This is a genomic window from Eubacterium sp. 3_1_31 (assembly GCF_964249515.1).
GTDB classification, from domain to species: domain Bacteria; phylum Bacillota_I; class Bacilli_A; order Erysipelotrichales; family Erysipelotrichaceae; genus Longicatena; species Longicatena caecimuris.
In genome coordinates this window covers 1-50,608 of record NZ_CAXUBY010000021.1, presented here as the reverse complement: position 1 = coordinate 50,608, position 50,608 = coordinate 1, and the positions used below count along the sequence as shown (strand labels likewise).

General features: G+C 36.8%; 54 protein-coding genes and 1 riboswitch. Of the genes, 35 read left to right on the top strand and 19 right to left on the bottom strand.

The window, feature by feature from the left end; translation table 11 throughout:
* Positions 1-536 precede the first annotated feature (536 nt).
* A complete protein-coding gene (locus ACESSZ_RS09745) occupies positions 537-1,703 on the bottom strand; it encodes an aminotransferase class I/II-fold pyridoxal phosphate-dependent enzyme (RefSeq protein ID WP_196029929.1) in 1,167 nt (388 codons plus the stop codon).
* Positions 1,703-2,191, bottom strand: a complete 489-nt coding sequence (locus tag ACESSZ_RS09740) for an Lrp/AsnC family transcriptional regulator (RefSeq protein WP_008691056.1) — start codon at positions 2,189-2,191, stop codon at positions 1,703-1,705. The genes ACESSZ_RS09745 and ACESSZ_RS09740 overlap by 1 nt, the downstream gene beginning before the upstream one ends.
* A gap of 209 nt (positions 2,192-2,400) precedes the next feature.
* On the opposite strand from ACESSZ_RS09740, the gene ACESSZ_RS09735 reads away from it, so the two are divergent.
* The 5 genes from ACESSZ_RS09735 (at position 2,401) to ACESSZ_RS09715 (ending at position 6,779) form a co-directional block, all read left to right on the top strand.
* The gene (locus ACESSZ_RS09735; RefSeq protein WP_132225584.1) at positions 2,401-2,898 is read left to right on the top strand and encodes an RNA polymerase sigma factor; all 498 of its coding nucleotides are present in this window, start codon (positions 2,401-2,403) and stop codon (positions 2,896-2,898) included.
* The gene (locus tag ACESSZ_RS09730; RefSeq protein WP_331866777.1) at positions 2,888-4,021 is read left to right on the top strand and encodes a hypothetical protein; all 1,134 of its coding nucleotides are present in this window, start codon (positions 2,888-2,890) and stop codon (positions 4,019-4,021) included. Before ACESSZ_RS09735 ends, ACESSZ_RS09730 begins: the two co-directional genes overlap by 11 nt.
* Positions 4,008-4,970 (top strand): hypothetical protein, encoded by a 963-nt coding sequence (locus tag ACESSZ_RS09725; RefSeq protein WP_270757556.1) that lies wholly within the window; start codon positions 4,008-4,010, stop codon positions 4,968-4,970. The genes ACESSZ_RS09730 and ACESSZ_RS09725 overlap by 14 nt, the downstream gene beginning before the upstream one ends.
* A 387-nt stretch (positions 4,971-5,357) precedes the next feature.
* Positions 5,358-6,194 carry a hypothetical protein gene (locus ACESSZ_RS09720; protein WP_117547736.1) on the top strand — a complete coding sequence of 279 codons (837 nt, stop codon included), beginning with the start codon at positions 5,358-5,360 and terminating at the stop codon, positions 6,192-6,194.
* Positions 6,195-6,260: 66 nt separating this feature from the next.
* Complete coding sequence (locus tag ACESSZ_RS09715) at positions 6,261-6,779, top strand: NAD(+) diphosphatase (protein ID WP_499842766.1); 519 nt, start codon at positions 6,261-6,263, stop codon at positions 6,777-6,779.
* Between the two features lie 491 nt (positions 6,780-7,270).
* Here ACESSZ_RS09715 and ACESSZ_RS09710 read toward each other — a convergent pair whose 3' ends face one another.
* Entirely contained in the window at positions 7,271-7,909 is a 639-nt protein-coding gene (locus tag ACESSZ_RS09710; RefSeq protein WP_331866774.1) for a YigZ family protein, read from the bottom strand.
* Between the two features lie 167 nt (positions 7,910-8,076).
* A complete protein-coding gene (locus ACESSZ_RS09705) occupies positions 8,077-10,113 on the bottom strand; it encodes an alpha-amylase family protein (RefSeq protein ID WP_008977798.1) in 2,037 nt (678 codons plus the stop codon).
* Positions 10,114-10,305: 192 nt separating this feature from the next.
* On the opposite strand from ACESSZ_RS09705, the gene ACESSZ_RS09700 reads away from it, so the two are divergent.
* The gene (locus ACESSZ_RS09700) at positions 10,306-11,469 is read left to right on the top strand and encodes a hypothetical protein (RefSeq protein ID WP_331866773.1); all 1,164 of its coding nucleotides are present in this window, start codon (positions 10,306-10,308) and stop codon (positions 11,467-11,469) included.
* Positions 11,470-11,507: 38 nt separating this feature from the next.
* On the opposite strand, the gene ACESSZ_RS09695 is transcribed toward ACESSZ_RS09700, so the two are convergent.
* The 8 genes from ACESSZ_RS09695 to ACESSZ_RS09660 all read right to left on the bottom strand — a co-directional run bounded on the left by ACESSZ_RS09695 (position 11,508) and on the right by ACESSZ_RS09660 (position 17,887).
* Positions 11,508-11,927: a hypothetical protein gene (locus tag ACESSZ_RS09695; protein WP_008691067.1), complete on the bottom strand. Its 420-nt coding sequence runs from the start codon at positions 11,925-11,927 to the stop codon at positions 11,508-11,510.
* Positions 11,928-12,191: 264 nt separating this feature from the next.
* Positions 12,192-12,548, bottom strand: a complete 357-nt coding sequence (locus ACESSZ_RS09690) for a hypothetical protein (protein WP_008691068.1) — start codon at positions 12,546-12,548, stop codon at positions 12,192-12,194.
* Positions 12,549-12,809: 261 nt separating this feature from the next.
* Complete coding sequence (gene dapB / locus ACESSZ_RS09685) at positions 12,810-13,532, bottom strand: 4-hydroxy-tetrahydrodipicolinate reductase (RefSeq protein ID WP_008691069.1); 723 nt, start codon at positions 13,530-13,532, stop codon at positions 12,810-12,812.
* Entirely contained in the window at positions 13,526-14,410 is an 885-nt protein-coding gene (gene dapA / locus ACESSZ_RS09680; RefSeq protein ID WP_008691070.1) for a 4-hydroxy-tetrahydrodipicolinate synthase, read from the bottom strand. The genes dapB and dapA overlap by 7 nt, the downstream gene beginning before the upstream one ends.
* Positions 14,411-14,451: 41 nt before the next feature.
* Positions 14,452-15,651, bottom strand: coding sequence for an aspartate kinase (locus tag ACESSZ_RS09675; protein WP_008691071.1), 1,200 nt, complete (start codon positions 15,649-15,651; stop codon positions 14,452-14,454).
* Positions 15,648-16,937, bottom strand: a complete 1,290-nt coding sequence (lysA, locus tag ACESSZ_RS09670; RefSeq protein WP_213540150.1) for a diaminopimelate decarboxylase — start codon at positions 16,935-16,937, stop codon at positions 15,648-15,650. Before lysA ends, ACESSZ_RS09675 begins: the two co-directional genes overlap by 4 nt.
* A 71-nt stretch (positions 16,938-17,008) precedes the next feature.
* Positions 17,009-17,173, bottom strand: a riboswitch (Lysine riboswitch).
* Between the two features lie 324 nt (positions 17,174-17,497).
* Positions 17,498-17,644, bottom strand: coding sequence for a hypothetical protein (locus ACESSZ_RS09665; protein ID WP_008691073.1), 147 nt, complete (start codon positions 17,642-17,644; stop codon positions 17,498-17,500).
* 93 nt (positions 17,645-17,737) lie between these two features.
* Positions 17,738-17,887: a hypothetical protein gene (locus ACESSZ_RS09660; RefSeq protein WP_008691075.1), complete on the bottom strand. Its 150-nt coding sequence runs from the start codon at positions 17,885-17,887 to the stop codon at positions 17,738-17,740.
* Positions 17,888-18,165: 278 nt separating this feature from the next.
* Between ACESSZ_RS09660 and ACESSZ_RS09655 the strand changes: the two genes are divergently transcribed.
* From ACESSZ_RS09655 to ACESSZ_RS09605, 11 genes are all read left to right on the top strand, one after another.
* The gene (locus ACESSZ_RS09655; RefSeq protein WP_017144528.1) at positions 18,166-18,825 is read left to right on the top strand and encodes a uracil-DNA glycosylase; all 660 of its coding nucleotides are present in this window, start codon (positions 18,166-18,168) and stop codon (positions 18,823-18,825) included.
* A 2-nt stretch (positions 18,826-18,827) separates the two neighbouring features.
* Positions 18,828-20,042 (top strand): bifunctional folylpolyglutamate synthase/dihydrofolate synthase, encoded by a 1,215-nt coding sequence (locus ACESSZ_RS09650; RefSeq protein WP_499842765.1) that lies wholly within the window; start codon positions 18,828-18,830, stop codon positions 20,040-20,042.
* A gap of 298 nt (positions 20,043-20,340) precedes the next feature.
* Positions 20,341-20,871, top strand: coding sequence for a ribonuclease M5 (rnmV, locus tag ACESSZ_RS09645; protein ID WP_008691078.1), 531 nt, complete (start codon positions 20,341-20,343; stop codon positions 20,869-20,871).
* Positions 20,868-21,428 (top strand): DUF2812 domain-containing protein, encoded by a 561-nt coding sequence (locus ACESSZ_RS09640; protein WP_008691080.1) that lies wholly within the window; start codon positions 20,868-20,870, stop codon positions 21,426-21,428. Before rnmV ends, ACESSZ_RS09640 begins: the two co-directional genes overlap by 4 nt.
* 47 nt (positions 21,429-21,475) lie before the next feature.
* A complete protein-coding gene (gene rsmA / locus ACESSZ_RS09635) occupies positions 21,476-22,333 on the top strand; it encodes a 16S rRNA (adenine(1518)-N(6)/adenine(1519)-N(6))-dimethyltransferase RsmA (protein WP_008691081.1) in 858 nt (285 codons plus the stop codon).
* Positions 22,323-23,162, top strand: a complete 840-nt coding sequence (gene ispE / locus ACESSZ_RS09630) for a 4-(cytidine 5'-diphospho)-2-C-methyl-D-erythritol kinase (protein ID WP_008691082.1) — start codon at positions 22,323-22,325, stop codon at positions 23,160-23,162. Before rsmA ends, ispE begins: the two co-directional genes overlap by 11 nt.
* Before the next feature lie 99 nt (positions 23,163-23,261).
* Entirely contained in the window at positions 23,262-24,179 is a 918-nt protein-coding gene (locus tag ACESSZ_RS09625; RefSeq protein ID WP_008691084.1) for a DUF1848 domain-containing protein, read from the top strand.
* 80 nt (positions 24,180-24,259) lie between these two features.
* On the top strand, positions 24,260-24,565 hold the full coding sequence (gene yabP / locus ACESSZ_RS09620; protein ID WP_008691085.1) for a sporulation protein YabP: 306 nt from the start codon (positions 24,260-24,262) through the stop codon (positions 24,563-24,565).
* On the top strand, positions 24,565-25,026 hold the full coding sequence (gene yabQ / locus ACESSZ_RS09615; RefSeq protein ID WP_081484668.1) for a spore cortex biosynthesis protein YabQ: 462 nt from the start codon (positions 24,565-24,567) through the stop codon (positions 25,024-25,026). The genes yabP and yabQ overlap by 1 nt, the downstream gene beginning before the upstream one ends.
* The gene (locus ACESSZ_RS09610; protein WP_008691089.1) at positions 24,956-25,300 is read left to right on the top strand and encodes an FtsB family cell division protein; all 345 of its coding nucleotides are present in this window, start codon (positions 24,956-24,958) and stop codon (positions 25,298-25,300) included. The genes yabQ and ACESSZ_RS09610 overlap by 71 nt, the downstream gene beginning before the upstream one ends.
* Before the next feature lie 46 nt (positions 25,301-25,346).
* Complete coding sequence (locus ACESSZ_RS09605; protein ID WP_008977785.1) at positions 25,347-25,994, top strand: HAD family hydrolase; 648 nt, start codon at positions 25,347-25,349, stop codon at positions 25,992-25,994.
* Positions 25,995-26,101: 107 nt separating this feature from the next.
* Here the strand turns inward: ACESSZ_RS09605 and ACESSZ_RS09600 are convergent, their stop codons facing one another.
* Positions 26,102-26,269, bottom strand: coding sequence for a PTS sugar transporter subunit IIB (locus ACESSZ_RS09600; protein ID WP_331866772.1), 168 nt, complete (start codon positions 26,267-26,269; stop codon positions 26,102-26,104).
* A gap of 230 nt (positions 26,270-26,499) precedes the next feature.
* Positions 26,500-27,543 (bottom strand): HNH endonuclease, encoded by a 1,044-nt coding sequence (locus tag ACESSZ_RS09595; protein ID WP_331866771.1) that lies wholly within the window; start codon positions 27,541-27,543, stop codon positions 26,500-26,502.
* 199 nt (positions 27,544-27,742) lie between these two features.
* Between ACESSZ_RS09595 and ACESSZ_RS09590 the strand changes: the two genes are divergently transcribed.
* The 12 genes from ACESSZ_RS09590 (at position 27,743) to ACESSZ_RS09535 (ending at position 40,425) form a co-directional block, all read left to right on the top strand.
* The gene (locus ACESSZ_RS09590; protein ID WP_008691094.1) at positions 27,743-28,429 is read left to right on the top strand and encodes a hypothetical protein; all 687 of its coding nucleotides are present in this window, start codon (positions 27,743-27,745) and stop codon (positions 28,427-28,429) included.
* Between the two features lie 110 nt (positions 28,430-28,539).
* Positions 28,540-29,157: a manganese efflux pump gene (locus ACESSZ_RS09585; RefSeq protein WP_008691095.1), complete on the top strand. Its 618-nt coding sequence runs from the start codon at positions 28,540-28,542 to the stop codon at positions 29,155-29,157.
* A gap of 128 nt (positions 29,158-29,285) precedes the next feature.
* Positions 29,286-30,863, top strand: a complete 1,578-nt coding sequence (gene gpmI, locus ACESSZ_RS09580; protein ID WP_008691096.1) for a 2,3-bisphosphoglycerate-independent phosphoglycerate mutase — start codon at positions 29,286-29,288, stop codon at positions 30,861-30,863.
* Positions 30,864-31,092: 229 nt separating this feature from the next.
* A complete protein-coding gene (locus ACESSZ_RS09575) occupies positions 31,093-33,858 on the top strand; it encodes a sigma-54-dependent transcriptional regulator (RefSeq protein WP_008691097.1) in 2,766 nt (921 codons plus the stop codon).
* 110 nt (positions 33,859-33,968) lie between these two features.
* Positions 33,969-34,379: a PTS sugar transporter subunit IIA gene (locus tag ACESSZ_RS09570; protein ID WP_008691098.1), complete on the top strand. Its 411-nt coding sequence runs from the start codon at positions 33,969-33,971 to the stop codon at positions 34,377-34,379.
* Between the two features lie 14 nt (positions 34,380-34,393).
* A complete protein-coding gene (locus ACESSZ_RS09565) occupies positions 34,394-34,891 on the top strand; it encodes a PTS sugar transporter subunit IIB (RefSeq protein WP_008691104.1) in 498 nt (165 codons plus the stop codon).
* Between the two features lie 15 nt (positions 34,892-34,906).
* Positions 34,907-35,659 (top strand): PTS mannose/fructose/sorbose/N-acetylgalactosamine transporter subunit IIC, encoded by a 753-nt coding sequence (locus ACESSZ_RS09560; protein ID WP_008691105.1) that lies wholly within the window; start codon positions 34,907-34,909, stop codon positions 35,657-35,659.
* Between the two features lie 2 nt (positions 35,660-35,661).
* Complete coding sequence (locus ACESSZ_RS09555; protein ID WP_008691112.1) at positions 35,662-36,489, top strand: PTS system mannose/fructose/sorbose family transporter subunit IID; 828 nt, start codon at positions 35,662-35,664, stop codon at positions 36,487-36,489.
* 11 nt (positions 36,490-36,500) lie between these two features.
* Entirely contained in the window at positions 36,501-37,703 is a 1,203-nt protein-coding gene (locus ACESSZ_RS09550) for an amidohydrolase (protein ID WP_008691114.1), read from the top strand.
* Positions 37,696-39,096 carry an NADP-dependent phosphogluconate dehydrogenase gene (gene gnd, locus ACESSZ_RS09545; protein WP_008691117.1) on the top strand — a complete coding sequence of 467 codons (1,401 nt, stop codon included), beginning with the start codon at positions 37,696-37,698 and terminating at the stop codon, positions 39,094-39,096. Before ACESSZ_RS09550 ends, gnd begins: the two co-directional genes overlap by 8 nt.
* 449 nt (positions 39,097-39,545) lie before the next feature.
* Positions 39,546-39,983, top strand: a complete 438-nt coding sequence (locus ACESSZ_RS09540) for a GNAT family N-acetyltransferase (RefSeq protein ID WP_008691119.1) — start codon at positions 39,546-39,548, stop codon at positions 39,981-39,983.
* Positions 39,984-40,209: 226 nt separating this feature from the next.
* A complete protein-coding gene (locus tag ACESSZ_RS09535; RefSeq protein WP_008691121.1) occupies positions 40,210-40,425 on the top strand; it encodes a GNAT family N-acetyltransferase in 216 nt (71 codons plus the stop codon).
* A 199-nt stretch (positions 40,426-40,624) separates the two neighbouring features.
* Here ACESSZ_RS09535 and ACESSZ_RS09530 read toward each other — a convergent pair whose 3' ends face one another.
* The 4 genes from ACESSZ_RS09530 to ACESSZ_RS09515 all read right to left on the bottom strand — a co-directional run bounded on the left by ACESSZ_RS09530 (position 40,625) and on the right by ACESSZ_RS09515 (position 44,357).
* Entirely contained in the window at positions 40,625-41,884 is a 1,260-nt protein-coding gene (locus ACESSZ_RS09530) for a replication-associated recombination protein A (RefSeq protein ID WP_008691122.1), read from the bottom strand.
* Between the two features lie 71 nt (positions 41,885-41,955).
* Positions 41,956-42,513, bottom strand: coding sequence for a manganese efflux pump MntP (locus tag ACESSZ_RS09525; protein WP_008691123.1), 558 nt, complete (start codon positions 42,511-42,513; stop codon positions 41,956-41,958).
* A gap of 182 nt (positions 42,514-42,695) precedes the next feature.
* Positions 42,696-43,514, bottom strand: a complete 819-nt coding sequence (locus tag ACESSZ_RS09520; RefSeq protein ID WP_008691124.1) for a DUF6612 family protein — start codon at positions 43,512-43,514, stop codon at positions 42,696-42,698.
* A gap of 57 nt (positions 43,515-43,571) precedes the next feature.
* On the bottom strand, positions 43,572-44,357 hold the full coding sequence (locus tag ACESSZ_RS09515; RefSeq protein WP_008691125.1) for a hypothetical protein: 786 nt from the start codon (positions 44,355-44,357) through the stop codon (positions 43,572-43,574).
* A gap of 282 nt (positions 44,358-44,639) precedes the next feature.
* Here ACESSZ_RS09515 and ispF point away from each other — a divergent pair, with 282 nt between their 5' ends.
* From ispF to rbr, 3 genes are all read left to right on the top strand, one after another.
* Entirely contained in the window at positions 44,640-45,116 is a 477-nt protein-coding gene (ispF, locus tag ACESSZ_RS09510) for a 2-C-methyl-D-erythritol 2,4-cyclodiphosphate synthase (RefSeq protein ID WP_008691126.1), read from the top strand.
* 809 nt (positions 45,117-45,925) lie between these two features.
* Entirely contained in the window at positions 45,926-46,318 is a 393-nt protein-coding gene (locus ACESSZ_RS09505) for a Fur family transcriptional regulator (protein ID WP_008691127.1), read from the top strand.
* A gap of 56 nt (positions 46,319-46,374) precedes the next feature.
* Complete coding sequence (gene rbr, locus ACESSZ_RS09500) at positions 46,375-46,914, top strand: rubrerythrin (RefSeq protein WP_008691128.1); 540 nt, start codon at positions 46,375-46,377, stop codon at positions 46,912-46,914.
* 377 nt (positions 46,915-47,291) lie between these two features.
* On the opposite strand, the gene ACESSZ_RS09495 is transcribed toward rbr, so the two are convergent.
* Positions 47,292-47,954 (bottom strand): HAD family hydrolase, encoded by a 663-nt coding sequence (locus tag ACESSZ_RS09495; protein ID WP_008691129.1) that lies wholly within the window; start codon positions 47,952-47,954, stop codon positions 47,292-47,294.
* A 152-nt stretch (positions 47,955-48,106) separates the two neighbouring features.
* Between ACESSZ_RS09495 and ACESSZ_RS09490 the strand changes: the two genes are divergently transcribed.
* The 3 genes from ACESSZ_RS09490 to ACESSZ_RS09480 all read left to right on the top strand — a co-directional run bounded on the left by ACESSZ_RS09490 (position 48,107) and on the right by ACESSZ_RS09480 (position 50,469).
* On the top strand, positions 48,107-49,426 hold the full coding sequence (locus ACESSZ_RS09490; protein WP_008691130.1) for an Mbeg1-like protein: 1,320 nt from the start codon (positions 48,107-48,109) through the stop codon (positions 49,424-49,426).
* A gap of 50 nt (positions 49,427-49,476) precedes the next feature.
* Positions 49,477-50,031 (top strand): PadR family transcriptional regulator, encoded by a 555-nt coding sequence (locus ACESSZ_RS09485; RefSeq protein ID WP_008691134.1) that lies wholly within the window; start codon positions 49,477-49,479, stop codon positions 50,029-50,031.
* 138 nt (positions 50,032-50,169) lie between these two features.
* Complete coding sequence (locus ACESSZ_RS09480) at positions 50,170-50,469, top strand: hypothetical protein (RefSeq protein ID WP_008691135.1); 300 nt, start codon at positions 50,170-50,172, stop codon at positions 50,467-50,469.
* Positions 50,470-50,608: the final 139 nt, after the last annotated feature.

Sequence of the window (50,608 nt, the reverse complement as noted above, 5' to 3'; positions counted from 1 at the left end):
AATTAAAACGAACCGCCGTATACGGAACCGTACGTACGGTGGTGTGAGAGGGTGATTTATTTCACCCTACTCGATTGTTATTAAGTTGTTAAAAGATAGTTCCTGTTTAAAAAATAATAATATACGCACAAAGATGCATAGCCAAAGTTAAAATACAAAGTTCTTGTGTTGCTTTGGTTTCCATTATTTATGATGGCGTAGCAACCAGATTAATAAAATAGTGATCATTGCGAAGAGAACGCCATACATTTCCCTGGCATTATCATGATTGCTAATGTTGTTGCTTGTATAGAGTGCAAAGAGGAACAAAACAAAATTCATGGCGCAGGTTAAATATAAGAGATAGTTTGTTTTTAATGATTTCAGCATATGTATATTACAGGAAATCGATAAGAATAGAGCGTATTGCTTTCATCAATAAAGAAAGCATTCGTTACGATAACCTGGTTTCCTTTCTGTTTCAATATTTATAAATGTAAAAAGCCAATGTTTCCATAAAGAAAGAAGGACATTTCTGTAGGGAAATGCCTTTCTCTTTAACGAAATTTTTTCATGAATGCATCTATACGCTCAATGGCTTCTTTAATATGCTCAATGCTATAAGCATAAGATACACGAATAAAACCTTCTCCGGCATCACCAAAAGCGGTACCAGGGACACAAGCAACTTTTTGCTCATTCAATAGCTGCTCACAGAATTCATCACTCGTTAAACCAGTTGAGCGGATATCTGGAAAGATATAAAATGCTCCCTGAGGTAAATGCGTAGGCAGACCAATGCGATTAAACCCTTTTGTAATGAAATTACGGCGTGACATATAGGCCTCTTTCATTTCTTGGACATGAATATCACCATTGCGCATCGCATCAATTGCACCATATTGTGCACCGGTAGGGGCAGACATGATGATATATTGATGGATCTTGTTCATCGCCTCTGTAAAGGTTTGATTAGCTAAAACATATCCTAAACGCCAACCGGTCATCGCATATGCCTTAGAAAAACCACTGATAATGATAACCTGATCTTTGATTTCATCAAAATTTGCTAAGGAATAGAAATTATCCTCATAAGATAATTCAGCATAGATTTCATCGCTGATAACGATCAGTTCATGTTTTTTAATAATCGGTACTAATTTCGCATAATCTTCCTTCGTCATGACACCACCGGTAGGATTACTTGGGAAATTCAGCAAGATTGCCTTCGTCTTTGGCGTAATGGCAGCCTCTAATTTTTCCGGTGTTAGTTTAAACTGTTCTTCGTGTTCCAGTTTTACATGCACCGGTATGGCACCGGTTAACTGTACACTTGGGGTATAGGCAACATAACTTGGCTCCATCAAAATGACTTCATCACCAGGATTTACTATCGCTCGCATGGCAATGTCGATACCTTCACTTCCGCCAACGGTGATGATGACGTTATGAACGGGATCATAATCTAAATGAAAACGGCGTTTTTGATAAGCACAGATTTCTTCTCTTAATTCCAGCAGTCCCTGATTCGCTGTATAATGTGTTTTTCCACTTTCAATGGAATATATAGCAGCTTCACGAATATGCCATGGGGTATCAAAATCAGGTTCTCCAACACCCAGTGAGATGACACCTTCCATTTCACTCGCTAAATCAAAAAATTTACGGATACCGCTAGGTTTAATTTCCTGTACTTTTTTACTTAAGAAATTTTCGTATTGCATTATGGTGTTACAACCAATCTTTCTTCAGGTTTTTCTTCATCACCAAAGACAACGCCGTTAACTTTGTATTCTTTTAATACGAAAAATGTCGATGTGGATGTGACATGGTCAGTCGTCGCTAATTTTGAGCCTACAAAATTAGATACTTCCTGCATGGTTTTGCCATAAATTATGACGATAAACTCGCTTTTCCCGCTCATCAGATACATTGTATCTACTTCTGGATAACGATAAATATTTCTAGCAATACGATCATAGCCATAATCACGTTCCGGTGATACTTCAACCTCGATCATCGCCATGACTTTATCACGGTTTGTTTTATCCCAATTGATAATGGTATGATACCCGCATATAATTTTCTTTTTCTCAAGTTCATTCATGGTATGAATGACACTGTCTTCATCTTCCAGTAAAATGTCAGCTAAATCTCTCGTGGAGTAACGGGCATTTGTTTCCAGAAGGGAAAGTAATAATTCTTGTTTCATTTCATCACCCTTTTTCTATATAATACTTATATTTTAAACCGATAGCGGCATTTAGTAAATAAAGAATATCATGAAACTGAATGTAAATGGGGAATGTTAAGAAGATTTAAGATATCCTCTTATGGTTTATTCTAGTATATGAAAAAAATTCAAAAGAATGAAATGTTATAATAAAGATAATCGTTTACTATATGAAGGAGATATAAAGGATGGTTGAACATGGGGAAGCTGTCTATACACTAGAAGAGCTACTAGCAGAGTATGGCGATATGATTTATCGCATAGCGATGCATAATATGCGACATAAGGCAGATGCAGAAGATATCGTTCAAGATATTTATATAAAATTGCTGCATAACATGCCTTCTTTTCAGAATGCCGAAATGCAAAAGAAATGGATCATTCGTGTTACCATCAACACTTGTCATGATCGCTGGCGTTATTTGCGTTTACGTACTGCTTTTTCCTTAGATGAACGTTATGATGTCATGGAAGAACATAAACAAGAGTATGGCTTATTGTATTATGTCAGAGAACTTCCGGAGAAATATCGAAATGTCATTTATTTGCATTATTATGAAGGTTACAGTGTTACGGAAATCGCCGAAATTTTACATCGTAAAGAAGCAACGATTTTAACATGGTTACATCGCGGCAGAATAAAGCTGAAAGAGCGCTATGAAGGAGGAGAGGAACATGTGGGATGAATATCGAAAAGAAATAGAACAATTACATCTAGATGACAGTGTTATAAAAGACATACAGCAGAATTCGTTAAAAAAGCATCCCCATGCGTTTTGGAAGCATAAAGGAAAATGGGCTTTCGCTTTTGTATTTGTGGCATGCTTCTGTATAGGTGGCTTCATGCTTTTGAAACAGCCTAAAGAAACGGTTATCCTTCATCAACCGAAAACATATAAAACAATATCAAAGACGCAAAAGCAAGATACTTATTTGAAAGGAAAGGATACTACAATACCATTGCCTAGTGAAGATTATGGAAGCGCTAAACCTAAAACAGGAAGTGCGGAAACCATAAAATATCCAGTGTATGAACAAAGCTATCCACAAGATCTTAAGGGGATTTATAAAAAACAAGTTTCAAATGATACAAAGCAAGAAATTTTAAAGGAATTCGCTGAAATATTTCATATTAAAAATGGAAGTTATACGGATACTTCGCTTAAAGATGATGTCGTATGTATAAAAGTAATGGAAGATGGTACGATTGAAGTAGCTTTCTTAGAGGATAAGAAAACCAATGGATATATAAGCAGGGAAATGCTGTTAGAAAACGCAACAGCGATTTATAAAAAGTATCCTAAGCTACAAATGGATAATCCTATGTGGAAAATAAAAATTGATTATCGCGATGGTATGTTAGAGTATCAGGTACTTCTTTGTGATGAAACAAAAGGCTTATGGAATCAGGAGTTAAACAATATAACATTCTATGTCACCTATCAAGAGAAAAACAATGCACTCTATTCTACATTGCATATGCACATAAAAACAATAGCGCGGCTGCAACAGCGGCAGAGCTATGAGATTATAACCGAGAAAGAAGCGAAGAAGCGATTTCTACAAAAGGAATACATGCAATTGGACACAGATACAAAATATTTACCAGATAAAGATGATATTGTCAGCGTGCAATTGCAATATTTAGATTCAGCAGATGAGGCATATCGCAGTATGCAGCCCCTTGTTTACCCGATCTATCGGTTTTATTTAAAAGACGATCAAGGGAAAGAGCATCTTGTGGATGTACCCGCTTTAAAAGAAAAAGATTGGCGAAAGCTAGAGGTGGAAATTAATGAAAACAATTAAATATATTCTTATATTTGCTATATGCGGAAGTCTCATGGGCTGTGGCGCAAAAGCGCAGCCGCAAGAATGGAAACCATCACGGATTGCTCATGCACAAGGCGATGGAATCTTATATGCGGATACCATCGATGATTTAGTTTCTACGATGAAAGTTCCGGAAAAATTACCGGTATTAAAAAGTAAATTGGAGCGAGATGATATGGGAGAATTGGTGATGCCACTCTCGATAAAACAAAGAATGGAGAAAATGAAAGCATTTATAAGAAAATATGAATTAACGGATACTTTCCAATATTCCAGTAAATTAGATATCGTTTCCGCACAAGGTGAGCGCTATGAGATAACAGCAGAAACAGATGGAGATATTTTATTGACAATAAATCGACAACAACCACAGAAAGTCACAACACAAAAGCAGGCAGATGCCTATCTTCAGCAGGTAATGAAAGAATATCCGGCATTTTTTAAGAATTATACACAAGATAAACCAGAATATTCACGTTTTAATGATCATGGATTCGCTTTTACGGCTTCATGGCATAGGACACAGAAAAATATCATAGATACAGCGATTGCACAATATACGGATACCATCACGTATGCACCTAATGATGCATTTATAACGCAAGATATGTTTCGCTTTTCACAAAAAGAGGTGAAACAAAGTCAGAATTATAAAGTTAAGACGGTAAAGGAAGCAGAACTTGAAATGCGTAATGGTAATTATATTTCGGTTCTTGATGAGATAAAGGATATAAAGAAACTTAAAGTTAAAGGTGCTAGCATAACCTATATAAATGTTAATAGTACATATCTTTATCCGTGCTATATGTTCTTTTTGGAAACAACACCATTTAAGGGAATGCCAGGTTTTCAGGTTGTTTATGTTCCAATGCTTTATGAAGAGGATTTAAAGATGTATCGTAATACGAATGGTACATTATTATAGGAATGAAAATAGCGATAGCGGTATTAAGTCCATATCGCTATTTTTCTGTAAATAGACTCGTACATCAGAGATATAACTTATAAGCACAAAAGAAAATTGTTCGAGGCTTTTTTAGTGATATTATACAGAGAAATTCTAGGAAGATCTTGTTTTTCAATCGTACGGTTAGGTAACTTTAATTTCTTACAGATATTTATGAAAATGCTTAAATTTTTGTTGAAAAATAAAAAAAACGTTGTAAAATGAAGATAGATATACCTTTCTATACAATTTTAATGAATATATGAATTTATTTATTCATACACTATAGATGTAGTATTGCATCATCAGACAACATAGTTCCATTGATCTTCAAATGTAAAATACGACTGGGAAAGGAGGAGAACTATGGCTATTTATGATATTTTGAATGGGGTAAAAGACATTCGTGAAAGTGGTGAAGGAATTTGCACGTTTAATGGATTCCTTGAGGATTACCTTTCCATCATTGAGGCTGATGAGGGGAAGGAAGAAGTACGTGAGGTATTAGAAACGCTCTTTGAAGAGGATCATAATCTGAAAGTTGCAGTAGATTTGCACTTGAATATTAATAAAGAGGCAATTGCTAATCAGATCATTCGCTACAAAGATTCATTTAAGTTGCCGCATGGAACGATTTGTTGTCCATATGTAGTGTATGGAAAATTTGATGATTATCAAAAGGCCGTAATTTTAACATTAGGAGATAAGGAAGAATATGTCATTGCTAAGGCATTGTACTATGTAATGAGTGAACCGGAAAATGAATATGAGGGAACACGAAATGAAATCATCGCGATGTCAGTGAATAAAGATACGATTGAGCGCATGATGGAAAATGTGATTGCATTCTTTATGCAGAATCAGAAAGCCGGTATCGTTCAAAGACGTCTTGACAGTAAAGTATTTGAGAACTATGACGAGATGTATGAAATGGCGAAAGAAATGGGATCCTGGCAACAGGAACATTTACAAAAACTGTTAGAAGAAAGTAAAAACCGTGAAAAAACAATTAATGAAATCATTGCGAAATGGTTCTTATTGAAGAAATTCTCTTATGTGCAATACATGATGGATAAAAACAATTTGAACCGTGTGCATGAAGGTAATGTAAAGAAACAGCGCCAGGTGGCTAAGGAAAAATGTGATGCTATTGGTTTTGTATCTTATAGTGAATTGTGGAAAATGGTGAAGGATATGCACTAAAGGAAACCTGCTAAGGTTTCTTTTAATGTTATCATGGCTATAATAATGATGGAAGGAAGGATGTCTATGAAATTTTGCAGTGCATGCGGTAACGCATTAATTATGAAAAAACATGAACACGAGGGTTGCATTCCATATTGCACGACTTGTCAGAAATACATATTTCCACAATTTAATACTGCTGTATCCCTGGTGGCATTATCACCGGATGAAAAGCAAATACTGTTGATTCAACAATATGGTAAACAGCGGAATGTTTTGGTGGCTGGTTATGTGAATCAAAAAGAAAGTGTTGAAGATGCGGTGTGTCGTGAGATGCAGGAAGAGATAGGTAGTAGGGTTGTTGCATATCGCTATTTGAAAAGTGAATATTTTGAAAAAACAAACACCTTAATGCTAAGTTTTGCTGTTTTGTTAGATAGTACATCTTTAGCAGACGTATCGGTTTGGGAGATCGATGAGGCCAAGTGGTATTCATTTGATGAAGCCCTTAAAGCAATCGCTCCAGCATCATTAGCACAGCGCTTTTTATTGAACTTTATTCATTGTTATGAAAAAGAAGCTAAGGGAAACTTTTTTAAATAGAAATAGGAATATACATTTTTTGTATAGGATAAGGAAAACTTTGCACCGGGATCTGAAATCATCTAATGTGAACGATTTACTTTTGTTCATGTTTTTTTAATCTTACAAGCAAATACCATAAACGCAAAGCATTCACAATGAAATTAAGTATTATTTTATCCTGCAAAGCTAGTTTCAAAAATTTGTATTCTATCGTTACACATAAGACATATCTTGTCATAAAAAGACAGGAAAAGTTTCATGCTTATCGTTATAATAAAGATTATAAGGAGGCATCTAACATGGAATGGATAAACATTGTACAAAAGGCTTTAAATTATATGGAAGATCATTTGCTTGATGATATACATAGTGAACAGATAGCAGAAGCGATGTACATATAGCATATTTTTTAGCCTTATTTTGCCAATGGCAAACTATCATGAAAAAGGCTCATAAAGGCTAGCGAATTATCTTACTATTTATTGATGTATGGCAGAGAAGATTCAGACTCATGAAGCTGTTAAATCTGTTTTTACACCTTGTAATTCTACATCTATTATACATTCTTTGATAAAGACTGGAAGATAAGCACCATTGGTGATTTCAGAGATTTCATCATCTAAGGGGTGTTCACATAAATACGTATAAACAGCATCTTCTTCATATTGCTTGTCAGATACTTCAATATCGTGAGAACGGAAAAGATAATCCATCTTACCAATGAGATGATATGGAAAATGTAAGGTATATACAAACATTTTCTGTTTACGGGTAAGACAGGCACTCGCAAGTGCATGCGATACACTTTTAGCATACGCGCGTATCAATCCGCCTGCCCCTAATTTAATACCGCCGAAATAACGTACGGTAACTGCTACGATATCTTGCATCTGATGTTTCATCAAACATTCTAACATGGGCACACCTGCTGTACCGGCAGGTTCTCCGTCATCATTACTGCGTTGTATTTCGTTTTGTTTGCCTATGATAAAGGCATAACAGTGATGTCTGGCATTAGGGTGTTCTTTTTTTATCTTGTTAATAAAAGTCTTTGCCTCTTCTTCACTGTTACAACGGTGAAGGTAACAAAGGAAACGACTTTTTTTGATTTCAAATTCATCCATATGATCTTCTTTTAAACGATACATGTTATCACCTGTTTCATTATAATATAGATAAGGACAGAAAAAAAGAATCGATAGCGATTCTTTTAAAAAGTAATTATTGGTATTTTAATTTAAGGTATTCCTAACCGTCAATCTTCATTGTGGAGATTCTCAACAAATAACTTATCTAAAACCATCTTGTGAAAGAATTAAGCTTTTTGTCCATCAGTTGATTTACTAGCTTTAAATTCGATAAACTTTACTTCACCACATTCAAAATCCAATGGGAGATTACGGAAAGAGTCCTGCGGTACATCATGAATATATGGGTCTGAAGTAGAGAAGATTTGATGAATTTCTGCTACTGTAAAAGGCAATTCACTATATAAATTCTCGGTATGAATATGTAAATGACTGGCTGTATTAATGTTTGTATTACAAATAACCATTAATGCACGATCTTCTAAGATAAAACTATACCCAATGCCAAAGTCTTTCGGAGAATCAAACCATACGGGAACACAGCTTTCTTCTTTACTAATGGCATCAAGATATGTATTACGTATTGCGGAACAACGCTCTAATAAAGAAGGCAAAACATTGAGATCCGGCGTACGATAATTAAAATAGTAAGAATCTAAATAAGCCTGTTGACGGTAGCGGAGATCTTCTTTTGGCAGAGAAGATAGATATTTTTTGTCCCCATACTCACTCAATTGCATTGGCTGTACCTCAAAGCATTCAACACCATTCATCAGCATCGGAATACCATTGGGTAAGAATTGATTCATAACACTTAACATGATCATCAATTTTTTACCATTTTCCAATGAGCACACTCTTCTGGCATCATAAAATTCACTAGCCGCAAACATGGGACAGGCATTGCCTTTTAAACGATATGCAAAGGTATGGAAACGGAAGTCCCAAATATTGGTTTCTTCATAACCACTATTTCCACTAATGGCATCAAAGCCTTTTGCTACCCATGCACTACTATTTTCCATGAGCGTATCTTCTGCAATCATGGCAAAGTGACGGTTTCCTTTGCGCGCTGTCTTTACCAATTCTTTTTGCAGTTTTTCAGGTAATAAATATGTTTTTTCCAAATAAATACCATCAACGCCGAGTGTTTGTTGATACCATTGAATGGTTTCATTTAACATATCCCATAAACTACGCAAAGCCTTTTTTCCCGGATGCAAATCATAACGAATGCTGTCTTGCATTAGATAAGGTGCACAATTTGCAGGTAATGCGTTTTTTGGTACATGAATATGAAAATCTTCAAAGAAACGGAATACAGTACCATCTTCATCAACAGGTAAATGTGCATTGATTTGATCTGAGAACATTGGCGCAATCGTGATATGTTCTAGTTTTTCTATAGCAGCTAAATCCATATCTGTGGGCTCTGGTGCATTACGGAAGAAAGCTAGGTGTGCTTTTACATCTTCGCTGCGATAAAAATCTTTTAACGCATACGTATGCGGTATTGTGTTTTGCGGTAGCGCATTACAAATCGGCGCATGATAATTTCGCAATTCATCATATGTCATCCAATAAAACCATTCCGGATGTTTCTGATAATATGTATTATCTCTGGCAAGCTTACCTGGACAAAATTCTAAAAGAACACGGATACCATGCATATGGCAAGCTTCAATAAATGCTAAGCATTGTTCCAGAACATTTAATTCCGGTACAAGTGGATCATGTAACGTTTCATCTATATCTGTAAAACTACGCACACATTCCTTTGCGGCATACGTATGAGGCGTCTGTGTTTTGCTTAAAGCAAATGGCTGGTGCATAAGTATGGTGTTTATACCCATGCGTTTTAAGTAGGGAATTAATAAAATACTCTTCAAAAAAGTGCCATTATCACTTAAATGATACAAATTATCATGTGGCAATGCATCATCACGATCGTGATCCCATGCCGTGGCAGTACGTACCATGAGGGAATATATACTGGACTTTTTCAGCCAGCTGCCTTTTGAAGCTTTAGCATCTTGAAAAGGAATGCTTTTTTTCACTTTTCCTTGTTCATCCATTAAGATGTGGCGCAAAGTAAAAAGATAAAAGCGGTATGGATTGACCAGAATTTCACGGCTGCGTAAGTTTTTCTTATCCGGATAGCCATACATATTCCATGCATTAGGAATCGCATAATTGTAAATGTCATCGTGGTGGAGTTTCTCTTCTTTCTCTAATGCATGATAAAGTGCTGTAACATGGTTCATTGGAAAACCCCCTTGTCTATAGTTATAGTATAGTATACAAGCAGGAAAAAGCCAAACGAATCTTTGCTTTTTTTCATACGGGAAAGCTTATATAAAGTTATCGCAAATGAAGGATACAGATGATTAAAAAGGCATATGTGAATTCGACAGAATGTGATGATAGAAGTTGTTATACTCAAAACAGGTGAGGACATGAAAAAACTAATTTTGTTAGGTATAACAGCGTTTCTTTGTGCATGTAGTAATGCTTCAAGAGAAAAGATTGAAATGACTGAAAAAGATGCACATCTGTTGATTCAGGTGGAACATCAGGCATATGCGGATAAGTTAAACGATTTATGGAATCGTAGCTATCCGAAACAAAAAGATGCTTTACATTTCGTTGTACAACCTTATTACTTTACCCAGGATATCAAACAAGATATTATCTGGACGAACGATATTGACGCAACTTTTTTAAAAGATAAGCTCATGGAGATAAAGGAAGTGTCTTATACATATGATGTGCCGGATAGTTTACAGAGAGAGGAATTAAGCGATTATTATACACCTGTTATTGGGGAGGGACTGGTGTTTTGTTATCGCAAGGATTTGTTAGAAAAAAATAAATTGTCGGAAGAAGATCTAGTTAGTTTTGAGCAAATGGCAGAAAGTCATGTACGTTATTATCATAATCATATGGGAGAATATGTATATCCGTTTTTCGCTAAACTACTTCCTAAGGAAACAATTCCATTTACCAATCTTTTTCCTAAAGAGCAGACAATCAAGCAATTAAAAGCATATAAGGAAATAAATGCAAAATTGGATATGCCGGATGATTTGATACAGCAAAAGGATTTTTATAATGGTGATGATTATTTATGTGGCTTACTGTCGACAAAGTTTCAGTATGAAAATAGAAGTGCCTATCAAAATGGTAATCTACATTTCATGGCGATGCCATCCTGGCAAGAAGAAACCATAGCACCGCCATTTACGACGTTTGGATTTGCTGTAACAAAAGAATGTAAATACCCGAATACAGCAAGACAGTTTCTAGCTATGGTGCGATCGAAGAAAGGGATACAGGCATTATTAGACACTAATATGAAAGTACCTTTATTATGTAGTGAGGATGTAAAAGATTTCTATATTTATGATCATGCTAAAAAGGAACTCATAGAGGCTGTAAATACAACACAACTATATAATCTGTCAATAATAGAAGAAAATCCGGGAATTACAATGGAAATGTTGATAAACCAAAGTGATTTTACATCAATCTTACAAAACTATATTTGTAGTAAAGATTCCGCAGCTAAAGTTTATAAGGAATTGGTAAAAAATCTAAGGACATGGAGCATAGGTAAATAATAAAAAGTGATGCAACCATCACTTTTTATAAAAATTCATTAGTTCTTATCTTGAACAGTTATATCTATTTCTTTAATCGTATAAGCACCTTCAGAACTTCCTGCAATTACTGAGAAAGTATAAAAATTTGGTACTTCTGTAGAAAACTCACAACTTTGTTTACCGTCACCACAATCAACTTCTATAGAATAACAAAGTTTTTGTGGCCACTTATAATCTTCAACGTGTTTGAATTTAACCTTTTTATCGCTTTGCATTTCATAAACATCCAAGTATTCGTTAATATCAAAATCACTATCTTTTTTAAGTGTTTTTGGTCCGGAATATTTAACAATTGCTTTTATGCGTTCTTCATAAGGCTTGGAGTCAGAATCTTTACTCTTTTGCGTGCAAGCAGTTAGATTACAAAGAAACATAAGAAGGAGCAAAGAAAGTAACACAATTTTCTTTTTATTCATACAAGATCCCTCTCTTTTTGCTATAAATGATAGCAGTTATCTTTTTAATACATGTATGAAACAGAGTTACTGTCTTTTCTAAAGCAGTATCTCAAAGATGATAAACCCGGTAATGATACCTAAAACGAATATACCGATATAATATCCAATATTTTTCTTTTCCATGTTGATCTCTTTTGTTTGATCTAATTATCTTATAGACAAGAATAATCTAATTAGATTTTGTTCATGTCCCAATTTTCTAGGCTTTAATAATTCATAATTTTATTTTTTAAAGAACTCATCAAATACCGCTTTTACTCTTTCTGCTTCTTGCTTATCTTCAATATAAGCATCAGAATTAAACAATACAGGATTCTCTGAAATATAAACAGCTAAAGTTTCATTTGCAGTCGTAGTGATTTTAATTCCCACATACAATTTAGGTTCTACAGCTATAAAAGAGGAAGCACCACCAAGTACCTGATGAAGAAAAGGTTCTGCTTTTCCACGATAATTTGCATGTTCATTTAAAATACTATATTTTTTAATTTCTGATAACTTGTATTCTCCCTGTGTTCCATCTTTAATAGTATAAGTGTTTGAATCTGCGTCAATTACAATACTCCTAAATTCTTTCATCATTTTAACTCCTTTCTAATCCCTATACGTTTAGGATTTTATATCATATTTCTTATTCTATTCATCCCATGGGTATCACATCTCCTAATTAATGTTATGGTTATCTTTCTACATCCATCATACCGCTTTTTTGGGAAAAGACAAGCTTTCTATTGTGAATACCAAAGTTTTAGTGTTTGTTTAGATTGTATACAGCACTTGAACATACACATGGAAAAGCCTCCTACATAATCCGTTATGTAAGAGACTTTCTCGTTGTTTTTATTCATTAAATAAGATATCTTTCATGGTATACGTACCATGGGGCTTGTTTTGGATAAAGCGTGCTGCGCGTAAAGCACCATTCACAAAAATCTGTTTACTATTAGCCGTATGTTTGATTTCCAGAACTTCATCTTCTCCAAGATAGAGGACACTGTGCTCTCCGGCAACCGTACCGCCTCGTACGGCATGAATACCGATTTCTTTTTGTCGTTTGCCAATGAACCCTTCTCTTCCATGTACTTCTTCATAGGCATGATCCTTGTTCAGAATATCGACAAGCATCTTTGCTGTGCCGCTAGGTGCATCCTGTTTTTGATTGTGGTGTGCTTCTATGACTTCCATGTCAAAACTATCTTCTAACAAGGGTGTCACCATCTTAAGAATTTCCTGCATGACAGCAATACCTAGTGAGAAATTTGCTTGAAAGACAATAGGGGCATACATACCTAAAGCATTGATTTCTTGTTTCTGCATATCACTATGTCCGGTCGTTCCACAGATATAAGGCGTATGATGCTCCTTCACATAAGGGGCAATCCACTCTAAATTGGCGGGATGTGAAAAGTCGATAATCGCATGCAGTTCTTCTTGCAGTGTTGATAAATCAGGTTTCTGAGTACCATCGGCAATCATTACCACCTGCATATCTTCTTGTTTCTGAATACTGTCGACAACCAGTCTTCCCATCTTGCCAAAGCCTGCGACTAGAATATTTAGCATAAACCTTTCTCCTTCATTTTAGCAGCTAATACCTCTTTATGTTCTTCTGACATTTCACATAACGGCAGACGATATCCACCAACCTGTTTGCCCATCAGATTCAAAGCTTCTTTGACAGGAATCGGATTGACTTCAATAAATAAAGCGTGAATGAGATCTAAATTATCTAACTGTATCTGTAAGGCTGTATCTACATCATGATGTAAATATGCCATCACCATATCGTGTGTTTCTTGTGGCATCACATTTGCCAATACAGAAATCACACCACTGGCACCTAAAGATAATAAAGGAACAATCATGTCATCATTTCCAGAATACATACGGAAATCATCATTCAGATAACGGGCGATATTTGTCGCATAAGCGATATTTCCGCTTGCTTCTTTAATACCGCAAATATGTTCATGTTTACTTAATACGGCAACGGCTTCTTCAGAGATACTGCAACCTGTTCGGCCAGGAATGTTATACATGATGATTGGTGTATGAACGGCATCGGCTACGGCCAGAAAATGCTGAATCATTCCACTGGCATTGGCTTTGTTGTAATATGGGGAAATGACCAGTAAGGCATCGGCTCCCATTTCTTCATACTTCAAGCTTTTTTCAACAGCTGTCTGTGTACAGTTAGAGCCACTGCCGACAATGACCGGGATTCGCTTGTTAATCGTTTGTAAGGTAAATTCGACGACAGCATCATCTTCCTCATGCGTCATGGTGCTGCTTTCACCGGTCGTTCCTAAAACCAGTATACCATCGGTATGATTGGCAACATGCCATTCTAATAATTCGTGTAACTTTTCAAAATTGACACTTCCATCTTCATGGAAGGGTGTGATAAGTGCTACAATACTTCCCTTAAGATCAAATTTCATGATGTTCTCCTTTCACCTTTCGGTGTTTTGTTATAAATAGATTAAAGATCAAAGGCTTCCCCTAAGACTTCAATTGCTTTCTGTTTATCTTTTTCCTCTATGGTCAATGAGATAGAAATCTCACTTGATGTTATCATGTAATATCGAATATTATGTGCATTTAAGGTACTTAATACTTTTGCCGCTATACCACTGTGTGTGGAAATGCCGACACCGACGACCGAAAGTTTCACAAAGCCCAACAGACGGGAAATCGGATATTTGGAATTTAACTCATCGATATGCTTTAAAATGGTATCCGATTGTTTTTTATTACAGTAAAATGAAAAGTTAACTTTACCATCATGCGTCAACTGTTGCGATATTGTATCTAAATTGATATCTAATTTGGCAATCAGTGTGAACAACTCGCCAAGAAAGATACCATCATTGGGAAGATCGTTCACCCGCATAATTGCATAATCTTCCTTGATACTAATACCGGTAATCGGCATATCTTCCAGATTTTTCGTTTTTTCCATAATAAACGTCCCCTTACTTTTATCTTTCTCTAAGGCTTTTCCTAAGAATAGGCGTACATTGTATTTACTAGCCAGCTCTACACTGCGTGTTTCCAAAACACCGGCGCCCAAACAAGCCATCTGCATCATTTCATTATATGTGATTTCTTTTAAACGTTTGGCTTTTGGATACATTCTTGGATCAATGGTATAAACACCATTGACATCGGTATAAATATAGCAGTCCCAGCCAAGTTTGGCAGCTAAGGCGACGGCCGTTGTATCACTGCCGCCTCTTCCTAACGTCGTAATTTCACCATGCTCGGTAGCTCCTTGAAAACCAGCCACCACCACAACCTTTCCATCGTCCAGGTGTTTTTGTAAATTGGTGATGTCAATATCTTTAATACGCGCATGTGCATGATGATGGCTGGTAATGAAACCACATTGATATCCGGTTAAGGAAATCGCCGGTATTCCAAGTGCATCAATCGCCATGGCTAATAGGGTAATCGTTCGCTGTTCACCGGTAGATAAAAGGGAATCCATTTCTCTATCATTGGTATGACCACCTAATGCCGTTGCCATTTCAATAAGCTTATTTGTGGTTTTTCCCATGGCACTAGCTACCAGAATCACATTGTGACCAGCCTCTTTCATTTCTTTGACATGCTGAGCAATAGCGCGTATCTTATCCAGATCGGCTACGCTTGTTCCTCCATACTTCTCTACTATATTCATACGTTGATGACCTCATTACATTCTAAGTCCAACATGTTTTCATAGCTTTCTTTTTTAATGACGACACGGGCATGGCCATCTTTTACGAAAACGACTGCCGGACGTCCCAGCTTATTATAATTGCTGGCCATACTATAGCCATAGGCACCGGTCGTATAAATAATTAGCAGATCATTTTGTGATATCTTTGGCAATTTGGCATTCTCAATCAAAATATCTCCTGATTCACAGCATTTTCCGGCAATTGTTACGGTTTCTGTTTTTTCTTCCTGCATGCGATTGGCGATATCACAGGCATATTCTGCCTGATACAATGCTGGACGAATATTATCACTCATACCGCCATCGACAAAGATATACTTCTTATGCTCTGTTTGTTTTTGATAACCGACACGATATAGGGTACTGCCAGCTTCTGCTACGATGCTGCGACCTGGTTCAATCATAATTTTTTCGATGTTTAATTGTTGTTTGGCATTTTCTTTCTTACAAGTATCTAAGATAGTATGACAAACATCTTGTAAAGGAATAGGATGATCGGCATTCGTATAAAGTGCCGCAAAGCCGCCGCCTAAATTTAAAGCTGAGATATGAATATCATATTCAGTTTGCATTTCTTTTGTAAATTGCATGAGCTTTTCAATTTCCGCTACATAAGCCTGTTTATCAAATATCTGGGAACCGATATGGGAGTGATAACCAAGAAAAGTAATTTCCGCAACGCTTGTTAATGTATGGATCATGGCGGCAATTTCTTTTTTCTTGGTGATAGAAATGCCAAACTTACTATCTAAATGGGCGGTCACAATGTATTTATGTGTATGTGCTTCAACACCTGGATTTACTCTTAACATGGTTTTGATGCTGCGGCCACTGCGTTTTACGGCTTTTACCAGCATATCGCATTCCATCGCATTATCGACAATGATTGTTCCAACACCATAGTCTAAGGCCATCATGATTTCATCATAGGATTTATTATTGCCATGAAAATATACACGTTCCATAGGAAATCCAGCTTGTTTTGCGGTATATAATTCACCACCACTGACGACATCTAAGGACAAACCGTATTGCGCGACCAGTTCTACCATGGCTTTACAGGAAAACGCTTTGGATGCATAGAGTACTTCTGTTTTAAAAGTATCTGATTGAAATAATTCATGAAAACGGCTAAGCTTTTCCGTTATTTTATTCTCATCATAAATATACAAAGGGGTCTGGCAAGCCGTCGCAAGCTGTTCTACAGACACGCCTTGGATGTGTAAAACGTTATCTTTCATCATTCATCACCTCGTTAAAAAATGCCAGTAGGATAATGACCTTACTGGCATGTGAAATTTACTTACTACATGGACAATAAGATAGCACTCCTACGACTGTAGACAGTTTTATGGATGTTCTCCATAAACCCACCACAACTTCTTGCCAAAAGTTGTAGTTCGGCGAAATTGCTTCAGCTAACTGTCAAATGTCCGCCGACTCCAATTAACTTTGTCGCTTCCGCTCCTCTATCTGATTGGTTGTATCATACCACTAATGAGATGAAATTACAATAACATTATGAAAATAACAGAATAAATTTCAGAAAACATTTACACTATCAAGATATTAAGACCTTTTTCATCCCAGAATTAGGGAAATTTGTTTTTGGGAAAGCTGAGAGAGGATCGTTGAAAGGAAACAATACGGTACTTTTTTTCAAACATAAACAGTTGCCACCTACATCACCAAATGACGATAAAAAAAAAGACACGTGTCTTTAGCATGTTTGCCAATCATCACCATGTGGCTTGTACATTGATAAGACGTGTCTTTTATATGATATGGTATGGTTTATCGTTCTTTATTTCGCGAAGATATTAATGACTACTAATAGCACTCCCAACACAATTGCACATAGAAGTACATTACGAAAACTGAAGATTTCCCCTAGTAAATCACGCTCTTCTTCTGGCATCGGTTTTTCCGGATGCATGTTTTTCTCTATCATACCTCTCACCCCTCAGTTCATGGTTCACCTATTATAGCACACTTCTCTTATTTTGCATGAAAAGTTATGAAATTGTAAGAATCTTCTCGTGTACTAGGTGAATAAATAAAAAGATAAGATAAAGACAGCCATTAGACCAATGACAATCAGGATGTTACGTGGTTTCACAATTGCCGTCAGTATTGTATTATCCGGATGGGTTGTCGCAATCGTTGTATTCGTGGTAAGATCTTTCCCTTTCATATCAGTCACCTCACTTCGTAAGTGTTTGTTTATCTAACCGCATTATAGCATGATTCTTTTTTTGATAGGGGTGTATTACTAAAATGTAAGACAATCTTTAGAAAAATTAAGAATTTTTTATGATATTTTTTTGTCTATCTTTATAATTAGCACTCCTTCACTAAGTTAACGAAAGAAAAAGCCAAAAAGTTTCATTCTCACTACTTTTTTTTAAAATTATGCACATTGTGAAGAAGATGGTCTTATGGTATGATTACTGCGTTTGGAAGGTGATGCATATGAAGCGCTGGAATGATTTGTTTCAACAGGAAATACAGAAGCCTTATTATCAAGAATTGATGGCTTTTTTAGATGAAGAATATAAAACCAAGGCGATTTTTCCTCCACGTGAGGATTTGTTTACCTGTTTTGATGTTTGTCCATATGAAAAGGTGAAAGTAGTGATTTTGGGGCAGGATCCTTATCATCAGCCAAATCAGGCACATGGTTTGTGTTTTTCCGTGCGCAAGGGGGTAAAGCTGCCACCAAGTCTGCGTAATATATATAAGGAACTAAAGACCGATTTGGATATCGATATGCCCTCACATGGCTATTTGCTGGATTGGGCCAGACAGGGTGTTTTCATGATGAATGCAGTGTTAAGTGTCGAGTGTGGAAAAGCCGGTTCTCATCGTAAAAAAGGATGGGAAATTTTTACCGATACCGTTATTCGCGCATTGAATGAAAAAGAAGAAGGTATTGTATTCCTTTTATGGGGGAATTGGGCACAACAGAAAGCAGAATTCATTACCAATCCGCTACATCATATCATAACTTCAGCACATCCTTCTCCTTTATCGGCCTATCATGGATTCTTTGGCAGTCAGCCATTTTCTAAGACAAATACTGCTTTGTTAAAGATGGGGCATTCACCGGTGCAATGGAAGATTGAGGATTAAATATGTTTACAAAGGCAGAGGAAATTATTCAGCTTATTGAAGGACGGAAGAATCGCGGATATGGTTTGATGCATTTTAAGGACTATATGAAGAGCATAGGGGATCCCCAAAAGAAACTAAAAAGTATTCATGTTGCAGGGACGAATGGAAAAGGTTCTACGACCAATGATATCCGCAGTATGCTGCAGGAAGCAGGGTATTGTGTAGGCTCCTTTACCTCTCCTTATATGATTACGCATTTAGACCGCATCCGCATCAATGATATGTATATGGATGAAAAAGAATTCATAGAAATTGCCAATACTTATTATGAAAGTTGGCTTACCTGGGATCTGAGCATGTTCGAGATTGATATGATGCTGGCATGCATTTACTTTGAAAGGCATCATGTGGACTATGCCGTGTTTGAGGTTGGTTTAGGAGGCCGCAAAGATGCGACCAATATTTTGGAACCATTGATCAGCGTGATAACAAACATCGGATTGGATCATATGGAGCTTTTAGGAGACACCTATGCAAAGATTGCGGAAGAAAAAGCAGGTATCATCAAAGCTTGTGCAGATGTGGTGAGTGCAGAAACCAGAGCAGATTGCCTGGATGTATTTTTAAAACATGCCGATGCACAAGGAGTAAAATTGTACACCTTAGAGCCGATTTGTGATTTATCTACAAATTTGCAAACGGTATTTACCTATCGACATTTACAGGTGACACTGGCTTCTATGGCGAATTATCAGATTCGCAATGCGGCGCTTGCCTTGGAAACAATTTGGCGGCTACGTGAAAAAAGACTTGTGGAAATAAAGGATGCGCAGATTTTGGCTGGTTTACGTAAAGCTGTGTGGATCGGTCGTTTTGAAATTATGCAGAAAGATCCGATTGTGATTTTAGATGGAGCGCATAATCCGGATGGTATCCAGGCATTGTGCAACTCTTTACAAGGTTATGACGATATCGCTGTTTTATTTTCTGTCTTAAAAGATAAGAACTTTGAAACGATGTTATCGATATTAGAAACCATTACAAGTGATATTACCATCACACATTTTGATAATGAGCGCTCTTTAGATATCCGTTGTTTAAAAAATCGAAAACAGCTCCATCTTATTGAAGATTATCATGCGGCATTAACGTATATGTTAAAGAAAAAGAAAACGATCGTTATTACCTGTTCCTTGTATTTCATAAGTGAAATTCGCCAATTCTGGCAAAAGTAGAAAGAGCTTATGTACAAATAAGCTTTTGGTATAATATGGCTATATGGATGCTACATAAGAAAATAGCAGCTGCGAATTCCCGCTAGAGCCTAGGGGAATTGTAAAATAGTTAAACTAAAGTTTGCTTAAATGTACTACGACAATTTAGCAGATAAAAGATAGGTTGATACTTTCCATATATGATAAAGGATCAATCTTTTTTGTGTTTAAAATATAAAAAAGGCAATCCTTAAACATCAAAGAGAGGCAATAGCGTCTAAGATAAAATTGTGGTAAACTATAGAGGTAGGTGATATCCATGAAAATTAAAGAAATTATTGTTGTGGAAGGAAAAAATGATACCAACGTGCTACAAAGCTGCATTGACTGTGATACCATTGAAACTCATGGTACCCATCTGTCAGTAGAAACATTGCGACTCATTGAGCAGGCTGCCAAAACCAGAGGTGTCATCATCTTTACCGATCCTGATCATCCCGGGGAAATCATTCGTACTGCCATCAATCAGAAAATTCCCGGCTGTAAAAATGCATATATCGAGAAGCATAAAGCAAAAACAGCGAAGAAGGTCGGTGTAGAACATGCATCAAAAAAAGATTTGTTGGATGCATTATCTCATGTATTCACCTATCAAGAACAGCCTGTTGAAAGTATATCCTGGGAAGAATATTTATCTTTAGGCTTGCATGGGGGGAAAGCTGCCGCTCATCAAAGAGAAAAAGTTGCTCAGGCGCTTTATTTAGGAAGACCAAATGCCAAAACGTTGTTTAAACGTTTAAATATGATGCAGTTGACACTGCATGATGTTGAGGAGCTGTTGCGCAAATGAAACAAGAAGAACAAAAAATTCGCAGTGTCTTTGTCCAACGTGAAACATTAGAAACATGGTTGCGGCAAATGGCTATAAAGGGATGGATCGTAAAAGATTTTTCTTACATCTTTTTTGATTCGTTTTTGTTCTTTCGTTTTGTGAAAACAGCACCGCGATATGGGAAGTTTTGTATTTATGATGTAAAATACCTCGGTGATGAAGATATCTTTACCTCACTGGGATGGAAGTTGCTTTTGGAACATGAATCCACAATGATTTTTTATCACGAGGATATCCAAGGAAGCTTACCATTATTAGATATGCGCATGTATTCGTTACGGCGTTTTCTAAAATCCATCAGTAATCTTGTTTTTCTGATTGCCGTAATCTTTGCGTTACGTATGGATAATGAAACCATGCGCCAGCAGGTCTTATTTTACAGCGCTTTTCTATTGTTTGCTTTTCCTCGCTTGTATGATGTAAAAAGCACCCAAAAAGGAAGTAATTTTACGAAGTTAATTAAAAATATTGTCTTGGCTGCTGCTGCGGCTGTTCTTACCACCTTGTATGATTGAGGCAGCTATTAAAGCGTTTGCGGCTTTAGTATAGAAAGGATATCATTATGAAGAAACCTATCGCAACCCCATCCAGAACAAAGGAAATCTTAGAAACGCATGACCTGTTCGCTAAGAAAAATTACGGACAAAACTTTTTAACAGAGCCAAGTGTTGTAGAAAAGATTGCCCGCAGTGCTATTGTCAGTGATCATTGTGTTGTGTTTGAAATCGGACCGGGCATTGGCGCATTGACGCAATATTTATGTGAATATGCGAAAGAGGTTGTCTGTTTTGAGATAGATGAACGTTTACCTCATGTATTAGCAGATACACTTTCTGAATATACGAATGTTTCTATTGTTTTACAGGATTTTTTAACAATTGATTTAAGGGAATGGGTAAATCGTTATCGTGAAAAAGGTATGGATGTCGTGATAGCGGCAAATCTGCCTTATTATATTACAACGCCGATTTTGTTTAAAATTTTTGAATCAAATGCGGATATTGCGGCGATTACGGTAATGATGCAAAAAGAAGTGGCAGATCGTTTTCATGCGAAAGTAAATACGAAAGAATATAATGCGTTAAGCATTATAACGCAATATCGCTGTGATGTACGCGCTGTTATGAAAGTTCCAAAAAATGTTTTTCATCCCAAACCTAATGTTGATAGCGCAGTGTTGCAATTTACCTTTCGCAAACATTACACAAATTTACAAGAAGAACCATTTTTCGCAATGGTCAAAGCTTGCTTTAAACAACGTCGTAAGACCATCTTAAATAATTTTCAGGAATATTGCAGTGATAAAGAAACCGCAAAAGCTTATTTAGAAAAGGCCGATATCGATGCTAAGAGAAGAGCAGAAAGCTTGACACTGGATGAATTTCTGCATTTATACGAGGTGATGCAAGATGATCGTTGAGGCTCATGCTAAAATCAATCTGACATTAAATGTTGTAGGGAAACGTGAAGATGGCTATCATGAATTAGAAATGATCATGTTGCCACTGGCCTTACATGATACGATTGAAATATCCATTGCAAAAGAAGATATGTTCACAACAGATGATTCACAAGTTGCCATGGATGATACAAATACCGTTGTTCGTGCTGTTCAATTAATGCGAAACACCTTTGCGTTAAAAGAACATTTCCATGTACATCTGCATAAGCGCATACCTTCACAAGCCGGCCTAGCCGGAGGAAGTGCCGATGGAGCAGCCGTTCTTAGAGGGATTCAAAGTTTGTGTCATCTTTCTATAACGATGGAAGAATTAGCACAGCTAGGAAAACAGCTTGGGGCAGATGTGCCTTTCTGTGTCTTACAGGAAAGTGCTTTAGTACAAGGTATCGGGGAAAAACTAACGCCATTTCACTTTGACTGGAAGCCACATGTATTACTTGTAAAACCTTCTATCGGTGTATCTACCAAAGAAGCCTTTGCAACGTTGGATTTTGCGAAATGTCCACATCCGAATGCGCATATCATTCAAAAACTGTTACAAAATAAAGAGTATGAACAACTACCGCAGTATATTGCGAATTCATTAGAATATAGTGCTTTCCAACTGGTTCCTCAGATTGCTGATATCAAACAGGAGCTAATTGCCATGGGCTTTCCCTGTGTCTTAATGTCAGGAAGCGGAAGCACCGTGTTTGCGTTGAGTGAAGATAAAACACGGATTGAAAAGGCACTCCGTCATTACGCACATACGGACATGTTTGTATGTGATACAACTTTTTATCCATAACCATGCGCGAATACCGCATGGTTTTATATCAAATACAAGATTAGATGCTAATGATACCTATGATGGCAAAGATCGTCTTACACTATAGGAGGTGAGGTTATGTTGTTGTTTGTAAGTGGCAGGTGTGATATTCCGGCATTTTACAGTGAATGGCTGTTTCAACGTTTCAAAGCAGGTTTTGTGGACGTACGAAATCCTTTTAATCCTCACCAGATCAGTCGTATAGCACTAACACAAGACCAAATTGATGCGATGATCTTCTGTACAAAAAATCCTTTGCCCATATTGCATCGCTTATCCGAAATTCCTTTTCCCTATCTCTTTCATGTGACATTTACTCCTTATCATCAGGATATAGAGTCCCATGTCTTAGATAAAAAAGCCATTTTAGAGGGCATTGTGGAGCTATCAAAACAAATTGGAAAAGATCGTGTATATGTACGCTATGATCCGATTCTCTTAAATGAACGTTATACCATCAGCTACCATGCACAAGCCTTTGAAAAACTTTGTGCAAAGTTACAAGGCAAAATAAACAAAATCATCATTTCCTTTCTTGATATGTATAAAAACACACAAAAACATGCGCCATCTTTACATTTACAAGAGTTGCGTCATGCACAGATGTTGGCCATAGGAAAATGTCTTGGAGAAATTGGCGTATCCTATGGTATGCAAATACAAACTTGTGCGGAAGCCATTGATTTATCCCCTTATCATATCCAAAAGGGCTTATGCGTAGATCGTAAAGAGATAGAAGCTTTGGTAGGATATCCGATAGCATTAAAAGAAAAAGGCGTACGAACACAATGTGCGTGTTTGGCAACGGTAGATATTGGTGATTATAATTGTTGTAATCATGGCTGCGCTTATTGTTATGCCAATTATGACGAAGATAGCATTTCCCAACGCATGATGCAACATGATCCAAAGAGTAGTGTATTATTGGGACATATCACAAAGGAAGATGTGGTCACCATGCGAAAAGAAGCCCCACGACAACTGCGTTTATTATAAGTATCGCTGTAAGAATTGCATAAGTTCTAAACGCTATTTCATGAACATAGGATGTAATGAAGAAAAGAGGAGGAACTTATATGGAAGATACAACGAATACAAATCCTTTGCGCTTTGAAACAAATCCATACCATAACGTTGTGATAAAAGATCGTAAAGTGATGGAATTAACTGGTGTCAAACAGATTGACAGTTTTGATTCCAGTGAATTTTTAATGGAAACCGCACAAGGCTGGATGCTCGTGCAGGGAAAAGATCTGACCTTAGGAAAGCTGGATACCGAGCGTGGAGATGTCATTATCCGCGGATTGATTGAATCCTTATCTTATGTATCCAATAAAAAAGGTAATGGAAAGGATTCGGTTATTTCTAAGCTGTTTAAATAATGCTGCTGCCGGTTCAGATACAGTCTATTCTATATCACTTTCTCATGGGCTGGGTATATGGATTAGGGTTTAGTTTTCTTTTAAATTTTGTGAAATATATGCATGTTTCCTTTTTAAGAGGAACGATGGAAATCCTGTTCCATGTACTGTTTACATCTTTGCTTTATTATGGTCTTTATGGCATCAATGGCGGGATTACCAACATTTACCTACTTGGTTTTTTCCTGTTAGGTGTCATGGTGTATTATACGTGGTATCTTGCGGTATTTCAGCAATTCTTCTTCGCTCTTGTTAAAACTTTGCGGCCTTTACGCAAAAAACTTAAACTTGTCAAATCCAAAATACTTGCTATAATAAGATTACCGAAGAAAATCAGGAGGCGAAGGATAAATGAGCGAAGAAGTAAAAAAAATAAGCGCAAAAAGAAAAAAGAAGAAACATCCATTTCGCACGTTCTTTAGTTTAGCCGCCATATTCTTATCCTGTTTTCTGATTTGGATAGCTGCGGAAGATTTGATCACAACGTTTCGTTTAAAGAAAGAAATCTCTACCAGTGAAGAGATGATCAGTTCATTAGAAAGTCAGCAAAAGGACTTAAAGAAACGTAAAGAAAATTTGGAAGATCCTGAATATGTAAAACGCTACGCCAGAGGTAAATTTATGGTGAGCAAACCAGGTGAGCAAATTTTTAAGCTCCCTTCCAAAAGTGATGATCCTGCAAATGATGGTAATTAATTTCCCCGTAGAGAATTCTATGGGGTTTTCTTGTATGGAGGTTATGATGAAAAAGTGGAAAGCAATTTTATTTGATATGGATGGAACCTTATTTGATACGGAACAAATATCGCGTATTGCCTGGCTGGCTACCATGGAGCGTTTCCATCTGCCCAAAAGTGAACAATTTATTTTAGATTTGATTGGAAGAACCTATCAAAGTGCACAAGTTGTGTTTGATGCCTACATGCCAAAAGGTTGGCCTCAGGAAGAGGCGTATCAATATCATGAAGATTACGCAATGGAGTATAAAAAAACACATGGTCCATTGCCTAAATGTAATTTAAAGCAGCTGTTTACAGCGCTGCAAGAAAAAGGCTATCGTTTGGCTTTGGCGAGTAGTGCGCGAAGGGAAAATGTGGAGTTTAACTTGCAGCATGAGGGCATTCAAGATGTCTTTGAAGAAATCGTGGTGGGTAAGATGGTAGCGCATGGAAAACCTCATCCTGATATTTATCTTGAAACAGCGAAGCGTCTGGACTTGCGAAAGGAAGATTGCCTTGTCATAGAAGATTCTAAGAATGGCATATTGGCAGCACATGCAGCAAAGATGGATGTCATAATGATTCCAGATATGATAGCACCGGATGATGAATTAAAAGCAATGTGCTATCAGGTGATGGAGAAGCTGGAAGATATTTTAACAGTGTTATAGTTTTCTGCTGCGCAAGGAACTATTTTTATAAAGTAAGCAGTTAATGTTTATGGGCATTAGAAAAAGCTCCTGTCATATTTAGAACAAATAAGTAGGAGCTTTGTTTTCTAATGCTTTTTTGATAAACCTTGTTGAATTTGATTCATGACTTTTTCAGCATTCATCATACCAAAATCCTGTGATGCTATGACCATCAAAAAGACCTTGTCTTGAAGCGTTTTTCGCACTTCTTTTTCCGCAAAACGTATTTGTGGAGCTAGTAAGACAACATCCACCGTCTATCTTACCTCATCGAATTCTGTCATCGGCATAGCCATGACGTTTGCTTGGATTTTTCTTTTCTTAGCCTCTTCTTCAAGCTTCATCTGCAGAATACCGGTACTCATACATATGTGATAGCTACTATTATGGAACAGATGAAAAAATACCCTCCTTACTGGTGAATTCGTATGGAGGGTATAAATCCGTTAGGAAGAAGGATATCTTATCATCATAGGGTAGAAGCTTATTTCGTGTTTTTAAAAATGTTTTTACGATGATATTCTAAAAATTGCAGGCGTTCTCTTGTCAAGAAGCAGGCAGGTAACTGATAATTTTTTCTTAATACATAAGAAGCTAAATGATCGCGTAGTAACATCTCTTCACTAAGCAGGATGTAACCGAGTTCATCAAAGGAGATATAACCTTGATCAAAAAGATAGTCGTGATTACGACATAACAATAGTCCATTATTATGATCAATTGCCTCATAAATGTGCGCACAATCCCGGAAAGGTTTAATATGAGATGCAATTAACATATGAGGAATATTTATACCACAGAGCGGGCAGGCATGATCAAATTCATGAAACAAGGTGTCCTTATAAAAGGATTGTAGTGCCTTGGTTTCATCACGATCGTGTGGTATGCCACGTCTTGGGATGATGGAAAGAATCGTTTGTTTATATTTATAATTTAACATCGGTGTTTTTGTATTTTTATAATCGATGCGCATATCTTCATGGGCAACGATACTGGACGTAAACAGCGCAGTAAGGGCGACGGAAATTAAAGGCTCTTGTTCGTCATCATATTCCTGTAGAATATCCGTAATACCTTTTAACAGCTTTGGCTGAAAATGACATTGCTCATTTTCTATTTCAAACAGAATGGTCTGTTGCAGCAAACGATACACATCTGCTCCTAGCGCTTCTTCCACATCTTGCTTGTCCATCCAAGCATTGTCATAAGCCAATTTTTGATAAAAGGCGTAAACAGATACATCATGGATAAAGGTTTCAAATAATGATAAAGCTTCAACACCGGAATTCTGATTACTCTTCGCATAAATCGTCGGTGCAGGATTTAAGTCGATACCGTTTTCGGTTTCTTTTAAGGCTTTCTTTTCATGCAGAAAATGAATGATTTCACGAATTTCCGGTAGCTTTGTTGCATAATAATCATTTGCCAGCTCTTCATATACCCGAATCGGTGCATGATGAAGATCGATACCTTGTAATTCTATGGCGTCTAAGACAGCCAGAATTTTTTTAAACAACATTTTTTTCATGCCTTCACCACTTTCTTAATTTTATGCGCGTAATCGATGATGATTTCTCCTTTTATTTTATCATGGATTCATCATGTGATACAGAAATTTAGACATTCCTTTTATAGAAAAAAACAAATTTTTTAGAATCTGCCAGAATGTGCGTGCATTCGACAAAACAAAACAATTACAATGTAACCAATAAAAGGAGAGTGTTAAAATGAAAGGTCCAGGAATTAAAGATTACTTGGAAGTTATTGAAAATTTGAAACTGACAGCGATAAAGGAGGGAAAAACCTGCATTGAGGTGAATTCTAAGCAGCTACATGCCTCTGTATCACCTGAGCATGCAACGATGCCTACTTGCTGTCAGGCTATTTATAAAAAAATGTTAGAAGGAGATGAAATCTTACAACGCCCAAAAGGTAATACCGGATTTGGTTCCCATTTAACGGTGCGTTTTCAGTTGCATGATTTAGCAAATCGCCAGCGCATGTTCCCTGACAAAAAACGCGGTCGTCCGGCAAAAAGTGAAGAAGAAAAATTGGCAGCACGAAAAGCAAAGATGAAGCGAAATACAGAAGATTTGCGTAACCTCATCAAAGGATGGCTAAATGAACATGGCTGGGAATATGTGGAAAATAAAGACTTTATCGAGGCCCATAACGAAAATAAGCGTTGGGTCATCAATGTGCAAGGTATTAAACGTGGCCGTAAACAGCCATTACCGGTGAAGGTGAGTGAAGTATTAAAGCATATTGAAGATACAAAAACACATTACAGCATTGCGTTTAATGATTCTCTTTCTTATCGCCGACAATGGAATGAAATACCGGAAGCGGTTAAAAACAGTTTGAATATGAGTGTGATCTTAGCCGATAAAAAAGGAAATATCACAGAATTATAAAATACAAGCATCTCATGACGCAAAACATGCGAATTGAGATGTTTTTAATTTGGCAGCAGCCGTCACCGAAATGCAATAGCGTAATACCATAATAAAGAGGAGAATGCGAAATGATTACTTCTTTCCTATTGGTTGTGGCATTAAGTTTAGATAGTTTTTTAGCATCTCTTGCTTATGGTGCACAAAAGATTCGTATTCCATTACGTTCAACTTTGTTAATCGCATTGATAGGGACAAGCTTTTTGGGTGTTTCTATTTATACTGCAGGGCTTTTTCAAAAGGTATTACATCCTCAGTATGCTGCTGTTTTCTCGTTTGCTATCTTTTTCTTAATGGGTGTTAGTGCACTTTTTCAAGGAACGATTAAATCTTTTTTAAAGGATCGAAAAAGTCGTAAAGTTTCCTTTCAGTACAGTGGTATATCCTTTGTACTTGATGTTTATCTGGATGAAACACGGGCAGATGCCGATCATTCAAAAGAGTTATCATTGCATGAAGCGTTATATTTAGCGGTTGCTCTTTCCATCGATTCGATCGTCAGTGGTTTTGCTTATGGCGTACAGGTACATGATCGTTTACTGGTTTTATGTATCAGTTTCACTGTCGGTTTCCTTGCGGTCTTTTTTGGCTCATATATAGGAAGGCATGTCGCTTCCTTGGCAGATTGGAATTTATCATGGGTTAGTGGCATCCTGTTTCTATTACTGGCATTCATGCGTATTTTATAGTGTCCATAAACTATCATAAAGAAAAATCACGAAAAGTGATGTTTTTTCTATGGGGATTGTGAACAAAACAGTTTCTAAAACAAGAAAAAGATGGTATATTTATAAGGTAGACAGGAGGTATGGATACTATGAGTAAAAGACCAGTAGTATTAGTGGTTATGGACGGTGTTGGAATCAACGCATCAGAATTTGGTAACGCCGTTAAAAAAGCATATAAACCAACATTAGACGAATTATGGGCAAACTGCCCACACACAGAAATTAAGGCACATGGCTTGGCTGTTGGATTGCCAAGTGATGGTGACATGGGGAACAGTGAAGTTGGACACAACGCTCTTGGTTGTGGACAAATTTACTCACAAGGGGCAAAATTAGTAAATGAAAACATCGAAACCGGAGAAATTTTCAAGACTGAAACATGGGAAGCTTTGGTTAACAATTGTAAAGATGGAACAATGCATTTCTTAGGTTTGTTATCGGATGGAAATGTACACTCTCACATCAATCATTTGAAGGCTTTGATTAAGAAAGCAAAAGAAGATGGCGTGAAAGAAGTTCGCATTCATGCGCTGTTAGATGGACGTGATGTTCCGGAAACCAGTGCATTGATCTATATCGAAGATATTGAAAACTACATGGCTGAATTAAATGATGATAACTTCCATGCTTGCATTGCTAGCGGCGGCGGACGTATGACGATTACGATGGACCGTTACGAAGCAAACTGGGCAATGGTAGAAAAAGGATGGCATGTACATGTTTTAGGTGAAGGACGTCAGTTTGCTTCTGCTTCTGAAGCAGTAGAAACATTCCGTAACGAAACAGGCGTAATTGACCAGGATTTGCCAGGCTTTGTCATTGCGAAAGATGGCAAACCGGTGGGAACGATCGAAGATGGCGACAGTGTTGTACTGTTTAACTTCAGAGGCGATCGTGCTCAGGAAATCTCGTTAGCCTTTGACGGTGATGACAGCTTTGATAAGTTTGATCGTGTGAGAATGCCAAAAGTTATGTATGCCGGTATGTTGCAGTATGATGCAGATTTGAATATCCCTCACAACTTCTTAACATACCCACCAAAGATCAAATATACATTGACAGAAGAATTATGCAAACACGGGATTCGTGAATATGCTATTTCCGAAACACAGAAATATGGACATGTGACATACTTCTGGAATGGGAATCGTTCTGAGAAATTTGATGAGAAATTGGAAGATTATGTAGAAATCACTTCTGATGTTGTACCATTTGAACAGCGTCCTTGGATGAAATCTGCTGAAATCACCGATGTGTTATGTGCCGCTATTGAATCAGGAAACTATGACTTCCTGCGTACGAATTATCCAAATGGCGATATGGTTGGCCATACCGGTAACTTTGAAGCTACTGTTATCGGTGTAGAATCTGTTGACTTACAGCTGGCTCGTGTTAAGAAAGCGGTGGATGCTGTAAATGGTATCTTAATCGTTACAGCAGATCATGGAAATGCTGATGAAATGTATGAAAAGAAGAAAAAAGAAGATGCACCTGTTAAATCTAAGACTTCCCATACATTAAACAAGGTTCCATTCATTGTTTATGGTGCAGATGTAGAATTGAAACAGGATGAAGATCTAGGACTTTCAAATGTTGCAGCTACGGTAGCTGATTTACTGGAAGTAGCACCAAACGAACATTGGAATACATCCATTATCAAAAAATAATGCGACCTTTCTAGAGAAGACGGTTTTATAAACTGTCTTCTTTTTTTGCTCTTTAATAGGAATATCTACATAAAGTTTTATTAGGTTAGAATATTGACAGCTTCGGCATGTAAAAAAGGTCATATACAGGAAAATTCTGCCATGGTAGAAAACGCTTTGACTTTAGAAGTACAATCAACTATAATCACATATAGAGATGTTATGACAATTCTGAAATTGAGGTGGAACAATGCTAAGGAAATCAAAAGTATTTGATTGCCTGAAACAAATGTGTCAAACCGTATCAATAAAACAGATCATGGAAGGATATGAAGGGGTAAATGCGGCAAATCTTGCGGCGGTTTTACAAATGGACAGGGCAAATGTGAGCAAAGAGCTCAATCGTCTGGTACAGGAAAAAGTGGTTGTGAAAGTTATTGGAAGACCGGTGTATTATTTTGATGCAAAGATATTACAGGAATTAAGTAAGACAAGGCTAGAACAGTACGAAGTAACAACCTTAAAAAACAGTATACGAATGCAGGAAACCATAGGGACGGATGCCTTTTTGCATGTGATTGGCAGTGATGGTAGTTTAAAGACGGTTATCAAGAAAGCAAAAGCAGCGATGATCTATCCGCCATTTGGGTTGCATACGCTGTTGATTGGTCCTACCGGAGTAGGAAAGACAATGTTCGCGGAAATCATGTATCGTTATGCCAAGGAACACGGTGTATTAGGTGAGGATGCGAAGTTTATCGTCTTTAACTGTGCAGAATATGCGGATAATCCACAGCTGCTGTTGGGTCAATTGTTCGGTTATGTAAAGGGTGCTTATACAGGGGCAGAGAAAACGAATGATGGCTTAGTGGAGCAGGCACGCGATGGGGTTTTATTTTTGGATGAAATACATCGACTGCCTCCTGAAGGACAAGAGATGCTATTCATGTTAATGGATCGTAATGAATATCGCCGCTTAGGAGCAAAAGAAAATAGTACGGCAAGAACATTGATTATTGCGGCAACCACAGAGAATGTAGAATCTTCTTTACTACAGACATTTTTACGAAGAATCCCGATGACGATCACAATGCCTGCTTTGCATGAGCGAACGATAAAAGAACGTTATGAGCTGATTGAGAAATTTTTTGCTCAGGAATATAATCAGGTTATGATACCAATTCAAGTACATAATAAAGTCATGCGTTCATTATTGTCCTATGATTGTAAAGGAAATATCGGACAATTAAAAGCTGATATTCGATTACTGTGTGCCAATGGCTTTCTTGAATCGAAAATGAAAGGATACGATGAAATTCGTATTACGACATCCATTTTGCAAGATCATATTTATCGTGGATTATTAAATGCTGAAAAGATGCAAGAAATAGAAAAAAATCTGCCACTTCATGAAGAATATATATTGTATGATCAAACAACCTCGGAAGAAAATTATGATGAGAAATTCTCCGATATTTATCATGAAATCAGTCGTAAGCTGATAGGGTATGAACGTCGTGGTTATTCGATTGCGGAGGCCAATTCTTTTATACGCCGTTATATTGAGCAATATATGGAAACTTTGTCAGATCGTATCACTGATGAGCATGAAGATATGGATATGTTGCATAAGATCATACCGATTCATATTTATCATGCTGTGGAGGTTGCCTTATCTTTAGCAGAACAGCGTTTAAGCTGTCATTTCTCGAAAAAAATTTGCGTAGCCATGGCGATGCATGTTTCTGCAATAGCGGAGCATAAACGGGATACTTATGAAATCAATGATGGAATTTATAAGGTCATGCGGGAAAATCCTAATGAATATGCGGCAGCCAGAGAAATACGCGATTTTCTGGAAATGGAATTGGATATGAAACTAAAAGATCAGGAGCTCTTATTTTTCACCATGTTTTTATGTGTGGAAAAGGAAAATGAGGGAAAGCATGGGGCGATTGGTTTACTGGCGTTAGCACATGGAAATGGGGTAGCGCGCAATATGGTGGATGTGGCAAATTCACTTTTACATACTACGCATGGTCATGCGCTGGATATGAGCCTGCATCAGAATGTGGATGATTTTTTAGAGGTCGTTACGGAAAAGGTAAAGGAAATCAATGAGGGAAAAGGGGTTTTGATGTTAGTGGATATGGGTTCTCTCTTATCCTTTGGGGACATCATTTCGCAAAAGACACAGATTCCTATTCGGACCATTGATATGATATCAACGCCCTTTGTATTAGAAGCATTGCGAAAAACCATGCTGCTGGAATATACATTGGATGATCTATATAAAGAATTACGTAGTTATACGCCCTATATCGGCAAGCTATATTCAAAGAATCTGCAGCAACAAAATGGGGAACAATATGTGATTATTACGACTTGTATGAGTGGAGAAGGCGCAGCTATTAAATTAGGAGATTTAATCTGCAGTGCTTTGCCACTGGTAAAAGAATGCAGTATTGAGATTATTCCCTGCAATACCGAAACTTTTAAACAAAAGGATCTAAGTGGGAAACGAGTCTTGGCTGTTGTAGGTGCATGTGATTTGCATATTCAAGATGTAGCCTATATCTCCAGTGACAAGATTATCTTAGAAGATGGCTTTTCCCAATTAAATCAGATTATTGCGATGAATCTAGGGGTAGAAGGCGAAGAAATCGTTTCAGCGAACTTAATGACCAATAATTTCTTAAAAGAAACGCTTGTTTTTCTAGATCCGATCAAAGCGGATGCTCTCATTCGTAAATCCTTCCGTGTCATTTCAAAAATGTTAGATATTGATGATTATAATCGTGTGTTGATTGGTTATATGCTACATGTAGGATGTATGATAGAGCGCTGTATCCGTAAGGAAGAAATGCCCTATGTCGGCATGGAAGAACGTATTAAAGCAGACGAAAAGCTATATCATATCATCCAAACGGCATTGCGCATTTTAGAGGATGAATTTCAAATAACAATCTCTGACACAGAAATCGCTTATGTGATGGATATCTTCGACACAGAATAACACACTATGCTTCGTATAAGGAAAAGTGCTGATGTTCACGGCACTTTTTTCTATTGGCACACAACTTGCTAAAAGGAAGGTGAAAGAGTAAAAGCAGGAAGGAGGATCGTATGGAAAAGGATTTGTGCATCTTTGTCTGTACACATGGAAGATTTGGTGAAGAACTTATTAAATCCGCAGAAATGATTGCAGGCAAAAGCGAAAATGTATATTCATTTTCATTACTGCCTGGCATGCCTCCAGAAGAATATAAGGAAATGATGGAAGCAGCCTTACAGAAAGAAGCCGGGAAGAAAGTTTTGTGTTTGGTAGATTTATTCGGAGGAACCCCTTGTACAACATGTGCTATCTTATCTCAACGCTATGATATGCAAGTCATATCAGGATTGAATCTGGCCATGTATATTGAAATCACATCACAAAAAGATCATCACAGCCGGGAGGAATTGATTGATGTAGGTCTGTCAATTTTACAAAGCAGCGGGAAAGATGTTATCAAGCTGTTGAAAAACTTGTCATAGAGGAGGAAAACATAATGGCAGAAATTAGCTTAATACGAATTGATTTTCGTTTGATTCATGGACAGGTCGTTACAAAATGGGTAAAACAGGCCAATGCAAATCGTATCATCATTGTAAATGATATGTTGGCAAAGGATGAATTTTTGGCAAGTGTATATAAAATGGCAGCACCTTCAAATGTGAAGGTGGATATCTTTACCATAGAGGAAAGCAGTCAACGTTGGAAGGAAAATGCGTTTGGAGATGGCAAGGTATTGCTGCTGTTTAAGAACGTTGAAGATTGTCATGCATTATTGATGAAAGAATTCCCAATGCCAATTATTCAAATAGGGGGCTTAGGTGGCGGCTCTGGAAGAGTCAGTACACCAAGTGGCATTACCTTTGATGCAAAGGATGTCAAATTGTTAAGAGAAATGATGGAGAAAGGATGTGAAATGTATATTCAAGTCGTACCTACACAACAGAAGTATGAAGTAGATAAAGTCATAGACAAACTTGATTTTCATGAGTAGAGGAGGAAAAAATTTATGGACACAGGTTTATTATTAGTCGCGGCATTTTGCGGTATTTGGCAATTTGTTTCAACAACTGATTTTGGTTATACATTGAGTGATACCTTAGGACAGCCGGTATTGGTAGGCGCTTTATTGGGTATCATTACCGGACAGATCGAACAGGGATTATTAATCGGTGGTTCTCTGGAACTGATGTACCTTGGTATTATTTATCCAGGCGGAACGGTTCCGGCTTGCGCATCTAGTGCGGCATTAGTAGCAATTCCCATTGCTCTTCGTACAGGATTAGACGCTCATGCGGCAACTGTCTTAGCGGTACCTTTCGGTATTCTTGGTTCCGTGTTATGGAATATTAAATATTCCATTAACTCTACATTCACCATTCGTGCTGAAAAAAGCGTGGAGAAGAAAGATTTTAACGCGGTTACAAGAAATGCATCTGTTTATCCGATGATTTTAACCTTTGTATTAACAGCTGTACCAATCTTCTTAGCAAACATCTTAGCACCGACATTGGTAGAAAGTATGATCAATGCGATACCTGCATGGGCAATGCATGGAATTGAAGTTGCCGGCGGGGTATTACCTGCAATCGGTTTTGCCTTAGCTGTTTATACTATCGGAAAGAAAGAATTCCTTCCTTTCTTCGTTATCGGTTATTTCATTGTCATTTATTTTGAAGTAGCAACGATGGGAGTTGCCATCTTCGGTACATGTATTGCACTGTTATATCTATTCTTAAAGAATAAGGAAAGTGAGGTATAGTTATGGCAGAGAACACAAATGAAAGAAAGATTACCAATAAGGATATTTTTCAGGCATATAATAAATGGTATTGGCTGTGTGAAGTTTCACACTGTTACGATCGTTTGCAGTCGTTAAGCTTCTGCGCATCTCAGCAGAATGCATTGCGAAAGCTATATCCAAATGATGATGATTATCAGGAAGCACTGCAACGTCATTTACAGTTCTTTAATACCGAAGGTACGATTGGCTCTGTTATTCATGGTATTACCTTATCTTTAGAAGAAGAAAAAAGTATGAATCCGGATGATATTTCCGGAGAGATGATCATCGCCTTAAAAACGGGTCTGATGGGACCAATTGCCGGTATCGGTGATACGCTGATATGGGGAACATTAAAACCAATTTGTCTGGCTTTGGCTACGACGATGGCTTTAAGTAACAATCTCATCGGAGCATTCTTCGTATTGTTATTCCCATTAGCCGGTTATTTTATTGGCTTGTATATGTGTAAATTAGGGTATTCTTTAGGACGTAACGCTATCGGTAAACTGATTCAAAGCGGTTTGATGAATCGTATTATTGATGCTTGCAGTATCTTAGGGTTAATGATGATGGGAGCATTATCAGCAAGTTATGTATCCTTAACTACAACAGCTGGTTTCAAATTGGAAAACAGTGATCCGATTCTGTTACAAAATATTTTAGATGGAATCATGCCAGGATTATTGCCATTTGCGTTAATTGCCGGAATTTATTTCTACATGAAGAAAAAAGGTACGAAATATGGTGGAATCTTGCTTGGTATCATCATTGCATCTATTGTATTAGCCTTCTTTGATATCGTGTAGGGGGGACATTCATGGAACGTAAAGACATAAAGCAGCTCTGTGATGAAAGTGTAGAGGAGAACTTAGAACATCTTTCTAATATCGCTAGTTATCTTTACATGAATCCGGAAATTGCTTTTCAGGAACATAAGGCGTGCAAGGTATTATGTCGTGAATTAAGAGAACAAGGCTTTACGGTACAGGAAAAAGCAGGCGGTTTAGATACCGCCTTCCATGCCGTATATAAAAAAGGAGAAGGCTTGCGTATTGGAGTAATCGCCGAATATGATGCATTAGCCGATATCGGACATGCTTGTGGTCACCAGTTGATTGCGACAAGTGCAATGGGAGCTGCGCTGGCAGTCAAAAAGGTGTTGGATGAAAGTAATCTATGTGGCAGCATTGAAGTCTTTGGTACACCGGCAGAAGAAGAAGGCGGTGGCAAGATCATCATGCTGGATAATCATGTATTTGATGGTGTAGATGTGTTATATTTCATGCATCCGACAAGTGCTATTACTAGAATCGGCGGTGAATGTGCAAGTTTTACAGATTTTATAATTGAGTATCATGGAAAAAGCGCTCATGCGGAAAGCCATCCCGAAAATGGAATCAATGCTTTGGATGCAGCTGTCTTATTCTATCAAGGAATAGGTCTGTTGCGTCAGCAATTAAAGGATGATATTCATATCTGTTGTATCTTACCAAAAACCAATCAGGATATCGGCCGAATCAGCGATTATACTAAGGTAGAAGTAGAAATCTCCACCATGCATGTGGCAGATATCGCAAAAACCAGAGAAAAGATTTATCAAATGGCAGAAGGAATGGCCATGGCTACAGGATGTAAGGTTCACTATAAAGAAATTCCCGGCTATTTAGGCAGAACCCCCAATGCCATTTTAGGAGATCTTTTAAAAGCGGAACTTACCTATTTAAAAGAGCCATTGATGGAAGGAATGCCAGCTGATAAAGGTGGAGAAGATTTAGGTAATGTATCGCGCGTGATTCCTGCCTGCAATTTGTTTATGACGTTATTGCCTGAACGTAAGATCAGTGGACATACCGAAGAATTTCGCGAATTAGCAAATGGAGAAGCAGGAAGACGTTGTTTAAAAATCAGTGCAATCGCGATGGCAAGGGCAATTGTAGAAATCTTGTTAGAACCTACGATCGCCGCAAAAGCCAAAGCCGAATTACAACAGCGTATCGCTGATGAGGTGGCTTATGCATAAACAGATTGGATTGTATGGATTAGGTGTGATGGGACAATCGTTGGCTCGTAATATTGCCAATAAAGGGTTTTCCATCAGTGTCTTTAATATTGAAACAGATGTGACAAAAGCTTGTTGTCAAAAATATCCATTGTTACATGGCTATGAAAATATCGCAGATTTTGTGGATAGTTTAGAAAAACCACGTAAGATCTTATTGATGGTGACAGCGGGAAAAGTTGTGGATAGCGTAATTTCTTCCTTAGTTCCGCTTTTGAGTCAAGGCGATATTCTTATGGATTGTGGGAATTCTTTCTTCCTTGATACAGAACGTCGGCAGCAGGAATTAAAAGAAGTCGGTATCCGTTATATTGGCTGTGGTGTATCCGGTGGCGAAAAAGGGGCATTAGAGGGGCCAAGCATTATGCCCGGTGGAGATCGTAAGGCATATGCAGAAGTGGCTAGCATCGTAACCGCAATGGCTGCACAAAATGATGATGGATCTGCTTGCTGTACTTATATCGGGGAAAAAGGTGCCGGGCATTTTGTTAAGATGGTTCATAATGGTATTGAATATGCGGATATGCAATTAATTGCGGAAAGTTATGCATTGTTAAAGAACTATTATCAGCAGGATATGAAAAAGATCCAAATGGCATTTCATCGTCTCGCACAAGGCCCATTAAATTCTTATCTGATGGATATCACTTGTGATATTTTACGTCGTAAGGACGATAAAAAGGAAGGCTGGTTAGTAAATTATGTCAGTGATGTTGCCAGACAGAAAGGGACGGGGAAATGGACAAGTCAGATTTCCTTTGATTATAGTGTGGCAATACCAAGTCTTACCGAAGCAGTTCAGACACGTTTTCTATCTATGAACCATGTGGAACGTACCCAGGCATCTGCCTTATATCCGCATGCATCCTGTAAGATGGAAATAACAGAAGAAGCTTTCTTACAGATGTTAGAAAAAGCCATGTTAGCAGCGAAAATGAGCATCTATGCCCAAGGCTTTTCCTTAATCACGAGTGTATCAAGACAGAAAGAATATCATATTGATTGCATTGCCTTAGCAAATATTTGGCAAAATGGCTGTATCATCAAATCGGCTTTTCTAAAGGATATCATGCAGGCATTTAAAGAAGCATGTGCTTATGATAATCTGATCTTATCAAGTGTTTATCAGAAAAAGCTGGCAGAAACGCGACACGATTTACAAAATCTGGTAAGTATGGGTGTTTTACAATCCCTGCATCTTCCCATCTTTACAAGTGCCTTACAATACATGCAAGGGATTACCTGTGCCGCTTTGCCGACAAATCTAATCCAGGCACAGCGTGACTGCTTTGGTGCACACACCTATGAAAGAACAGATGCGCAGGGAAGTTTTCATAGCGATTGGCAAGCGTAATCATCGTAAAGAGGCTGTAGGACAATGTTCAGTGATACAATTGTCGTAACACCTCTTTTTTATATAGGTATAAAATATCGCGAAGTAAGCAGTTTTCAATAGCAGAAAAAAATGTCATTGCTGAAATACGCATGCTATAATGGTTTTAAAAACGGATGGAGATATGCAGTGAATAAAACGGGATAAATTAAATATAAAAGACTTTCAGTTGTATACATCTTCTTGATAAGAACATGGAAAGCACTTCACCGTTACCTACCATCTGCATACGATAAAAGAGTATACGTATTGAAAATCTGGACATACTATAGAAACTATACAATGAGCTTGCGATTTAATAAAACGTAGCATTTAAAAGATACACAAAAAGTGAAAGATTTTGTTACAAAGTTCTATGTTCTATGATAGACTATAAGTGATTTGCACAAAGAAGGAAAGGAAGGAATTGTATGGAAAATTATGTAATCCGAAGAATTACCACAAACGATTACCATGACATCCATGAATTAAACCTTAAACTAGGTTATGCATACGATGAGGAGAAAGTGGCAGAACGTATTCAAAACATATTGGATGCCGGCATTGACTTGATTCTAGTCGCAGAGCTTGAGGGAAAAGTAGTCGGCTATGTTCATGGAACACCTTATGGAACACTGTATTCTGATAATCTTGTCAGTATCATTCAAATGGTATTCACGAATGAAACTAGAGAAAATAAGGAAATGACAAGTGAAATTATTAAAGAGTTTGAAAAGGTTGTAAAACGTAATGGTTATCATGGTATCCGCATGGCAGCTGATATTGATCGTAAGGTGCTATATGAAATCATGATGGAAAATGGTTATGAGAATAAACGAGATCTGAAACACTACATCAAATATTTCTAGGATGGATCCAAAGGTTCATCTTTTTTTGGTATTAATCCAAAAAATTACGGCTTGAATTAGATAAACAAGAGAAGCGAAACAATGTGCAAACATAAATTATGAGTATTAACAACCAAGATACTGTTTGAAAATATCACAGCAGGATTTTAACATAACACAAATAGTATTTTATGATGTAAAATGGGATGCAGTTAAAGAAAAGTTTAATTTGAGGAGTTAAAAGTAAATGAATACACCTATCTTAAAAACAGAACGTTTGATTTTGCGAAAATTTACGGAAGCAGATATCGAAGCTCTTTTCCTTATCCTAAAAGATGAAGAAGTTAACAGATTTTTGCTTTGGTATCCGGTAAAAAACATGGCAGAAATAAAGACGTTTTATAAAGAAAGATATGGGGAAAATATAAACAACCACAAGCCTATGCTTATGCAATTTGCTTAAAAAACGAAAATTTCCCCATTGCCATAAGAATGAATCCGAAAATTAAAAGATATATCCTATCTTTTTCTTCATAGGGCGTCTTTATATGTATAAGGGCATTACCTCATTCCTTTATGTTATACGCAAGATATCTCTAGACTTAATTAAGACTAACCATCATCTTATAAAGTACTTTTTAAGATTTAAATCCTTTTTCATCTTATCGTTTTTTCTTTAAGGCTGCTAAATTACTTGTACGTTTTACCTTTCGTAATTTTTCTAAATTCTGCGCAAGAACTTTTTCATAAGAAGAATTCATCTGTGGATGATAGAATTGGGTATCCTTTAAAGCATCCGGAAGATATTGAATCTGATTCCAGATATCACTGCGATTATAATCATATTGATCCTCTTCCTTCATATTTACAGGGGTAAAGCGAAGATAATCCGGTACTTTATAAGAAGTATGGCGCAATACTGACATGGCAGCATCAATGGCACTTTCCGCACTTTTGGATTTAGGCGATAAACAAAGATCAATGATGGCCATTGCTAATGGAATCCTTCCTTCAGGAAAGCCAACACGCTTAGCCGCATCAATTGCCTGCACACAGCGGGCAACTGCCGCAGGATTGCCTAAACCGATATCTTCATATGCCGTAACAAGTAATCTTCTTTCAATACTATCCATATCATTTGCCTCAATCATGATACCAAGGTAATATAATGCGGCATCCACATCGCTGCCACGTATGGATTTTTGAAATCCACTTAAAATATCATAATAGCCATCTCCATCGCTATCCATGCTCATGTTTGGTATTTGCGAGAATTGCTCTACTAAAGCCTTACTAATACAACCGTCACTAGCGATAGCACAGATTTCCAATATATTTAAAGCATAGCGGATGTCTCCGTTACTGTGGCGAGAAATGATATGCAAAGCATCCTCTTCAATTGTAATTTCATTATTTAAACCTTTCGGTGATTGCAGAGCTTTGCATAATGCTTCTTCAATATCTGTCTGCGACAGTGCTTTAACTTCAAATAAATGACAACGAGAACGTATAGCAGGATTGATGGCATGCAATGGATTACTGGTGGTTGCGCCAATCAAGGTAATATTGCCATTTTCTACATGTGGCAATAATAAGTCCTGTTTATCTTTATTTAAACGATGTACTTCGTCTACAATTAAAATAAGCCCCGGATATAAGCGGGCTTCCGCAAAAATTTGTTCCAATTCTTTTTTGTTGCCGGTTACAGCATTAAACAAACGATAAGGTAGTTCTAGTTCATTTGCTAATACCATGGCCAAAGTTGTTTTCCCTGTTCCCGGAGGACCATAAAATATCATAGAGAAGATACGTTTCGCAGCTAAGCATTTACGAAGGACGTTTCCTTCTCCGATTAAATGTTTTTGCCCGATGATTTCTTCTATTTTTTGCGGTCGCATGCGAAAGGCTAAAGGTTCCTGCATTATGATCACTTCACTTTCTATCTTATTTTATCATGGATATGGATGGACATGCCAACTATTAATGAAACGAATTATAGGGTGTGTTCAATTACGATCTTAATACCGATCAATAGTAAGATAATACCACCTAAGATACCGGCATATTTTTCAAGCAGGCCGCCCATAAAATGTCCGATAAACACCGCTAGAAAACTTAATACAAAGGTCGTGATGCCAATTATGACGATTGCTAAGACGATATCTACTTCCAACAAGGCAAAGCTAATGCCCACAGCCAGCGCATCAATGCTGGTGGCAATCGCAAGAATCAGAATCGTCTGTAGAGATAAAGATGCGTCTTGTTGATCGAGGTCAGGATGGAGAGCTTCTCTAATCATATTGATGCCGATGATTGCCAGTAAACCAAAGGCAATCCAATGATCAAAAGAGGCGATGATTTCCTGAAAGTAACTGCCAGCAAGCCATCCAAGCAAGGGCATCAAGGCCTGAAACATCCCGAAGAATACAGCGAGGATTAAGGCATAACGAAGGACTTCATGCTTTTTCATCGTCATACCTTTGGCGATGCTTACAGCGAAGGCATCCATACTCAAACCGATACCTATGAAAAATACAGAAATTAAACTCATATTTCATACCTCCAAAGAAAAAAAGACTTAGGCGCAAGAAAATCTTACGTATAAGTCTCGTTGTTTAATACTTAAGCCAGATTCAATACCTGAATCATCATGTTGACTTAACTACTCATCATGAGCCAACTACTCCCTTAACGGTGGCTAAATCATATCAGAAATTGAACAGAAATGCAATGTTAAATTGTATTACCAGTTGTATTTCCAAAGTCTGTTAAGAAATTTTCAGCATTAAAATCAGCTTTGGGATAATCTTTAAAAGAAGGCATTTTGATATCCGTCACTTGATTTGGTTTTGCAATATGCATCGTTACTTCAGCTTTCATAGGCATAGACTGTTTATCGGCAATAATATTCATATCCATATGGATAACAATAGATTCCAACATCTTATCCTTAGCTACGACAAGATCTGCTTCATACTTATCTAATTTGGCATCAAAATTTCCATTTTGTAATTGCTTGTTTGTCTTTTTTGCACTTTTTAAAGCATTTTGCATTGTTTTATCATTAAATACGGCATGTAAGTGATATTTACCATCTTGTTCTTTCATTGATAATTCTTTAAATTGATCCTTTGTACCAACATTTAAACTATTAGGCATCTCTTTTTCTAAGGCAGCAATTACGGGCTTTAGATTATATGCAATTTTTTCCTGATTCATCATATTCATATAAAACATATTCTTGTTTACATATAGCTGCAAGAAATCATCCATTTTCACACCACTCATAGCCGCTCCGAAATTTGCGGCAAGTTGCAATTGTTTCTCTGCATTGTACAGCATATCTGCCGTCACTTTCATATGCATATTCATATCATCTGCATCAAATAGCATTTTCATTTTTATATCTGCGCTTTTCAGCTCTTCCATCTTCTTTACCGTATCTTGATACACTTGGAATGCTTCATCACTTACTTTACTGCTACAGCCACTCATGCTAAAACCAAATGTCAGCATCAGTATTACGAGAACTACTTTCCATCCTTTTTTCATTTCACTAACCTCCTTTTTAAAAGAGGATCATTACTTAAGCAATGACCCTGTTAGATGTTATTTTTTCTTTTCTGGATAAGTCTTTAAATCCGCTGGGAATTTAACCTGTTGGTTCTTACCAACGTTTTTAAATTCCATAGACAGTTTAATATTTGCCTCTTCTTCTTTATCATTGGCTTTCTGAGTCATGTTAAAGTTCATATCAGCTTTACGGAACTGTCCGTTTTCTAATTTAACGACTAGTTTAACTTCTTTAATGGTAGCATCTTTTACATTCGCCACGCTATTGCCGGCTACATTTGCGTTAACAGAAGCTAAAGAATTTAAATTGTCTTTCAATTCTTTATTCAATTTTTCCTTATCGAATACTAATGTCAGTGTATCACCTTTGATACTTGCTTCTTCTAGATATTCTTTCATTTTATCCTTAGGAATTTTTAACGTATCCTTATCTAAGGATATACTAGGTATCTGGTTCATAGTGTCTTTAATGGCTTCTTTTTCTTTCTGAAGTCCCATCATATTCGTATAGACATAATTTGAATCCATATACATCGTTACATAGTCATCAATCTTCTGTCCGGATGCAGATAAATCAAGACCTAAAGAAAACTGTGGTTTGCTTGATTCAAAATTGTAGGTGCCATCAATTCCAGCTTTCACCATTTGACCACTGGCGCTGACTTCCATTTGGATATCATAATCCGCTGACTTCATTTCCGTTACATTCTGAATAGCAGTTTCCAGTGCATCTAAAGCTTTATCATCAACCTTAGAACCGCTGCAAGCGCTCATAGAGAACAGAACGCCAACACTTAATAAGAGTGCTGTTAATTTTTTCATTTACTTTTTCCCTCGTTTCTTTCTTCTTAATACAATATTATATTAGCATAAGAAGGCGCGAAAGTGTATTCATTTTCCAAAGAAAATCCATGGTTTTTTATCTTTACTGTTACAAGTTTGTGATTAAGTAAGATGTGTTATGCAATATAATGAAAAGTGATTTTATATACTTGAGATCTATCGTATCTACATATGCGTACATAAGATGTGATTTCTTACAACGTGAATTGAAAAACGGAAGGAATTAGGGTATGCTAAGATGAGTAAAGGATAGGTGAGCATATGTTTCGTATAGGACAATCCAGTGATATTCATCAACTGATACAGGGTAGAAAGTTAATATTGGGTGGTGTGGAAATTGACCATGAAAGAGGATTGCTAGGTCATTCTGATGCAGATGCCCTTTTGCATGCTATTGCCGAAAGCATTTTGGGTGCTTTGGCTTTAGGAGATTTAGGGAAGCATTTTCCTGATACAGCAAAGGAATATAAGGATATGAATTCTTTATGGATGTTGCAGGAAGTATACAAGATCATGGATAAGCAGGGTTATAAAATCAATAATTTGGATGCTCTTATCATGATTGAGCGACCAAAGATGGCTCCCCACATTGTGAAAATGCGTGAGAATGTGGCTGCTGCTTTACATTGTGATATTGATCAAGTAAGCATCAAAGCTACCAGAGGTGAAAAAATGGGGTTTATTGGTAGAGAAGAAGGCGTCTTAGCACAATGTATCGTACTTTTAATTAAAAAATAGAATTTATCAATGTTGATGAAAGGAACTGCCTTTTCAGACATTGTTTTTTATTGATTAGCGAACTATCAAGGAGTTGGAAAGAGCTTAGGCTGTGGAAGTATGTACAAGTTTATGCTGATGAAGGTTCATACGATTCGTCTGTGATGTTGATGAACAATCTTTTTTTGCTAAACTGGCAAACAAAAATTTGATAAACATCGTCCATTCACTCATAACGATGAAACTTTTAATAGTGCTTTCTCTTTACCTTATGGCTAAGATAAAGAAGAAAAGTGGATATTTTTCATAATTAAAATAATCAATTATGCTGATTTTCCTTGTTAAAGTTAGATAGAATTTGTGTAGTAGATAGTAAAAGAAGATTTTATTTTATGAATGAGAAAAAAATGGTTAAAAATATGTTTTTTGGGAAATGATAAATGACAAAGCATAGATAATTATATGTATAGCAATTGCTATAGTATTTTTTTATTGCTTTTTAGATATGTATAGTTATTGTTAAAGTGAAAAGATATGCTGAACATCAATATACAGAAAAACATTATCTGCTTAGACAAATAAAACAATGAAGATACGGTATGAATAGATTGACTTAATAATAAATTATAAATCTAAAGACTTACATATTAATTTAAGTTGAAAATAACGTAGAAATTCGTCTGAGGTTGTAAGGGAAAGCTATATTATTTTTAGGAAACTGATCTTTTCTAAAAATAAGAATATTTCTTAATTTTATTCTTAAAAAGTGTTGACAATGATAAACCTAAGAGCTATAATGAGAACGGTTCTTAAGAAAGGAGGCTGTTCCAATGAAACGTAAATCATCAAAACAGCGCGATATGATATTAAATTATCTTAAAACGATTGATGGACATGTAACAGCCGAAGAAGTTTTCAAGAACATGAATGAGGATGGTAATAAAATAAGTCTGGCAACCGTCTATCGTAATCTGAATATTCTGGTGGAAATGAATGAAATTAAAAAGATTGCCCATCCTGTAGAAGGATATCAGTATGATAAGACAAGTCATCCCCATTATCATCTGCATTGTGTAAGATGTGATCGTATTCTTGATTTAGATATTCCATATATGGATGAATGGAATCATCAAATGGAAGCACAGACAGGTCTTTTGATACGCACGCATAACATGATGGCAGAAGGTATTTGTAAAGACTGTTTAAAGAAAGAAAAACAGTAGTGGTATTTAAGCGATACTTTCGCTTAAAGATAAAAGTTAAATAGGAGGAAAAAAACATGGAATTAAAAGGATCTAAAACAGAACAGAATTTGATGGCAGCATTCGCAGGAGAAAGTCAGGCACGTAACAAGTATACTTACTATGCGCAGATGGCTCGTGAAGAAGGTATGGAACAGATTGCAGATATCTTTGAAGAAACTGCACGTAATGAACAGGAACATGCAAAATTGTGGTTTAAGGCTCTGCACGGTGATAAAGTACCTACAACGGCAGTAAATCTGGAAGATGCAGCTGCTGGTGAAAACTATGAGTGGACAGATATGTATAAGAACTTTGCCGAAACAGCAAAAGCTGAAGGCTTTGCTAAAATTGCTTTCCAGATGGAGCAGGTAGCAAAAATTGAAAAACATCATGAAGAAAGATACTTAAAACTGTTGGAAAACGTGAAAAACGGTAAAGTATTTGAAAAAGAAGAACCAACCGTTTGGATCTGCGACATCTGTGGATACCGTCATGAAGGTACAGCAGCTCCTAAGGCTTGCCCAGTTTGCGGATACTCTGGAGCACATTTCGCTGAAGAAGCAACAAACTACTAATCATGAAATAGGACATATCTATGCGGGTATGTCTTTTTTCTTATGGTCGTTTGTAAGCAAGGGAAACGTAGATACAGGACAACTAAAAGTGTGTGATAAATAATTAAATTACCAATTATATGTATATTAACTATAAAAAAAGGCCTGTCTTAAGAAAGTAAAGACAGGCTGTTGCATATAATAAAAAAGTGTTGATGCTATCAATCTGGGGGAAGATACACTGACTTGCCATATGGGTGGGGGAAGAAAAAGCAAGTCAGGCGATAGCACCAACATGTATAATATAACGTATTTGTTTATAGAAATCAATAAAATTTGTAACAATTTTTAAATTCTGACAGAATCTTTTGATAAAGCTGGAAATTCATGGCATGTACTTATTTTAACAGGCTATAATCAAATTTCATGAAATCCTGAATGACCGTATTTACTCCCGGCAACTGTTTGTATTCCGCTACTTTATCTAAAGTGGTAATTGCGATGATCTTTGCGACATGACAACGATATGCAAAGTCAATACCGCTTAAGGAATCTTCAAAAACGAGACATTCTTCAATGGGCACATCAATGCGGGATGCACCATCTTGAAACATTGTAATTTTATTTGTATGTAAACCATCATCATACACAATCTTATCTACATCAAACCAGCGATCTAAGTGGAAACTGGAGATAAAGAAATCGATATTATCTTTAATTGAGGCACTGCAGATCGTCATTGGTATGTGCCTTTGTTTTAAGGTGTCTAGTACTTCCTCTAAACCGTCTACCAAATGGAAGGTAGCTGGATCATTACGGCATACCTCACGATACAGGGCTTCCTTGGAAAGCGAGAGGTTTTTGCTCTCTTCTTCACTCAAATGATCTCCCATTAACATTTCAATAATACGTTTATTTGTCTGTCCGTGCATGTGATCCAATTCATCGTCCGTAATCGGTTTATTGCGATACTTTAAGGAAAAGGTGTTCCATGCCTTTTTATGCATGGGGCCATCAAAAAACATTGTTCCGTTAAAATCAAATAATATTCCCTTTATCATGTACTATCCTCTCTCTTTCCCTTTTATTTTAGCTGACCTTGGCAAAACGTCAAGAAAAATTATCAGTAGTATATCATAAACAAGATAGGTACGCACTTGCATTTAAAAGGAAAACCTTTATAATAAAGAAAACCTGAAAGGGGTGATTGCTCATGCTGCAGGAAGAAGTGTTTTTTGATTTATCATTATTATCCTATTTTAATAGCTATGGTACAGGTATTCGTGTTGCGGATATGATACGTAGGATTTTAGCGGATACATCACTTGTAGAAGATTATGGACATTTAGCTGATTTTCGTTTAAATCTAGCATTATTAAAAAGTATTTCCCTAGAACATTATGAAACGATGCGGGTACGGGAATATTTTGATGATAATGCGAACAGTGGTGTTGTCTATTATATCTTTGAAACGGATGAAGAACTAATCTTTGCTTTTCGTGGCAGTGAGGCTTTTGACGATATTCGTCATGAAACCGGTTGGCAGGATTGGATGGACAATTTTCGCATGTTTTTAAAGGAACCAACGTATCAACAAATCTTTACACTTCATTGTTTGCATACGACACAAATCACAAAGCCATTTTATCTGTGCGGTCACTCCAAAGGAGGGAATCTTGCCTTATATTGTGCATTGACGATGCGTCAAGATTTACAAGAGTTGTTATTAGGCGTTGTCAGCTTTAATGCACCGGGTATCACGAAAGATATTTTTAACCTGTATCAGGAGCGTATTGAAGATAGTGAGTTTCAAAGAAAATTATTAATATTTGAAAATGAAAATGATTGTATATCATCTTTCTTTGAACATATGAAAGAACCATATTATATACGTTCTACATTTCCTTGTGGGACGATGGAAGAACTATATCATAATCATAATCTTTATGCTATGCAGGAATTTCGTCATAATGCATTTCTGTTGGCCGAAAAGAAAACGGCAGTTCCTAAAGTTGTCTATCATTTTGTGAATGATTTTTTTGTGAATTTGAAAGAAGAGCGTTTGCATAAATTAGTTGCCAGAATGGATGATTATTTTGAAAGTGGTTTATCCATGTCAGAATTGTATCGTGTATTGATCTATCATATCAGTAAATATACATCTTTATTCGAAGATATCGATTATGAGGAAATAAAGACGATTACTTTTCAAGATTTAATCGAGCGTAGAAAAACTAAGCAGTTGTTAGAAAAAGTAAAAGGATTACAGCCGAAAGATGCTTTGCGTAAGGCTTATGATGTAGTAGGAAATTTATCAGCGATCAATAAGCTAAATGAGCTAGATATTTCTCAGATAACCCAAGGGTTTATTCATAATTATGAGCTTTTGATGAATAAGACAACACAAAACTTACAGGATCTGCTGACACAAAATAATGAGCGTATTCTCCAAGCGATGCGCTCTATCCGCAATCGTTCCGCACAAGAAATAAAAGAACAAAACGAGAAAGAGGAAGACTTGCAAAGTGACTGAAAGTATAGTATTCTAATTATGGAATATAGACAACAGAAAGAAGGAATACAATGCCTTTAAAACATGCAATCTTAGGTTTGTTGAATTATGCGGATATGACAGGGTATGACATTGATCGTTATTTTAAATCTAGCATTGCCTTTTTTTGGCATGCGCAGACCTCACAGATTTATAAAGAGCTGACGACATTAACAGATAAGAATTGGGTAGACTCAGATATCGTGTATCAGAGTGATAAACCGAATAAGAAGGTGTTTCATATCACGGAGGAAGGAAAACTCGAATTGCATCGCTGGCTGGCAGATGCAGAGCTATCTGATATTATGAAATATAAAAACCCTTTATTGATTAAAATCTTCTTTTCCAGTGAGATTGATATTGACCAGACCATGCGTTTACTTGAAAAATATATACGTGAATGCTCGGAGGTCATTGATCATATGAATGAGGATTTAAATAAGATACCTGATTTTGAGGCACAGATTCATAAAGATAACGAATCTTTTTATTGGGGGATGACGATGACCTATGGATTTATGTATTATCAGAATGAAATTAAGTGGGCGAATTGGTGTATTGATAAATTAAAAGAAAAGATTTCTTGATCAAAGTGGTGCATGCACATGCATAGAAAGCAAATCCTTGAATTTCAAAGAATTTTTGACACAGCGTGAAAACGTGCTATAATAGCCTTGTAATTACCATATGAAAACAAAGATATGAAGGCAAAGGAGCGTGGAAATATGGAAACGAAGAAGTGGGAAAAACAACAATACTTAGATGTACTTCAAGATAAAAAATGGGAAGCACATAACAAGCAGTGGTTATATATCGAAGTTAACGCAAAAGATTTACTAGAAGAATGTGAACCGGGCATGAAAAATCAGAATGTTTGCTGTAAGGCAATGCTGGAAAGCATGTTAGAGGGTGATGGCTTTATCGTAGAGCCAAAAAATAAAAGTAAATGTGCGGCAAGTCTGACCATTCGCTATTACGTTGATAATCTGAGTCCTGAAAGACGTAAGTATTCTGAAGTAAATTAAGAGTAAAGAAAGCTGTTCTGCAGCTTTCTTTTTAAAGGAGCTAACTATTAAGAAGTCAAGCCTTTTTGAAAAAGATTGAAAAAGCATGATAAAAACAAGTGCTGGTAAAAGCACAAAAATTGATCTTTGAAAATTAGAT

Coding starts and splice junctions, on each gene's coding strand:
- ACESSZ_RS09745 (WP_196029929.1), bottom strand. CDS start 1,703: ATGCAATACGAAAATTTCTTAAGTAAAAAAGTACAGGAAATTAAACCT.
- ACESSZ_RS09740 (WP_008691056.1), bottom strand. CDS start 2,191: ATGAAACAAGAATTATTACTTTCCCTTCTGGAAACAAATGCCCGTTAC.
- ACESSZ_RS09735 (WP_132225584.1), top strand. CDS start 2,401: ATGGTTGAACATGGGGAAGCTGTCTATACACTAGAAGAGCTACTAGCA.
- ACESSZ_RS09730 (WP_331866777.1), top strand. CDS start 2,888: ATGTGGGATGAATATCGAAAAGAAATAGAACAATTACATCTAGATGAC.
- ACESSZ_RS09725 (WP_270757556.1), top strand. CDS start 4,008: ATGAAAACAATTAAATATATTCTTATATTTGCTATATGCGGAAGTCTC.
- ACESSZ_RS09720 (WP_117547736.1), top strand. CDS start 5,358: ATGGCTATTTATGATATTTTGAATGGGGTAAAAGACATTCGTGAAAGT.
- ACESSZ_RS09715 (WP_499842766.1), top strand. CDS start 6,261: ATGAAATTTTGCAGTGCATGCGGTAACGCATTAATTATGAAAAAACAT.
- ACESSZ_RS09710 (WP_331866774.1), bottom strand. CDS start 7,909: ATGTATCGTTTAAAAGAAGATCATATGGATGAATTTGAAATCAAAAAA.
- ACESSZ_RS09705 (WP_008977798.1), bottom strand. CDS start 10,113: ATGAACCATGTTACAGCACTTTATCATGCATTAGAGAAAGAAGAGAAA.
- ACESSZ_RS09700 (WP_331866773.1), top strand. CDS start 10,306: ATGAAAAAACTAATTTTGTTAGGTATAACAGCGTTTCTTTGTGCATGT.
- ACESSZ_RS09695 (WP_008691067.1), bottom strand. CDS start 11,927: ATGAATAAAAAGAAAATTGTGTTACTTTCTTTGCTCCTTCTTATGTTT.
- ACESSZ_RS09690 (WP_008691068.1), bottom strand. CDS start 12,548: ATGAAAGAATTTAGGAGTATTGTAATTGACGCAGATTCAAACACTTAT.
- dapB (WP_008691069.1), bottom strand. CDS start 13,532: ATGCTAAATATTCTAGTCGCAGGCTTTGGCAAGATGGGAAGACTGGTT.
- dapA (WP_008691070.1), bottom strand. CDS start 14,410: ATGAAATTTGATCTTAAGGGAAGTATTGTAGCACTTATCACACCCTTC.
- ACESSZ_RS09675 (WP_008691071.1), bottom strand. CDS start 15,651: ATGAATATAGTAGAGAAGTATGGAGGAACAAGCGTAGCCGATCTGGAT.
- lysA (WP_213540150.1), bottom strand. CDS start 16,937: ATGATGAAAGATAACGTTTTACACATCCAAGGCGTGTCTGTAGAACAG.
- ACESSZ_RS09665 (WP_008691073.1), bottom strand. CDS start 17,644: ATGATAGAGAAAAACATGCATCCGGAAAAACCGATGCCAGAAGAAGAG.
- ACESSZ_RS09660 (WP_008691075.1), bottom strand. CDS start 17,887: ATGAAAGGGAAAGATCTTACCACGAATACAACGATTGCGACAACCCAT.
- ACESSZ_RS09655 (WP_017144528.1), top strand. CDS start 18,166: ATGAAGCGCTGGAATGATTTGTTTCAACAGGAAATACAGAAGCCTTAT.
- ACESSZ_RS09650 (WP_499842765.1), top strand. CDS start 18,828: ATGTTTACAAAGGCAGAGGAAATTATTCAGCTTATTGAAGGACGGAAG.
- rnmV (WP_008691078.1), top strand. CDS start 20,341: ATGAAAATTAAAGAAATTATTGTTGTGGAAGGAAAAAATGATACCAAC.
- ACESSZ_RS09640 (WP_008691080.1), top strand. CDS start 20,868: ATGAAACAAGAAGAACAAAAAATTCGCAGTGTCTTTGTCCAACGTGAA.
- rsmA (WP_008691081.1), top strand. CDS start 21,476: ATGAAGAAACCTATCGCAACCCCATCCAGAACAAAGGAAATCTTAGAA.
- ispE (WP_008691082.1), top strand. CDS start 22,323: ATGATCGTTGAGGCTCATGCTAAAATCAATCTGACATTAAATGTTGTA.
- ACESSZ_RS09625 (WP_008691084.1), top strand. CDS start 23,262: ATGTTGTTGTTTGTAAGTGGCAGGTGTGATATTCCGGCATTTTACAGT.
- yabP (WP_008691085.1), top strand. CDS start 24,260: ATGGAAGATACAACGAATACAAATCCTTTGCGCTTTGAAACAAATCCA.
- yabQ (WP_081484668.1), top strand. CDS start 24,565: ATGCTGCTGCCGGTTCAGATACAGTCTATTCTATATCACTTTCTCATG.
- ACESSZ_RS09610 (WP_008691089.1), top strand. CDS start 24,956: ATGAGCGAAGAAGTAAAAAAAATAAGCGCAAAAAGAAAAAAGAAGAAA.
- ACESSZ_RS09605 (WP_008977785.1), top strand. CDS start 25,347: ATGAAAAAGTGGAAAGCAATTTTATTTGATATGGATGGAACCTTATTT.
- ACESSZ_RS09595 (WP_331866771.1), bottom strand. CDS start 27,543: ATGAAAAAAATGTTGTTTAAAAAAATTCTGGCTGTCTTAGACGCCATA.
- ACESSZ_RS09590 (WP_008691094.1), top strand. CDS start 27,743: ATGAAAGGTCCAGGAATTAAAGATTACTTGGAAGTTATTGAAAATTTG.
- ACESSZ_RS09585 (WP_008691095.1), top strand. CDS start 28,540: ATGATTACTTCTTTCCTATTGGTTGTGGCATTAAGTTTAGATAGTTTT.
- gpmI (WP_008691096.1), top strand. CDS start 29,286: ATGAGTAAAAGACCAGTAGTATTAGTGGTTATGGACGGTGTTGGAATC.
- ACESSZ_RS09575 (WP_008691097.1), top strand. CDS start 31,093: ATGCTAAGGAAATCAAAAGTATTTGATTGCCTGAAACAAATGTGTCAA.
- ACESSZ_RS09570 (WP_008691098.1), top strand. CDS start 33,969: ATGGAAAAGGATTTGTGCATCTTTGTCTGTACACATGGAAGATTTGGT.
- ACESSZ_RS09565 (WP_008691104.1), top strand. CDS start 34,394: ATGGCAGAAATTAGCTTAATACGAATTGATTTTCGTTTGATTCATGGA.
- ACESSZ_RS09560 (WP_008691105.1), top strand. CDS start 34,907: ATGGACACAGGTTTATTATTAGTCGCGGCATTTTGCGGTATTTGGCAA.
- ACESSZ_RS09555 (WP_008691112.1), top strand. CDS start 35,662: ATGGCAGAGAACACAAATGAAAGAAAGATTACCAATAAGGATATTTTT.
- ACESSZ_RS09550 (WP_008691114.1), top strand. CDS start 36,501: ATGGAACGTAAAGACATAAAGCAGCTCTGTGATGAAAGTGTAGAGGAG.
- gnd (WP_008691117.1), top strand. CDS start 37,696: ATGCATAAACAGATTGGATTGTATGGATTAGGTGTGATGGGACAATCG.
- ACESSZ_RS09540 (WP_008691119.1), top strand. CDS start 39,546: ATGGAAAATTATGTAATCCGAAGAATTACCACAAACGATTACCATGAC.
- ACESSZ_RS09535 (WP_008691121.1), top strand. CDS start 40,210: ATGAATACACCTATCTTAAAAACAGAACGTTTGATTTTGCGAAAATTT.
- ACESSZ_RS09530 (WP_008691122.1), bottom strand. CDS start 41,884: ATGCAGGAACCTTTAGCCTTTCGCATGCGACCGCAAAAAATAGAAGAA.
- ACESSZ_RS09525 (WP_008691123.1), bottom strand. CDS start 42,513: ATGAGTTTAATTTCTGTATTTTTCATAGGTATCGGTTTGAGTATGGAT.
- ACESSZ_RS09520 (WP_008691124.1), bottom strand. CDS start 43,514: ATGAAAAAAGGATGGAAAGTAGTTCTCGTAATACTGATGCTGACATTT.
- ACESSZ_RS09515 (WP_008691125.1), bottom strand. CDS start 44,357: ATGAAAAAATTAACAGCACTCTTATTAAGTGTTGGCGTTCTGTTCTCT.
- ispF (WP_008691126.1), top strand. CDS start 44,640: ATGTTTCGTATAGGACAATCCAGTGATATTCATCAACTGATACAGGGT.
- ACESSZ_RS09505 (WP_008691127.1), top strand. CDS start 45,926: ATGAAACGTAAATCATCAAAACAGCGCGATATGATATTAAATTATCTT.
- rbr (WP_008691128.1), top strand. CDS start 46,375: ATGGAATTAAAAGGATCTAAAACAGAACAGAATTTGATGGCAGCATTC.
- ACESSZ_RS09495 (WP_008691129.1), bottom strand. CDS start 47,954: ATGATAAAGGGAATATTATTTGATTTTAACGGAACAATGTTTTTTGAT.
- ACESSZ_RS09490 (WP_008691130.1), top strand. CDS start 48,107: ATGCTGCAGGAAGAAGTGTTTTTTGATTTATCATTATTATCCTATTTT.
- ACESSZ_RS09485 (WP_008691134.1), top strand. CDS start 49,477: ATGCCTTTAAAACATGCAATCTTAGGTTTGTTGAATTATGCGGATATG.
- ACESSZ_RS09480 (WP_008691135.1), top strand. CDS start 50,170: ATGGAAACGAAGAAGTGGGAAAAACAACAATACTTAGATGTACTTCAA.